The 57,671-nt window shown below is 41.1% G+C and carries 60 protein-coding genes and 3 pseudogenes (2 of these 63 running past the window's edge); 54 read left to right on the forward strand and 9 right to left on the reverse strand.

The genetic code is table 11. From position 1 onward, the window contains the following. On the reverse strand, window positions 1-192 hold the start of the coding sequence (locus COJ96_RS05940) for a hypothetical protein (RefSeq protein WP_098572045.1). 234 nt of this gene lie to the left of the window's left edge; the window shows 192 of its 426 coding nt (coding positions 1-192); its start codon is at window positions 190-192; the stop codon falls past the left edge of the window. Window positions 193-371: 179 nt separating this feature from the next. On the opposite strand from COJ96_RS05940, the gene COJ96_RS05945 reads away from it, so the two are divergent. The 29 genes and pseudogenes from COJ96_RS05945 (at window position 372) to COJ96_RS06090 (ending at window position 22,084) form a co-directional block, all read left to right on the forward strand. Further along, window positions 372-1,034 carry a phage scaffolding protein gene (locus tag COJ96_RS05945; RefSeq protein WP_098572046.1) on the forward strand — a complete coding sequence of 221 codons (663 nt, stop codon included), beginning with the start codon at window positions 372-374 and terminating at the stop codon, window positions 1,032-1,034. A 66-nt stretch (window positions 1,035-1,100) separates the two neighbouring features. After that, window positions 1,101-2,225 (forward strand): SU10 major capsid protein, encoded by a 1,125-nt coding sequence (locus COJ96_RS05950; RefSeq protein WP_098572047.1) that lies wholly within the window; start codon window positions 1,101-1,103, stop codon window positions 2,223-2,225. A 17-nt stretch (window positions 2,226-2,242) separates the two neighbouring features. Beyond that, window positions 2,243-2,479: a hypothetical protein gene (locus COJ96_RS05955; RefSeq protein ID WP_098572048.1), complete on the forward strand. Its 237-nt coding sequence runs from the start codon at window positions 2,243-2,245 to the stop codon at window positions 2,477-2,479. Window positions 2,480-2,491: 12 nt separating this feature from the next. Beyond that, a complete protein-coding gene (locus tag COJ96_RS05960) occupies window positions 2,492-2,881 on the forward strand; it encodes a hypothetical protein (RefSeq protein ID WP_098572049.1) in 390 nt (129 codons plus the stop codon). Next, a complete protein-coding gene (locus tag COJ96_RS05965) occupies window positions 2,882-3,220 on the forward strand; it encodes a hypothetical protein (protein ID WP_098572050.1) in 339 nt (112 codons plus the stop codon). Continuing rightward, window positions 3,220-3,621 (forward strand): hypothetical protein, encoded by a 402-nt coding sequence (locus COJ96_RS05970; protein ID WP_098572051.1) that lies wholly within the window; start codon window positions 3,220-3,222, stop codon window positions 3,619-3,621. The genes COJ96_RS05965 and COJ96_RS05970 overlap by 1 nt, the downstream gene beginning before the upstream one ends. Window positions 3,622-3,708: 87 nt before the next feature. Then, entirely contained in the window at window positions 3,709-4,074 is a 366-nt protein-coding gene (locus COJ96_RS05975; protein ID WP_180229999.1) for a hypothetical protein, read from the forward strand. Window positions 4,075-4,349: 275 nt separating this feature from the next. Next, the gene (locus COJ96_RS05980; protein WP_257148454.1) at window positions 4,350-5,132 is read left to right on the forward strand and encodes a phage tail sheath C-terminal domain-containing protein; all 783 of its coding nucleotides are present in this window, start codon (window positions 4,350-4,352) and stop codon (window positions 5,130-5,132) included. A 19-nt stretch (window positions 5,133-5,151) separates the two neighbouring features. After that, window positions 5,152-5,589, forward strand: coding sequence for a phage tail tube protein (locus COJ96_RS05985; protein WP_098572054.1), 438 nt, complete (start codon window positions 5,152-5,154; stop codon window positions 5,587-5,589). A gap of 59 nt (window positions 5,590-5,648) precedes the next feature. Then, on the forward strand, window positions 5,649-6,023 hold the full coding sequence (locus COJ96_RS05990) for a phage tail assembly chaperone (RefSeq protein ID WP_098572055.1): 375 nt from the start codon (window positions 5,649-5,651) through the stop codon (window positions 6,021-6,023). 930 nt (window positions 6,024-6,953) lie between these two features. After that, the gene (locus COJ96_RS29575) at window positions 6,954-7,217 is read left to right on the forward strand and encodes an HNH endonuclease (protein WP_373561663.1); all 264 of its coding nucleotides are present in this window, start codon (window positions 6,954-6,956) and stop codon (window positions 7,215-7,217) included. 129 nt (window positions 7,218-7,346) lie between these two features. Further along, window positions 7,347-7,553, forward strand: a complete 207-nt coding sequence (locus COJ96_RS06000) for a hypothetical protein (protein WP_142332966.1) — start codon at window positions 7,347-7,349, stop codon at window positions 7,551-7,553. A gap of 279 nt (window positions 7,554-7,832) precedes the next feature. Then, window positions 7,833-9,509 (forward strand): annotated as a pseudogene (locus tag COJ96_RS06005) (phage tail tape measure protein); the annotation flags it as partial. Beyond that, entirely contained in the window at window positions 9,509-10,174 is a 666-nt protein-coding gene (locus tag COJ96_RS06010; RefSeq protein WP_098572058.1) for a LysM peptidoglycan-binding domain-containing protein, read from the forward strand. The pseudogene COJ96_RS06005 and the gene COJ96_RS06010, both read left to right, overlap by 1 nt. After that, window positions 10,171-11,583, forward strand: a complete 1,413-nt coding sequence (locus COJ96_RS06015) for a C40 family peptidase (RefSeq protein ID WP_142332967.1) — start codon at window positions 10,171-10,173, stop codon at window positions 11,581-11,583. The genes COJ96_RS06010 and COJ96_RS06015 overlap by 4 nt, the downstream gene beginning before the upstream one ends. Before the next feature lie 5 nt (window positions 11,584-11,588). Further along, entirely contained in the window at window positions 11,589-11,873 is a 285-nt protein-coding gene (locus tag COJ96_RS06020) for a DUF2577 family protein (protein ID WP_098572060.1), read from the forward strand. Continuing rightward, window positions 11,873-12,301, forward strand: a complete 429-nt coding sequence (locus tag COJ96_RS06025) for a DUF2634 domain-containing protein (RefSeq protein WP_098572061.1) — start codon at window positions 11,873-11,875, stop codon at window positions 12,299-12,301. The genes COJ96_RS06020 and COJ96_RS06025 overlap by 1 nt, the downstream gene beginning before the upstream one ends. Continuing rightward, a complete protein-coding gene (locus COJ96_RS06030; protein WP_098572062.1) occupies window positions 12,291-13,343 on the forward strand; it encodes a baseplate J/gp47 family protein in 1,053 nt (350 codons plus the stop codon). Before COJ96_RS06025 ends, COJ96_RS06030 begins: the two co-directional genes overlap by 11 nt. Continuing rightward, entirely contained in the window at window positions 13,340-13,969 is a 630-nt protein-coding gene (locus COJ96_RS06035; protein WP_098572063.1) for a putative phage tail protein, read from the forward strand. The genes COJ96_RS06030 and COJ96_RS06035 overlap by 4 nt, the downstream gene beginning before the upstream one ends. Before the next feature lie 14 nt (window positions 13,970-13,983). Further along, window positions 13,984-15,459 (forward strand): hypothetical protein, encoded by a 1,476-nt coding sequence (locus tag COJ96_RS06040; protein ID WP_098572064.1) that lies wholly within the window; start codon window positions 13,984-13,986, stop codon window positions 15,457-15,459. Between the two features lie 87 nt (window positions 15,460-15,546). Then, window positions 15,547-16,125, forward strand: a complete 579-nt coding sequence (locus COJ96_RS06045; protein WP_098572065.1) for a hypothetical protein — start codon at window positions 15,547-15,549, stop codon at window positions 16,123-16,125. A 264-nt stretch (window positions 16,126-16,389) separates the two neighbouring features. Beyond that, on the forward strand, window positions 16,390-16,530 hold the full coding sequence (locus tag COJ96_RS06055; RefSeq protein WP_098572067.1) for an XkdX family protein: 141 nt from the start codon (window positions 16,390-16,392) through the stop codon (window positions 16,528-16,530). Between the two features lie 25 nt (window positions 16,531-16,555). After that, window positions 16,556-16,810: a hemolysin XhlA family protein gene (locus COJ96_RS06060; protein ID WP_098572068.1), complete on the forward strand. Its 255-nt coding sequence runs from the start codon at window positions 16,556-16,558 to the stop codon at window positions 16,808-16,810. Between the two features lie 101 nt (window positions 16,811-16,911). Further along, the gene (locus COJ96_RS06065) at window positions 16,912-17,766 is read left to right on the forward strand and encodes a peptidoglycan recognition protein family protein (protein WP_098572069.1); all 855 of its coding nucleotides are present in this window, start codon (window positions 16,912-16,914) and stop codon (window positions 17,764-17,766) included. Between the two features lies 1 nt (window position 17,767). Continuing rightward, a complete protein-coding gene (locus COJ96_RS06070) occupies window positions 17,768-17,956 on the forward strand; it encodes a phage holin (protein ID WP_098572070.1) in 189 nt (62 codons plus the stop codon). A 49-nt stretch (window positions 17,957-18,005) separates the two neighbouring features. Beyond that, window positions 18,006-18,410: a hypothetical protein gene (locus tag COJ96_RS06075; protein WP_098572071.1), complete on the forward strand. Its 405-nt coding sequence runs from the start codon at window positions 18,006-18,008 to the stop codon at window positions 18,408-18,410. Continuing rightward, window positions 18,407-20,269, forward strand: coding sequence for a chitobiase/beta-hexosaminidase C-terminal domain-containing protein (locus COJ96_RS06080; RefSeq protein ID WP_098572072.1), 1,863 nt, complete (start codon window positions 18,407-18,409; stop codon window positions 20,267-20,269). Before COJ96_RS06075 ends, COJ96_RS06080 begins: the two co-directional genes overlap by 4 nt. 15 nt (window positions 20,270-20,284) lie before the next feature. After that, the gene (locus COJ96_RS06085; RefSeq protein WP_098572073.1) at window positions 20,285-21,595 is read left to right on the forward strand and encodes a hypothetical protein; all 1,311 of its coding nucleotides are present in this window, start codon (window positions 20,285-20,287) and stop codon (window positions 21,593-21,595) included. A gap of 108 nt (window positions 21,596-21,703) precedes the next feature. Beyond that, window positions 21,704-22,084, forward strand: a complete 381-nt coding sequence (locus tag COJ96_RS06090; RefSeq protein WP_098572074.1) for a hypothetical protein — start codon at window positions 21,704-21,706, stop codon at window positions 22,082-22,084. A gap of 41 nt (window positions 22,085-22,125) precedes the next feature. On the opposite strand, the gene COJ96_RS06095 is transcribed toward COJ96_RS06090, so the two are convergent. Continuing rightward, entirely contained in the window at window positions 22,126-22,308 is a 183-nt protein-coding gene (locus COJ96_RS06095) for a helix-turn-helix domain-containing protein (protein WP_257148449.1), read from the reverse strand. A gap of 214 nt (window positions 22,309-22,522) precedes the next feature. Between COJ96_RS06095 and COJ96_RS06100 the strand changes: the two genes are divergently transcribed. From COJ96_RS06100 to COJ96_RS06120, 5 genes and pseudogenes are all read left to right on the forward strand, one after another. Continuing rightward, the gene (locus COJ96_RS06100; protein ID WP_098572076.1) at window positions 22,523-22,747 is read left to right on the forward strand and encodes a hypothetical protein; all 225 of its coding nucleotides are present in this window, start codon (window positions 22,523-22,525) and stop codon (window positions 22,745-22,747) included. A gap of 116 nt (window positions 22,748-22,863) precedes the next feature. Then, on the forward strand, window positions 22,864-23,307 hold the full coding sequence (locus COJ96_RS06105; protein WP_098572077.1) for a hypothetical protein: 444 nt from the start codon (window positions 22,864-22,866) through the stop codon (window positions 23,305-23,307). Then, a complete protein-coding gene (locus COJ96_RS06110) occupies window positions 23,307-23,993 on the forward strand; it encodes a M23 family metallopeptidase (RefSeq protein ID WP_098572078.1) in 687 nt (228 codons plus the stop codon). Before COJ96_RS06105 ends, COJ96_RS06110 begins: the two co-directional genes overlap by 1 nt. Then, complete coding sequence (locus COJ96_RS06115) at window positions 23,990-26,335, forward strand: hypothetical protein (RefSeq protein WP_098572079.1); 2,346 nt, start codon at window positions 23,990-23,992, stop codon at window positions 26,333-26,335. The genes COJ96_RS06110 and COJ96_RS06115 overlap by 4 nt, the downstream gene beginning before the upstream one ends. Window positions 26,336-26,396: 61 nt before the next feature. Beyond that, window positions 26,397-26,549 (forward strand): annotated as a pseudogene (locus COJ96_RS06120) (sporulation protein YhbH); the annotation flags it as partial. A 38-nt stretch (window positions 26,550-26,587) separates the two neighbouring features. Here COJ96_RS06120 and COJ96_RS29160 read toward each other — a convergent pair. Both COJ96_RS29160 and nagE read right to left on the reverse strand, forming a co-directional pair. Next, window positions 26,588-27,016, reverse strand: a complete 429-nt coding sequence (locus tag COJ96_RS29160; protein WP_257148455.1) for a PTS sugar transporter subunit IIA — start codon at window positions 27,014-27,016, stop codon at window positions 26,588-26,590. A 102-nt stretch (window positions 27,017-27,118) separates the two neighbouring features. Continuing rightward, window positions 27,119-28,555: pseudogene (gene nagE, locus COJ96_RS06125) on the reverse strand (N-acetylglucosamine-specific PTS transporter subunit IIBC); the annotation flags it as partial. 281 nt (window positions 28,556-28,836) lie between these two features. Between nagE and nagA the strand changes: the two are divergent. The 5 genes from nagA (at window position 28,837) to COJ96_RS06150 (ending at window position 33,587) form a co-directional block, all read left to right on the forward strand. Then, entirely contained in the window at window positions 28,837-30,036 is a 1,200-nt protein-coding gene (gene nagA, locus COJ96_RS06130) for an N-acetylglucosamine-6-phosphate deacetylase (protein ID WP_098572081.1), read from the forward strand. Continuing rightward, complete coding sequence (gene nagB / locus COJ96_RS06135; RefSeq protein ID WP_098572082.1) at window positions 30,033-30,770, forward strand: glucosamine-6-phosphate deaminase; 738 nt, start codon at window positions 30,033-30,035, stop codon at window positions 30,768-30,770. The genes nagA and nagB overlap by 4 nt, the downstream gene beginning before the upstream one ends. Before the next feature lie 31 nt (window positions 30,771-30,801). After that, the gene (locus COJ96_RS06140; RefSeq protein ID WP_098572199.1) at window positions 30,802-31,524 is read left to right on the forward strand and encodes a GntR family transcriptional regulator; all 723 of its coding nucleotides are present in this window, start codon (window positions 30,802-30,804) and stop codon (window positions 31,522-31,524) included. Between the two features lie 26 nt (window positions 31,525-31,550). Next, entirely contained in the window at window positions 31,551-32,288 is a 738-nt protein-coding gene (locus tag COJ96_RS06145; RefSeq protein ID WP_098572083.1) for an SIS domain-containing protein, read from the forward strand. A gap of 327 nt (window positions 32,289-32,615) precedes the next feature. Beyond that, on the forward strand, window positions 32,616-33,587 hold the full coding sequence (locus COJ96_RS06150; protein WP_306460582.1) for a CAP domain-containing protein: 972 nt from the start codon (window positions 32,616-32,618) through the stop codon (window positions 33,585-33,587). A gap of 47 nt (window positions 33,588-33,634) precedes the next feature. Here the strand turns inward: COJ96_RS06150 and COJ96_RS06155 are convergent, their stop codons facing one another. Beyond that, window positions 33,635-34,900 (reverse strand): sensor histidine kinase, encoded by a 1,266-nt coding sequence (locus COJ96_RS06155; RefSeq protein WP_098572084.1) that lies wholly within the window; start codon window positions 34,898-34,900, stop codon window positions 33,635-33,637. 208 nt (window positions 34,901-35,108) lie between these two features. Beyond that, window positions 35,109-35,768, reverse strand: coding sequence for an FMN-dependent NADH-azoreductase (locus tag COJ96_RS06160; protein ID WP_098572085.1), 660 nt, complete (start codon window positions 35,766-35,768; stop codon window positions 35,109-35,111). A gap of 511 nt (window positions 35,769-36,279) precedes the next feature. Here COJ96_RS06160 and COJ96_RS06165 point away from each other — a divergent pair. Next, the gene (locus COJ96_RS06165; RefSeq protein WP_098572086.1) at window positions 36,280-37,689 is read left to right on the forward strand and encodes an MFS transporter; all 1,410 of its coding nucleotides are present in this window, start codon (window positions 36,280-36,282) and stop codon (window positions 37,687-37,689) included. A 329-nt stretch (window positions 37,690-38,018) separates the two neighbouring features. Further along, complete coding sequence (locus COJ96_RS06170) at window positions 38,019-39,398, forward strand: glycoside-pentoside-hexuronide (GPH):cation symporter (protein ID WP_098572201.1); 1,380 nt, start codon at window positions 38,019-38,021, stop codon at window positions 39,396-39,398. A gap of 59 nt (window positions 39,399-39,457) precedes the next feature. Here the strand turns inward: COJ96_RS06170 and COJ96_RS06175 are convergent, their stop codons facing one another. After that, window positions 39,458-40,654, reverse strand: coding sequence for an ROK family transcriptional regulator (locus tag COJ96_RS06175; protein ID WP_098572087.1), 1,197 nt, complete (start codon window positions 40,652-40,654; stop codon window positions 39,458-39,460). A 257-nt stretch (window positions 40,655-40,911) separates the two neighbouring features. Between COJ96_RS06175 and uxaC the strand changes: the two genes are divergently transcribed. Together uxaC and gndA are read left to right on the forward strand one after the other, a co-directional pair. Then, window positions 40,912-42,315, forward strand: a complete 1,404-nt coding sequence (gene uxaC, locus COJ96_RS06180; RefSeq protein ID WP_098572088.1) for a glucuronate isomerase — start codon at window positions 40,912-40,914, stop codon at window positions 42,313-42,315. A gap of 155 nt (window positions 42,316-42,470) precedes the next feature. Next, window positions 42,471-43,883, forward strand: coding sequence for an NADP-dependent phosphogluconate dehydrogenase (gene gndA, locus COJ96_RS06185; RefSeq protein WP_098572089.1), 1,413 nt, complete (start codon window positions 42,471-42,473; stop codon window positions 43,881-43,883). Window positions 43,884-43,987: 104 nt separating this feature from the next. Here gndA and COJ96_RS06190 read toward each other — a convergent pair whose 3' ends face one another. Next, the gene (locus COJ96_RS06190) at window positions 43,988-45,244 is read right to left on the reverse strand and encodes an AraC family transcriptional regulator (RefSeq protein WP_098572090.1); all 1,257 of its coding nucleotides are present in this window, start codon (window positions 45,242-45,244) and stop codon (window positions 43,988-43,990) included. A gap of 187 nt (window positions 45,245-45,431) precedes the next feature. Here COJ96_RS06190 and COJ96_RS06195 point away from each other — a divergent pair, with 187 nt between their 5' ends. From COJ96_RS06195 to COJ96_RS06210, 4 genes are all read left to right on the forward strand, one after another. Continuing rightward, window positions 45,432-46,319: a sugar phosphate isomerase/epimerase family protein gene (locus COJ96_RS06195; protein ID WP_218936501.1), complete on the forward strand. Its 888-nt coding sequence runs from the start codon at window positions 45,432-45,434 to the stop codon at window positions 46,317-46,319. Window positions 46,320-46,321: 2 nt separating this feature from the next. Then, complete coding sequence (locus tag COJ96_RS06200; protein WP_180230000.1) at window positions 46,322-47,482, forward strand: Gfo/Idh/MocA family protein; 1,161 nt, start codon at window positions 46,322-46,324, stop codon at window positions 47,480-47,482. A 68-nt stretch (window positions 47,483-47,550) separates the two neighbouring features. Further along, window positions 47,551-48,555 carry a Gfo/Idh/MocA family protein gene (locus COJ96_RS06205; protein ID WP_098572093.1) on the forward strand — a complete coding sequence of 335 codons (1,005 nt, stop codon included), beginning with the start codon at window positions 47,551-47,553 and terminating at the stop codon, window positions 48,553-48,555. Between the two features lie 2 nt (window positions 48,556-48,557). After that, a complete protein-coding gene (locus COJ96_RS06210; RefSeq protein WP_098572094.1) occupies window positions 48,558-49,418 on the forward strand; it encodes a sugar phosphate isomerase/epimerase family protein in 861 nt (286 codons plus the stop codon). Between the two features lie 128 nt (window positions 49,419-49,546). On the opposite strand, the gene COJ96_RS06215 is transcribed toward COJ96_RS06210, so the two are convergent. After that, window positions 49,547-50,728 (reverse strand): ROK family transcriptional regulator, encoded by a 1,182-nt coding sequence (locus COJ96_RS06215; protein ID WP_098572095.1) that lies wholly within the window; start codon window positions 50,726-50,728, stop codon window positions 49,547-49,549. A 238-nt stretch (window positions 50,729-50,966) separates the two neighbouring features. Between COJ96_RS06215 and COJ96_RS06220 the strand changes: the two genes are divergently transcribed. From COJ96_RS06220 to larC2, 7 genes are all read left to right on the forward strand, one after another. After that, window positions 50,967-52,235 carry a nickel pincer cofactor-dependent isomerase, group 22 gene (locus tag COJ96_RS06220; RefSeq protein ID WP_098572096.1) on the forward strand — a complete coding sequence of 423 codons (1,269 nt, stop codon included), beginning with the start codon at window positions 50,967-50,969 and terminating at the stop codon, window positions 52,233-52,235. 22 nt (window positions 52,236-52,257) lie between these two features. Beyond that, window positions 52,258-53,028, forward strand: coding sequence for an SDR family oxidoreductase (locus COJ96_RS06225; protein WP_098572097.1), 771 nt, complete (start codon window positions 52,258-52,260; stop codon window positions 53,026-53,028). Between the two features lie 88 nt (window positions 53,029-53,116). Beyond that, a complete protein-coding gene (gene larE / locus COJ96_RS06230) occupies window positions 53,117-53,917 on the forward strand; it encodes an ATP-dependent sacrificial sulfur transferase LarE (RefSeq protein WP_098572098.1) in 801 nt (266 codons plus the stop codon). Between the two features lie 145 nt (window positions 53,918-54,062). Then, window positions 54,063-55,535, forward strand: a complete 1,473-nt coding sequence (locus COJ96_RS06235) for a gluconokinase (RefSeq protein ID WP_098572099.1) — start codon at window positions 54,063-54,065, stop codon at window positions 55,533-55,535. Window positions 55,536-55,560: 25 nt separating this feature from the next. Next, window positions 55,561-56,316, forward strand: a complete 756-nt coding sequence (larB, locus tag COJ96_RS06240; RefSeq protein WP_098572100.1) for a nickel pincer cofactor biosynthesis protein LarB — start codon at window positions 55,561-55,563, stop codon at window positions 56,314-56,316. Beyond that, window positions 56,316-57,320, forward strand: a complete 1,005-nt coding sequence (gene larC, locus COJ96_RS06245; protein WP_098572101.1) for a nickel pincer cofactor biosynthesis protein LarC — start codon at window positions 56,316-56,318, stop codon at window positions 57,318-57,320. The genes larB and larC overlap by 1 nt, the downstream gene beginning before the upstream one ends. Window positions 57,321-57,390: 70 nt before the next feature. Then, on the forward strand, window positions 57,391-57,671 hold the 5' portion of the coding sequence (gene larC2, locus COJ96_RS06250) for a nickel pincer cofactor biosynthesis protein LarC2 (RefSeq protein ID WP_098572102.1). Its footprint extends 196 nt past the window's final position; the window shows 281 of its 477 coding nt (coding positions 1-281); its start codon is at window positions 57,391-57,393; its stop codon lies beyond the right edge, outside the window.

Below are 57,671 nucleotides of genomic sequence, written 5' to 3' on the forward strand. Positions count from 1 at the left end.
TCCGTCTAGCATCCAGGTATTCTTTGTTAAAAACGGTATTTGAATTACGACTTTACCACGTTCTCCACTATCGATCATAAAGGCATTGCGGATAGCTGTAGGCATTTCTTTTCCGGATAAATTTATATCATTTCCACCTGAAAGAATATCGAGGTTGATTTTACGTTTAAATGCGTCTTTGAAAAAGCCCATTTTAAAATGACCTCCGTTTTATATTATAGGTTAATTTTACCTTATTTTACAGTATGCACACAACTATAAAATTATAACGCAAATGACGAATTAAAACGCAATTGTCCGAACGTTAAGACGTAAAAAGAAACGGATGTATTAAATTAATGAGCGACGGCTCTCAAACGGAGGTTAATAACATGAGTGAAGAATTAAATCAAAATCCTGAAGTAGTTACCGAAAATCCTACGGTTGAGGAACCGGAAAATAAACCAGAAGTAAAAACGGTAACGATGACACAAGATGAACTAAATGCACTAATCAGTAAGGAAAAAGGTCGTGTTAAAAGTAAATATGCGGACTACGACGACATCAAAACGAAGGCATCCGAATATGAAAAAGCGCTGGAAGAAAAACGCCTTGCTGAGTTAAGCGAAAAAGAACGTCTTGAGGAAATTGCAAAGAAATACGATGAAGAAAAGCAGTCGTTAGCGAAGGAACTCGAATTATTACGTGAGAGTAATAAGAACGAGAAAATCCGAAATGCTTTTATTACTAAGGCGCAAGCAGCCGGAATTGGCTACGTAGACGATGCGTACCAACTTTCTTCGAAACTACTATCCGCGGTTAAGGTAGATGAAGAGGGGGTACACGGTGTCGACGAAATCATATCCGAACTGATTACAAATAAACCGTTTTTACTTGCGCAAACCAAGAAGCAACAAAAACCAATTGGGGAGCCGTCTAATAATTCTGTTAATGAGGAAATTAAGACACTAGAGGCGCAGTTAGCGGATGCTAAGAAAGCGAAGAACTTCGCTAAAGTAATTGAGTTAAGTAATTTAATAGCTAGTAAGAAATAAGTCGCCTAAAAAAGGTGACTTTATTTAATTTAACCTAAAAATATATTAAATGGAGGAATACAAACAATGCCAGTAAACACTTATAGTTTCCAAAACCAAGTACGTCAATTACAAGAAGGAATCTCAATGATCATCAACGATGAGCCAACACTTTTAGGCTTGATTGGACTAAGCGGAGAGCCGTTGTTCCAAACGAAATTCGAATGGATGTCTGACAACCTAAACTCTAACCGTGCTAACCTTGCGGCTAACCTAGACGCAGTAGCAACAACTTTTAACGTTGCATCAGGCGACGGTTCTAAATTCCGGGTTAACGCACTTTTAGTATTAGACGATGAGTACATGAAGGTAACTGCGGTAGCTGGAGATGCAATTACTGTAGTACGTGGATTTGACGGAACAACAGCCGCAACACACACTGCTGCTTCATCTGAAATTCGTATCGTAGCACGTCCGCAATTAGAAGGCGCAGGCGTAGGTCAAGATGAGTCACACGATCGCTATGTTGATTACAACGTAACTCAAATTTTCGAGCGTTACGCTTCAGTATCTAATACTCAACAAGCAGTCCGCACTTACAACGTTTCTGACGAACTTAATTACCAAGTTCAACTTCGTTTGAAAGAACTTGCTCGTGAATTCAACGATGCGTTAATTTACGGTCGTCGTATTGATGCAGGCGGTTCACAGCCAAGAATGACTGGCGGTCTATTAAACTTCGCAAATCTTAAAAGCTCAGTAAAGCAGAACTTAGCTGGCGGAGAAGTTACAGCGAAAGTAGTAAATGACGCGCTTGAGCAAGTATACCAACGTGGCGGTAACGTAAATACAATTCTTACTAACACTGCTGGTGCTCGTCAATTCTCTAAATTGCTTGGCGACAAAATTCAAATCCAACGCCAAGATACTACTCGCGGAGGATACGTTGCAACATTCGTTTCTGACATCGTAGGCGGCGACATGGCTACTATCGTAGTTGATAAGAATATGCCGAAAGATAAAGTTGTACTGTTCGACCGTTCAATCTTATCTATGCACGCTCTAAACGGACGCTCTTTATACGATGTAGACGCAACAGTTGCAGGCGCTGACTTTGTTGCTCGCCAGATTCGTGGAGAATACGGCGTTAAAGTTATGAACGCGAAAGAAAAAATTGCAGTCCTTGAGAACGTAAGCAAAACTGTATCTTAATAATCGGAGGGATTTAGATGGCGAAGTATAAAGCGGAGCCTTTCTATTCCGTCCACTCCAGCGCCGGCATAATTCATTTCGATCATGTCGGCGAATATGAAACTATTAACGAGGGTGAAATCGCGGTTCTTTCCGGATTATGCCCTCGTTATTTAATTTGTGTGGACGAAGGAAAAGCGAAAGTGGATGAACCAAAGAAAGCGGAGGAAGCGCCGAAGCCGAAAGCGCCAGCGAAGAAATCCTCCGGCAAATAGGAGGCGATTTAATTGGCGGTAAACGTATTCGAAGCGGACTCTTATATTGAGGAAAACGTAATTGTAATTGAGGATTGGACGGACAGCGACGACTCCAAAAAGCAGCGGCTATTAAACGTGGGGCTATCAACGTTGAACCGGGTCTATCCGAGCTATACGATTCCTGACAACGCGGTGTATGAGTATGCGGCAGTATTGGCGCGAGCTTTTAACGATACAAATATTCAGAAGCAAAACGGAGTTAAGACGTTCGCAGTGGCGGGCATTCAATTTACGTTTGACGGCGGCAAAGATTCGCTCGAGTCACTGATTCCTACTACAGCCATCGACTTAATTTCGAAAGAAAACGGTGTGTCGTTAGGCGGTAGCGGTGGCAAGCGCGTGAAATGGACGGTGTTGTAAATGGCAATTATGCCGATGAAGCAAACCGTTACGCGCATACGCAAGTCCGGAAGTGATTGGGACGGAACAGAAGCCGAAGAAAGAACGCAATTAAAATGCGCTATTACAGAAGGCGCTAAATTAGTTCGTTCTATGTCGGGAACAAGTGGTGTCCAGGGAGTTACCTCAAGCGAAGATGTCTCAACTGCGCAAATCTATTTCGATAAACTCGCGGATGTACAAATCACTGACGAGTTTGAATACACGAACGAATTAGGCATAACCCGTAAATATTCGCCTTTAACAATTGACATTAAGCGATTAAACGGTAAGCCGATTCTAACGGTGGTGAGCGTGTAATGGCGCGGGATTTCGAAATAAACACTTCGGGGTTGGAGGCACTTATACAACGTTCTCCGCAAGCGGCATCAAAAGGAGCTAAACGCGGTTTGCACGACTCACTTGACGATTGGGTAGTCCGATCGAAAGACATCGCGCCATTGGATAAAGGGACACTAAGACGAGGAATTAAATCGGAGGGTGTTCATGGAAATGGCATGAGATTGGTTGGCGAGATATCGTCCGTCGCAAAAGAACGCAATTTTAACTACGCCTATTATATTCACGAAATGAATGCCGGCGGTAAAAACGTCGGTGGCGAAAAGAAATACCTCGACAAATCCGGCGAAGATAACAAAGACAAGTGGATGCGCTGGGTAGAAGAGGAGATACGCAATGAACTTCAACGCGAAGGATGGTGACGGTAATTGTCCGTTGTAACAGAGTTAAATTCGATTTATGACGTTTTAAAAACGAAGTATCCGAGCGCAACGATTGTGCGGCAGGATGTGCCGTCATCGCCAAAAGCGAACACGTTCGTTGTGCGGATACAGTATACCGACAGTAAAACGGAAACACGGGCATCGTTTTTGAACGACCGTGAGTTCCAGCTTATATATTTTGGCACAAGTTCCGTCGATGTCTTAACGAAGGCTGACGAACTAAACCGATTATTTCAAAACGATCGATTCGTCGTACCTATTCGAGATTCTTTGCGCTATATACGCGTGAAGGGTTTTTCTTATGGAGCAGCGTTTAAGTCAGCAAGCGGAGTCGATTCCTTGATTGCGATAATGCAAACGGAGACGCGCGAAGCTCGCGATTTTGAAACTTATGAAAAAATCACGTCTGTTATCGCAGACATTAAGGAGTGAATTAAATGGCAGGTGGGTCTTGGGATAAAAATTCTTTACCAGTACGTCCAGGTTTATACGCTAACTTTGTTTCTAGTGCCAGCGCACAAATTAGCGGAGGCGAACGTGGTACAGTGGCTATTCCACTAAAAGCGTTCAATGGCGGAACAGCTTCAGCAAAAACTTTTTACACAGTTACAAACGAGACTGATGCAGGCGTACTTTTCGGTACAGCTAATATTCAATCGATTAAATTCGCACTACAGGGCGGCGCAAAAGAGGTGCTTGTATATACGATGCCTACATCGCCAGCAACGCAAGACTATGTAGACATGCGGTTAGCATTCGACACTCGCCCGTTTAACGTATTCGTTTATGACGGCATTGTGGCGTCTGTTGAACAAGACAACACGCTAGTTTGGGTGAAGGCTAACAAAGACGAAGGTAAACATTTCACGGCCGTATTCGGTTGCGTATTAGCGGCAGACGATAATGACCCAGCAGTCGGCGATGCTCGCTCGATTCGATTAGCTGATGATTACTCCGTCAATTTAATTGAAGGCGTAGTTATCGGAGGAGTTTCTTATAACTCTGCTCAATACGCATCGTATATCGCTGGACTTATCGCAGGCACTCCGATTAACCAATCGATTACTTATCTCGTGGTACCGGCTGATGACGTTACTAAGCGTCTGACTAATACTCAGATTAAAACATCACTATCTAACGGCTCGCTAGTTCTTACGAATGATGGCGAAAAAGTTAAAGTCGAGCAAGGCTTAACGGCTTCCGTTAAAAAGATTCGTACCACTCGAGCTCGCCAGGCGGTTCTTACCGATGTAGCTAAGACGGCTAACGATAATTATATCGGCAGACTCGACAACAATGCAGACGGTCAAGCTGCGCTAATTAGTGCGGTGAAAGTATATCTTGAAACGCTTGAACAAGCGAATGTGCTAACGGATATTTCTGTCGGTATTGACCCGCAATTCCAATCCGTTGGTGACTCCGTTTTCCTTGCAATTGCATTTACGGAAATCGATTCAATGGAACGTATTTTCTTAACAATCAACATCTAAAAAGGGGCGGTGAAGTTATATGGCAATGGACGCAACTCGTACTATTTCCGGAAGTTACGGAGAGGTTTGGCACGAAGGTAAGTGGTTGACTAATTTTAACTCCGCAGAAGCAGCGGGTGAGATTAATTTCGAAGAAATCAACCGTAGCGGAACTCGGATTGTCGGACAAAAAGCAACGACTGTGACTTTCAGCGGTAACATGAAAGGCTTAAAATTATCGTCCAGAATGACGAAACTAATCGGTCAAATTGGCACAGATCGCGGTAAATCTTTCGTTACAGAATTAATTATGAAGTTAGACGATCCAGAAAGTTACGGAGCAGAGCGCATTCGGTTAAAGGGCGTTCAATTTAGCAGAATAGATTTAATTAAATTCGAAGCTGGTAGCGTAGTAGAAACTGAATTACCTTTCGTATTTACAGGCTACGACTTACTAGACGAGATCAAAGAAGCGTAATCATGGCGGGCCTAGTGTCCGTCTTTTAATTTGAAAGTTACCTGGGAGGGTTATTATAAATGGCGAAAAAAGATGCACTATCAGCGTTTCTTAGCGCTGACATTAACGTAAAACAAGGCGTACCTATTAAAAGACTTGGAATCGACTTGACGGTGAAAGCCATTGACGGAAAAACTATCGCTCGCTTAACCGAGCAGGCCACACACGGAAAGACGCTAGATGAACAGAAGTTTGGCGCACTAGTCATTGCAACAGCTTGCGTAGACCTCAATTTCGGCGATGCAAAAATGCTTGAGAAATACGAAGCGTCCGACGCAGGTGATTGCGTTCAAAAGGCGTTGCTGGCTGGAGAAATCGCAAAACTTACGCAAGCAATCATGGAGATTAGCGGATTTGACGATATTAATGCGCAGATTGATAACGCAAAAAACTAATTAAAGCCGGGGGAGAAGCACTAATACTACACAGTATTTTCCAACGGCACCATATACCACCTGACGAAGTTTACCAAAAAGAAGTACGGCATAGGGCGTTTATGTATGCGTCTATGGAACTCGTCCTTGAAGAGGAAGAAAAGAGCTAGCGTTAAACTCCGAGATAATTCGTCAGAAGTGTCCGATTTTGTGAAGTCATGCGTCATACAAAATATAGACGTAGACTGCGCGACTTTGCTGAGTAATGCGACATACGTATTGAGGCAGGTGCGCGGATTTATAATCTCGCAACCTATAATTCTATGACGACGTCGTTTCTGAGGGGAATTGGCGCACTTGATGACGAAATGAAACGGAGGATTGACGTTTAAATTGGCGAATACAAAAGTTTGCAAGGGTTGTTTAAAGGAGTTACCGCTGGAAAATTTCGGAGTTGCAAAAACAAACAAGGACGGAAGAGAAGGAAAGTGCCGAAAGTGTAGGGAAAATCAAAGACCTAAGGTAACTAAGACTTGCTTATACTGCGGGGAGGTTTTTCAAAATACGAGGTCTAACTCGAAATTCTGTAGTCATAAATGCCAAGGTGATTCTCGAAAAGAAAAACTTACCGTAAATTGCTCTTATTGTGGGAACGAGAAGTCAATCGTCCCTTCATTGTTTAAGAGGCTGGAAAACTTTTATTGTAATCAATCTTGCAGAACAGAGCATTTAAAAATCATAATGCAGGCTGAAAATAACCCGAACTACGCAAGGATTAACACAAACTGCTCTGGGTGTGGGGAAAGCATAACTATTCAACCATTTCGATTAGAAAAGCATAAATTTCAATTTTGCTCTAACGATTGTTATAAGAAAAATATCGGAAAGTTTCACAGAGGTGAAAATAACCCAATGTGGAATGGTTCCCTCAGTAGCGAAGAAAGAATTAAAATGAGGGCACTGCCAGAATACAGAGGTTGGCGAAAAGAAGTTTATGAAAAAGATAGTTACACTTGTCAACACTGTTTAGATAAGACTGGCGGTAACCTAGTTGCGCATCACTTGTATAGTTGGAATAGGTATCCTAATTTGCGTTTTGATGTGAACAACGGAATAACACTTTGTAAAGACTGTCATAAGGATTTCCATAAGCACTATGGTTATGGAGATAATACTGAAGAACAGTTTGTTACATGGGAATCACTAGGACGGTAACAAATCACCGTCTTTTTTATTTTGTAGAAAGGAGGAAATTAAATGGCATTCGATTTAACAGCTGTCTTACGACTAAACGATGCCGGATTTACGCGTGGTATGAGAAACGCAAGGCGTAGCATGAGCGGGTTGCGTAATAGCGCGCGCGAAGCAGTAACGCAACTAGGGCTTATAACCGGAGCGGCGGGCGCTGTTGGCGTGGCGTTTCTGTCAGCGAAAAAGGCGATGGATTTTGAATCTCAGATGTCCACAATAAAGGCATTAACCGGCGCAACAGGTGCGGAGATGAAACAAATGTCCGACCTAGCGATTGAAATGGGTCAAAAGACGAAGTAGACGAATGCTTCACTACGTGAGAAATCCGTAGAACAAATAACAGTGTGAATTCGGTGAAGGCTCAGCGCATAATGGCGGTGCTAATACCGAGCCAAGCCTAGACGGAAACGTCAGGAAGGTGTAACGACTAATCGGAGTAACCTAAGTTAAAAAGATACGGTGAAACGGACACGAGCGCACTGCACCCTAACGAAATACGACGAGGGTGATGAGATAGTCTGAACTTGCCGGAAACTGCAAGAAGTAGAGGATAAAGAGCCTCTACGATAACATTTTGATTCAGCCCTAGAAGCAGGAAGAGGTATTGAAGAGTTACTTAAAGCAGGTATAACTCCAGCGGCAGTTCAATCCGGAGCACTTCAAGCGGCGCTTAACCTCGCTACTGCGGGCGGACTGGAATTAGCGGAAGCGGCCGAGGTAATGTCGACAGCACTAAATGCTTTCAAAGACGACGCGTTAACTGCGGAGCAAGCTTCCAATATCCTCGCTGGAACTGCAAACGCTTCGGCAACTGGCGTGCATGAACTACGATATTCCTTATCGATGGTTTCTGCGGTAGCGGCCGGCTTAGGTATGTCTTTTAGAGATACAAACTCAGCGCTCGGTGTGTTAGCAAATAACGGACTCAAAGGTTCGGACGCAGGTACATCATTAAAGACGATGTTATCAAACTTAGAGCCTAAAACAAAAAGAGCGCGCGAAGCTATGTACGAGATGGGTATCACTACTAAGCAAGGCGCCAACCTCTTCTTTGACGCTCACGGTAAAGTTAAGTCTATGGCCGAAATAGCAGGCGTGTTACACGATAAGCTGAAAAAACTAAATCCGCAACAACGACAAACAGCTTTATACGCCATGTTCGGATCAGACGCCATACGTGCTGGAACTATTTTATATAAAGAAGGCGCAAAAGGGATAGACGAATTTAACAAGGCTATGTCGAAAGTAACAGCGCTAGACGTCGCAAAAGAGAAAATGAATAACGCAGCGGGCGCGCTCGAAATATTAAAAGGCGCACTAGAAACGTTTCAGATTCAAGTAATGACACCGTTGTTGCCGGTAATAAAAGACGCAGGACTTCAGTTCGCTAACTGGATGTCTAGTATTAAACCGGAACAAATCCAGGCGATGGGCGATAAAATTCGCGATGCAGGGCAGGCGGTACTTGATTTCGCCAATTTTATCCGAGACAACTGGGTGCCAATCCGTGAGACTGTAATTGCTTTAGCGGCCGGGCTTGTAACGTTAAGAGCCGGAATGCTGGCCTTGACTATTATTTCAACAATCAACGCGCTAATGGTTGCATACAGAGCGGGAACAATCGCAGCGACACTCGCACAATGGGGTCTTAATGCGGCAATGCTCGCAAATCCAATCGGACTTGTAATCGTTGCTATCGCTGCACTAGTGGCGGCAGGCGTTGTGCTTTATCGAAATTGGGATGCCGTTAAAGCTAAAATGTCCGCAATCTGGGATGGAATAAAACAAGCGGCAGCAGACGCCGTTAACTTTATGATTGGTGAAATCAACAAACTAATCGGACTGATAAACAAAATTCCAGGAGTCAATATTCCTATCATACCGAAAATTGATTGGGATAAAGCGAAAAATCCTGGAGGCGGAACAAAGCCGTTAACAGGCACGAAGAATATACTCGGTCCCGCCAAAAAGCCGAAGCAAACCTTTAACGATGCGAGAACAAAGAGTATTATGAGCGGTTTTAGTCATCACGCAGGAATCGATAGAGTCCCTCGGGATCAATATCCAATTTCTGCACATAAAGGAGAAAAACTGTTAACAAAGGCCGAAGCCGACGCTTACAGGCGTGGAAAGGGCGGAAACTCTTACGCATTCAACGTCACTCTAAACGGCTCTGGCTCGACTGAAAAGGACGCGGAAAAACTATTCGAAATCTTCGTTAAGAAAGTCGAAGCAGCAGGAGGTGCTGGCGCATAATGGCTATCGAATATTGGCTAATATCCGGAAAAACGAAACTAAGGCTTCCCGTCAATCCCGAATCCTATGCGTACAGTTCCCCGTTCGCCTACACGGAAACCGAAGTGGAAAGTCTCGGCGAAGTCACGAATATCGGACGCCGTGGTCTGAAGGACTTTACGCTAACAACGTTCTGGCCTCGCGATTATAACCCGGCATACTGCAATTATTCCGGATTTCGTTCGCCTGCTAGTTTCGTCGCTCAAATTGAAAGTTGGCGGAGTGCTCGTGCACCAATACGATATGTCGTGACAGGAATCAGCGGCGCCAACCACCTCGTAACGATTCGCGACTTTGATGTCGAAGCAGAAAAGGCAGGCGCGCCAGGAGACGTTTATTTTACGCTATCACTAAAAGAGTATCGCCAGCCTTCTATCAAAGTCGTTGATACATCGAAGCCTAAGAAGGGCTCGAGCTCGTCTAAATCGCGCCCACCAGCGTCCAAGTCTAAGCAACTTAAGTCATACACCGTTAAGTCGGGCGATAGTCTGTGGAAGATTGCGGCCCGAAAGGACGTGTATGGCGCGGGCAGTAAGTGGCGCAAGATTTACGATGCCAATAAAAAGACCATCGGCAAGAATCCGAATAGAATTTATCCGGGTCAGAAGTTGGTGATTCCGAAGTGAGCGTTTCGGTATTTTATTACATCGGTAAGAAGGTCATTTATTTGACGCCATTGGTTACGGGCATCACTTGGTCCGGCGATGTGACAGAAGCAAGTCGGTCGTGCGAGATATCGCTAAACAATACGCTGAATGGCACGATTAAAGCCGTAATTGTAGAAGTGGGCCATAAAGTACGTGTGAAAGTAGATGGCGAGGAAATCTTTCGCGGCATCATTTTTTCTACCGATATGACAAGCGACGGAACTATGCAGATATCCGTGCGCGACTACAACCACTACCTTACGAAAAATACGGATTCACAGAAATTCGTTAAGATGAAGGCGAGCTCCATCGTTAAGTCTATCTGTAAAAAGTACGACATTGATTACGGACACATCGACGACACGGGCTACGTTATACCTAAGTTAATACTACGCGATAAAACTTTGTACGACATGATCGTTATAGCCTTGACGGAGACTCGACAGAAGACCGGCAAGGTTTATTTATTGTCCAACGAAAAAGGGAAACTCGTTTTGCGTGAGCGTAAGAAGCAAGTGAAGCGCCTGATTATTTCGGACGGCTCGAACATATTAAGCGCAAACATGACGACGTCCATCGATGACATGCGTAACTCTGTTCGTTATACAGGTAAGAGCGGAGAGGATGCTAAGGGCGTAACCGTGAGTGATTCGGCATCGATTAAAAAATACGGTCTTATGCGGCAAAAGGAGCACGATGGCGATAAGTCTGACGCTAAGTTAAAGCCAATCGCTGCCTCGCTTTTAAAAGAACTCAACAAAGTGGCGACCGAATCAACCGTAGATTCATTCGGCGATCCGTCCGTTTATGCCGGAACGATGGTTCAAGTATCCGAGAAAATGACGGGGCTTAGCGGAGGGTTTTACGTGATTACCGATTCGCACCAATTTGACCCTAACGGAATGCACACGATGTCGTTGAAGGTTTCTAAGACGCTTGAGCTTAACGAAATTAATTACGAGGCGCCTGACGAATCAACTGACGGCAAGTCATCCCCATCCTCAAAAGTAAGCGAAAAAGCGAATGATGTTGTTGAGCTCGCGCGGAGCTATAAAGGAAAAGTTCGTTATGTATTCGGCAACAAGAACATCGCAGGCGGAACCGGCGACTGCTCCGGCTTTACTCAGTTTATATTCCAAAAAGCTGCGGGCATCAATATCGGCCACGGCACCTCCACGCAAATTACGAAGGGTTCGAAAGTTTCGAAAGACGACGCTCAGGCTGGTGATTTAATCTTCTTCCAAGGCACGTATCGAGCCGGAGTTTCTCACGTTGGCATCGTAACGAGAAAAGGATATTTCATCGGGCTTGGAAATAGCGGAGTTAAGGAAGCAAGTTATACAAGCGGTTATTGGGACCGTCATTTTATGCAGATAAGGCGGGTGTAGTAGCGATGGATAAACGAATGAAAATCGAAGGTTCGGCGGCGTCCAAAATGATTCAACTCATGCGGAAGCATGGACATAATCGCGACGTGTCGATCGAACTAGCGACAGTTGTCACGCCATTGCCCGAATTATCTGTGCAGCTCGGCTCAGACGGATTATTGCTCGAACGTGAGGACTTAGTAATTGCGGGAATCGTCGCCACCTATTCGTTAGCACCGGGCGACCAAGTTATTGTAATCGGCGATGATGATTCGCAGTTTTATTACGTAATAGATAAGGCGGTGGAATAATGGCACTCACACCGGAAGAAATTGACGAAGTTAACGAACCAGAGATTTCCGATGAAGGCGAGATACCTTCGAAAACATGGGCGATTGATTTCGAGAATGGCACCATAGGCGGATTTATTGACGGCGACGCTGCCCTAAAACAGTTTGCGTTAAAGGCGCTTATGACGGAGCGTAGCAAGCACTCCATTTATACGGATGATTACGGCACCGAGTTAATGGACTTAGTCGGAGCGGATGTCACAGCGGCGCTCCTAGATTCGGAGATTCCGAGAATGGTCGAAGAGACGCTTATTTATGACGACCGAATCGACGAAGTAACGGACATACTTTTAACGCGAGAAGGCGATAAATTATACATTTCATTTCGCGTCGTAACGACTACGGGCGAAGAGATAACAACGGAGGAGGTGGCGATAAATGGCGTATGAGGATAAAACGCCCGACTTAATTCACGGATCAATGCTTGAGAACGTGGACCCCGCGATTGACATGCGGGAAGGCTCGGTCGTACACGATTTAACGAAGCCGGCAGCCATCGAGATTGCGAACGCTTATATCGAATTGGATGCGGTGCTGGCGCTAGGATTTGCGGAGACATCCGAAGGCGAATACCTCGATATGAGGGCGAGCGAGCACGGAGTCACACGTAAAGCGGCGGTAAAGGCGCAAGGCTCCGTTACATTGACCGGTCCTGACGGCGAAGTTGTTCCTTCCGGAACGCGGTTGCAGACTGAGTCGGAGGTGTTCTTTGTAACGCTTGCAGACGTAACACTAACGGGAGGTACGGCAACAGTCAACGCAGAAGCGGAAGAAGCCGGACTTGCGGGCAACGTGGCGGCTGGAACCATCACAGCGCTAGCACCTGGTGATTTATACGGAATTGTATCGGTAACAAACGCTCTCGTATTCGATGGGGGCGCCGATGCTGAAGACGACGAGGCGCTATTAGCGCGCTTGCTAGACCGTGTACGAAAGCCGGCAACGTCAGGCAACGCGGCACACTATAAGCAATGGGCGCTAGAAGTGGCGGGTGTTGGGGATGCGAAAGTCTATCCGGTTTGGAATGGCGGAGGCACCGTCAAAGTCGTCCTACTTGATACGGAAAAGACAGCGCCGGCACCGTCGGTCGTAACGGCGGCAACGGATTATATCGAATCTCAGCGTCCAATTGGCGTAACACTTACCGTGGTCGGCGCGACTGAGTTGGCGATTAATGTGGCGGCTACAATGACGCTTGCTTCGGGCGCAGACATTGCGGATGTGCAAGCGCAGTTTACCGAGTCACTTGCGGACTACTTAAAGTCGGTCGCTTTCACTGGCGAGCAAATCCGTTATACGCGAATCGCAAACTTGCTAATCGACGTGCCTGGCGTAATTGACTACGCAAGCCTGACCGTTAACGGAGGGACGGCGAACATCCTGCCTACCGATGAGCAAGTCGGTGTGGTCGGGAGTGTGACGCTGACATGATCGAATATTTACCGAGATTTTACGAAGATATACGAGAGGCTCGCGCCATCATCGACTCAGACTCCGATGCAGTATCCGAGCTGAATGTCGCTATTGGCGATGTACTCGACCAGTTTCACGTAGATAGAGCGACATGGGGACTCGAAATATGGGAGCGCCTCGTCGGACTGCCTAGCGCGGCAAAATACACGATTTGGGATTCGATGAAGAATCAGAGCGTCCTATTCGATACGCTCGAGTTTAAAACGTGGGACTTGATAGAGCGCTCTTATACGTCGAGTTTGGACGAAAGGCGGGCGGCTGTCAAGTCGAGACTGCGCGGAACCGGAACCGTTACGAAAGATATGCTTAAGAGCGTGTGCGCATCCTACACGGGCGGAACAGTGGATATTAACGAGTTTGCCAGTGAGTACCGTGTTCAAATCGTATTTACCGATATTGCGGGCGTGCCGATTAACATGGATGCGCTTCAGGCGGTAGTGCGCGACATTATGCCGGCCCATTTAGAAATCGAGTACGTGTATCGCTACTTACGCTGGACCGAATTAGACGGTTATGCGTGGTCATGGGATACGCTAGACGGTAAATCGTATACATGGGACGAATTTAGTGAAGCGATTCAATAGGAGGTGTGCTTTGATTGGCGACAAATAAAACGGATTATTTAAAATTGAACGATTGGGTTGGTTCTGACCCGTTCAGACGTGAAGAAATTAACGCGAATTTTCGCACATTGGACGCAAAGGCGAAAGAACATGAGGATAGTATTGGCGATTTAACTACGTTGCAGACTACCGATAAGAGTAGTTTAGTTAAAGCTGTCAACGAGAATACGTCGTCTTTGGCGGAAAAGGCGAATCAAAAGACAAACGTATTTAATAAGAAAACATTTGGTACTTTTGGAAATGCTGCTGTACTATCCTCAATGGGAAATGAACCAAGCGATAACCCAAAACCACAGGTGCTAGGCCTTACAACTACCCAACAGGCATCGACATATTCAAATAGGGATAGTGTTGCTTTTTACAATTCAAATAGGAGTAAAAACCCAACATTTACGACTAACACCGGAACAATTACCTATGCTAGTTTGAGTGTTCAATTTACAGGAGATGCTACGAATTTATCTAAAGTAGTATCAGGAATGTTAATTGATACCCTTCACACTCCTAACCATTGGGCATCTATTGTTGATTATGTAGACGTTGCAAATAAAACCATTTATATAAAAGATGGTTGGTACTTAGTTCAAGATGGAGGAAGTGCTACACCGTCATTACCACCGAATAATATAGGGTTTGATGTTGATTTACTAACTAGGGTGTGGGGTATTAACAATAATGTGTTTTTGTTTGCGGAGGATAAAACAAACTCAGCCGTTGCAGAAGAAATAGGGTTGTTCAACAATGTTACGGATGGTGCAACCGAAGGAATTGATGTAGTAAACTTTGAGAATAAATCAAATTACGGTGTTCGTGTTCGTCATAAGGATAGCGAACCGGGGGTAATTGGTTTTTCTGATGGATTTGTTGCCCAAGATACGGATAGTGCCTTTACCTTTATTGCTGATTACTCGACACAGTTTTTAACGAAATCTGTCTATAACGGTAATTCAAGTACAGATGGTTTTCAATTAACAGCAGAAGGCAAACAAAACAAAGTGAGATTGTTTGCGACGGTTTATACGAACGGACAAAACGTAATAAGCTCGACTACAAATAAAATGATTATTCTTAACAAGACAGTTGTGGAAACATTTACGATCCCTACACCCGTTGGGCGGTCAGGTGAAATTTTGTTTGTCTTGAATCAAGGTACGGTGAATGCTGATTTAAACGTGACGGATGGGAAAAACATTGTTTATGACTCTAGGGTTTTAACGGCTGTTACGATTGTTTCTAAGAACAACGCTATTTTAGTTAGTGATGGTAATAGTTGGATTGTTGTTTCTGGTTTAATGGACAGACGACCTGTAAACGCTCGTACTGGTACAGCAGCACCAACTGTAAACGCTGATTATGTTGGTCAAGTATACGTTGATACTACGAATAAAATCAGTTACATGGCTGTAGCAACAGGAACAGGTGCAACCGATTGGAAACAAATCACCAACTAATTCGGACTTGGATGAAAAAGCGTCGTAAGTAATATTAGATTAAGAGCCCATCGCGGCTCTTTTTCACTTTAGAAAGGAGCGGATCACATGCCGGATTTAACTCCGCGAATAGGAATTAAGAAACCTCTCGGCAATGAAAACGTATCACGCGCATCATTTAACGAAAACTGGGACATTCTTGACGCGAAAGTAGCTACGAATGCTTTCTCGAGTGTAGCCGGAAAAACAGGCGGAAGCTTATCGACAGTTGTTGCGGATAGCCCATCGGACACATTGACGATTGAAGGGCTCGCGCCTATCCAAGTTTCGGCGGATGTAAACACGGATACTATCACCGTAAGTTTAGAAACGCCAACGCCGGTAAATTTAACGTTACAGAATGGCACAACGGTTTATTCAGACAGAACGCCGAGGTATATAAAGGACGGCTACGCAGTTGAGCTTGACGGGGCTGTTATTGCAACGGGCGGAGGCGTTACCCTCGCGACATTGCCCGCCGGTTATAGGCCTCCGAAAACTCAGATTTTCAAGGTGGCGCAAAACTGGTCCGCCACAAACGATGGCGCAACCATCTACGTTAATCCAGACGGAACCGTGATTCTCCTAGTAGCGGCTAGTTATGCGCAAGCCATTTCTTTATGCGGTATCCGATTCTACACAATCTAGTACGAAAGGGTGTTATCAGTGAAACAAGTTTACAAGTATGATAGCGCAGGCAAATACGTCGAGCCCGTACTAATCGCAGACGGGGCGCCAATCCCGGCAAACTGCACGGACAAACCGCTCCCACAACCGAACTGGAAGCCGGTACTCAAGAACGGCGCATGGGTCGAAACAGGCACGCCTCCATCCGCACCAACACCGAAGCCGACCGTCGAGCAAGAGATTGCGGATTTATGGTATGCGGTCATGATGGGAGGGGTTGCGTAAATGCTAACGTATGAACGAATCAAACGGTTTTATGACGGAGGTTACTGGACGAAGTCAATGGTGGGCGACGCGGTGGTTAAAGGAGTTATTACGCCGGCACAATACGAACAAATTACCGGAGAGCCTTACGTAGCTTCGTAGGTTCTCTTAGATGGGAGGCGCAACGATGGGCGAACCAATAAGCCGGGACATTGCGGAACTGCGCGAATGGCTTGTGCGAATTGATACGAAAATGGACTATATGAGCGAAGTTAAGCGAGTGGCAGACGAAGCAGACGCAAAAGCGGACAAAGCGCTGGCAATGTCGGAAGACAATCGCGAGGATATTCGCGACATGAAGGCGAATACGAAGTGGGTTTGGGGAACGATGATAGCCGTGCTTGGCTTATTAGCAACGGTGGGCGTAGCGGTTTTCGGATAAGACAGTCGGCAACCGCAGCCCTTCGTTGGCTACGTTAAAGTTGCGGCGCCGACCTTAGATAGATTGTACCACAAAAAATTAACGGAAGGAAGCGAAATAATATGGCGTTTGAAATATTGACAGCCGATCAATTAATCGCACGGTTAAAGGGGCGGAAATACAAATATTCGCAAATCCATCACACTTGGCGTCCTAATCATAGTAATTTCAACGGAAAGAATCATCTAGCGTTACAACAAGGGATGTACGACTATCACGTAAAGACTCGCGGCTGGGATAACATCGGTCAGCACGTTACGCTTATGCCGGACGGAACCTTCGTGACAGGGCGTCCGTTCAACCAGACTCCTGCCGGAATTAGCGGATATAATACTGGCGCATTCATGGTCGAGATGCTGGGCGATTTTGACAAAGGAAAGGATAAATTAGAAGGCGCTCAACTTGACGCTATGTTAGCGCTACAGCATTTCCTAACGACAGAATGCGGAGCAAAGATTATGTTTCACCGTGAGCATGCGCCGAAAACGTGCCCAGGGACCGGACTTGACAAAGATGCGTTTCTGAAGCAAGTCGCTAACTATGGCGATAAACCTGGAAAGGCGTCAACTCAGTCCGTGTTGAAGCTTGGCGACAAGGGGGCGGACGTGAAGAAGTTGCAGGAAAATCTGCTGAAGGTCGGCGAGAAACTTCCGAAGTTTGGTGCGGACGGAGACTTCGGGCAGGAAACGGTCGACGCGGTCAAATCATTCCAATCCCGAAACAAGTTAACGGTTGATGGCGTAGTAGGCGCGAAGACAAAAGCGAAGTTAGACGAAGCGGTAAAGCCAGCGCCGAAACCGACCGTCCGAGTCAACGTGATTACCGGATGGTATAACGAAGGGTCCAAGGGGCTAGCGGAACTAGAAGCGTTTTTGAAATCGAAGGGCTGGCATTATCGTAAAGAGGAGGCGAAGTAACATGAAACGGTTTAAGAACTACGGCTTATGGCTTGCGGTGGCATCGCTCGGCTTAATCGTAGCGCAGGCATTCGGGCTAAATTTCGCAGAAGATAAATATAACGAAGTGGTTAACGCTGTGCTGACGGTGCTCGTGTTAGCGGGGGTCGTGAATAATCCGACGAGCGGTACCGGATTTAAGGATAAATAATACCGGCGGTCCTGACGGGCTGCCTTTTTATTTTGCGGAGGTGAAATAATTGGCGTTCCAACAATACATCGATTTCAGCGTTTCATTAGACAGCATCGTGCAAGGAAATAACGGAAGTATTTTGCGCTTTACCGTACTTCGTAATAAGGCGACAGTTTCAATCCAGGACGCTACCGTCAGTGTTGCGATTAAGCAAGGCGCAACTTTAGCAGTAAAACAAGCGTCTATTACTGACGCGGTGAGCGGTAAATGCGAAGTTACATTAAATAAAGCGGACTTAACCACGCCGGGCCTTTACTTTTTCCAGCCGACAGTTACGTATGCGGATGGTGATGAGTTTTCCGGTGATGTTCAGCGCTTTAAAGTTACGGGTAAATTGACGGGAGTTCCTCCGGTTGACGGCGGAGGCACCGGCGATATAACGGTTTCTATAGACGGAGGCGATCTTGGTTGACGAATATACGAATAGATAAGATTCAGATAAAGCGAGGGAAGGTCGCAAACTTGCCGACTTTAGATGACGGCGAGTTATTCTACGCCTACGATACGAAAGAGCATTATCTCGGAATGGGCGGAGTAAATCAACTAATCAGCAAGGATTTTGCCTCTCTTAATCAGCATTACGAGGGCGTTTTATCGAGGTTCGGCATTAATTCGAACGGTAAGTTAACGATTGATAGCGTGGAGTTTGCGGGTGGTGGCGCTGGTTCCTTAGTTTATAATACATTGGCTGATTTACAAACGGCATATCCTAACGGAACAACTCAACCCGCTTGGATCGTAGCGGATAATAGTTGGTATTATTGGAGTGGCACCGTAACACCTCCAGCAGATACGACAGCGCCAGAATTAACGATCACGGCTGGCGGAACATTTACCGGCACTAAGTCCGTTACGATGAGCGCTAACGAGACGGCGACCATTTATTACACTCTTGACGGCTCAACTCCTACAACAAGCAGTGCGGTATATACAACGCCGCTATCTATTAGCGCAACGACTACGCTCAAGGCATTCGCGAAAGATACTGCCGGAAATTCAAGCGCCGTTCAGTCTGTTACTTACACGCTTGATGCAACGCCACCAGCGGACACAACGGCGCCTAGTAACGTCACAAACCTTGCGTATAGCAACGTGACACAGACCGGATTAACTTTAACATGGACGGCTTCAGCGAGCTCTGACGTGGCATCTTATGATGTATATAACGGCTCGACGTTATTAGCGAATGTCACCGGAACGACTTATAACGTGAGTGGATTGACGGCTTCAACACAGTACACTTTCGCGGTTAAGGCGAAGGATGCGGCGAATAACGTTGCGAGTGGTACTTCTGTAACGGTGACTACTTCGGCTCCAGCGGATACCACTGCGCCAGTGTTAACGATAACACCTGCGGCAACATTTACGGACACTCAAACGGTGGTAATGAGTACAAATGAAACGGCTACAATTTGGTATACGTTGGATGATACCGACCCAACATCAAGCGGAACAAAAGTACAATATACAGCGTCATTAACATTAACGGCGACCGATACCATCAAGGCATACGCAGTGGATAGCGCCAATAATGCAAGTGCGGTTCAGACGGTTACGTATACAAAACAAAATTTAAGCGCCGCAGTAATTTATCCTGAAAATAATTATTTGGTAATGCCGGTAAATCAATTTACTTACGGGTCTTTAAGTGGTTATGACGATGGAACATATAATAGCGTTCCTTCTGTCCAAGCTTTAACCACGATGTTTGACCAAACAGGAGCGAATCCTATTTATGGTGATGGGCTGCCTTATGTCACCTTTGCTTCAGGAATGGCAGCTTATCCATACGAATGTATGACTATTGGGTCAGGTTCGACAGCAAACAAGGTAATTATAAGGTTAGCAAAAACGAAAGGGGCAACTGCGGCGGAGTTAGACAGCTATTTGGCGTCATCCAATGCACTTATCAGAATAAAGTTAAGTGCGACTTATAAAACGTTTAATATTCCATCAAATATATCAACAGTCACAACTAGAACTTCAGGTGTCAATGCGAATTTTGAGTATTTTAAATGCGTATTAAATGACGGGATTGGCACATACGTACCAACGACGGCAGATACAACAAATAAACAATTTTGTTCAAGTGGAGCTAACGTTCTACAATCAAATGCCACTGTTTATTCTTCAAGCAAACCTAGTGTGAAAATAAATTCTGCTGATAACTCATTAGAAATGTTAGTGCCAAAAGGAACACTAGCTAGTATAGATGTAGCGGGAGTTAGCTCGTATTTGGCGGCTGCTAATCTTAAAATTTATTATGCTTAATATGGAGGTGTTTTTATGTCTTGGAGTAAGATGGAAACAAGTCAATATAATCCTGTTAATAAACAAACTTTAGATAAGCTTTCAGACAACGGAACATCATTGTTTTTTAACGGTGCGAGTGTAGGAGGTTCTACACAAGTATCTGTGACAGGTAGACCATACGCTTTATTCTCTTTGAGGGGTGGAGTAATAAACATTCAAAGCGATACCTTTAATAATAAAATTTTATATTACTCTATTCCGAAATTAGACACAGATCGTTACAGAAGACTTTTTTGGTGGACTGCTTCTGGTGGATATGCAAGTATTGATATTCCAGATGGCACTCTAAATGATAATGATGCCTTAGTATATAATATTTCAACGAATACACTAACAACGAAGAATGGTACTTGGGGCAATGTCTCAGTTTCTCAAAATGAATATTTACTTTTGTACAACAATCTTGGTAATATCGGTGGTCTTTTGAGCAAATACGTTAATTTTGGTTCAAGCACAAGGGTTCCGATTCGAGAACTGGGGGTTGCAGACTATTACACAAGTAACGGTTCGCCACAAGGCCTGTTTTTAATGGACGAATACTATTTCGCATGTGCCGGACCGGTAACAGATGATTATACGACTTACGCGAATATGGTAATGTACAATAAAAGCACAAACGCTTTAGTGAAAAGTATATCTCAAAATTTTGGGCATATGAACACAGTGGACTATTCAACCTCAAAAAATTCGTTATTAATATCCAACGGCTCAAAGTCATATACAATGCCGCCTATCGCTTGGATATTGCCTAATTTTAAAGAATGGGCAACTAACTCAAATAATACAGTGCTAGAATACAACACAGTCGATAAAATAACTTTGGATTTCAGCCAACTTTCATCTGAGTTTAAAGGCCAGTTTGTTTGGGGATATGACAACACCGATATAATCTACATGATTAGCAATGAATGTAGAACATTGAGAAAAATATTGCTCGGAAAAGGAACAAACAACTTGGGTAGCGGTGTTTATGTGAATACAACCGACCCTAATCGATATAACGGAAGTTATCAAATACTGAACACATGGCAATCCAATGTGGTAGATGTTCATAGCGACATGTTTTTTTATAAAGGTAATGTTTATATGGGTATCAAAGGAGCTAACCAAATAAGAAAAGCCATCCCAATGAGTGACGGAACATTTGAAAGCGAATATTTGCCACTGATTACTAACACGAATGGTACTCTTGCAGATGTTGAGGGGTTAGACTACGATAACGAATATTTGTATATTTTTAACGCTTATGATGGATATAGGCTAAGTATAAACAACTTATATTAACGGATTTTTAAACGAAATAAATAACGACGGGCAACGCATATTTACGCCCGTCTTTACATATAACGTACCATACGGTAAAATAAGGTAAATTGAAACGGAGTGATTACGATGAAAATCGCTGCTTATATATTTATCGCAATCTTGTTCGCTTGGGGCGCCTATAGCGGGCTAACGAAAGAGCCGGAAGCACGCCCGATGTCCGCGTCCTCAATGACGGAGCAACAACGCGACGCCCACGATTCCGCAATCATACTCAAGCACTTAGGAGCATACGGAGTGGAGCGCGTGGAAATCGGATATGGCTACGATTCCATTAAAGTACACCTGAAGGCGAAAAGTAGCGACCAGTATGTTTCCGACAAAGCATCGGATATTAAGGACGCCATTCGCGATATCCTTGAAAATAATCGCGCCGACTTGACGCTCGAAAAGGAGCCTGGCGATTACTACGTTTATATTTACGGAAAAGACGCTCATCTAATAAACTAAGCCCTGGCGAAATTGTGCCGGGGCTTTTTCTTCGTTTTACGCTATACATCGAAAAACTTATCGCTATCAACATCGTATCCCATCGACTTCAACGCGCGCTGCACCTTCACCCACGTCGAAATCATCGGCACATGATCCTTATCGTTACACATCCTCGTCAACGTCATCTCACTTACTTGCGCCTTCTCGGCGACATCCTTCTGCGCAATGCCTTTGTTATCCATCCACTTACCGAATTTACTTCGCGGTTTTCCTAGTCCGAACAAGCTACGTCACCTCATACGTTTTTACCTACAGTATGTACGAAAATAACTTTTTTTATACGGAGGCAAAATTTGTGGTATCACGGACAATCAGACGCCCATACAGTATATTAACCAGTTAGTTACTAGTCATTACGTAGTTAACGGTTAACATCCAGTTAGGAGGTAGTTAGGAATGGCGAAGAAAATCGTTAACAAGTCCGTAAGTTTTAACGTGGTGGACCCGTTTCAGCAGCAGATGAAGGAGCATGTCGACCAATATCCGAACTTCTCGGCGTACATCAAACGGCTCATCCAACGCGACATGGAAGGCGGAAACGCCGTCAGAACAATAAAAAAAGCGCCAGCTCCGGCGGTTACTAACCTGAGCATGACGCAATTAAACGGGATTAAATTGTAGGCACAGAAGGCGGCTAAGAAGCCGACGTTCTTTAACGTCAGCATATGAACTGTCTAGCGTAATATTGCATGTACAATCGGTTACTAACCGAAATAAAGTTTGACGGAGGCTGACTAATGATGAAAACGCAGTCCATGTCCATAAGCGAATTTTTACACGGCAAGGAAACGGAGCCATTTAGCGCAAAGGTTGAGCGACATTTTAATAAGTACGGAACGATTTACAAGGTGGCGGGCGTTACGGTACTTATCTTAATTAGCGCTATACCACTCGGAGGAGGTTCGGTCACAGCTTTTGCCAGCAGCGGAATTGATATCGAAGCACGCAAGCTTTATCGAGAGCTAATCGGACTCGGCAAGTGGGTCATCGTATTTAAAGGCGGCTTTGACATTCTGAAGATGATCGGAACTGGCGATTTAGATTCCGCAAAAAAGTCTTTTTTCGGCTACTTATTAACGTATCTGTTATTGTTGGGGTTGCCGTATGGCTTAGATAAGGTTGACGATATTTTTAACAGCGTTTCGGCAAAGACGACCGTTGCACCAGGCGGGTGGGAGTAATGAAATTCCGACTAACAGGTAAATTCGGAGAGCTCTCGCCAGTACGCGATTTCCAAGCGCACTCGGGCATCGACCTCGCTATGCCGGAAGGAACGACGCTGCGCTCGATAGCCGGCGGAGTAGTTGACCGAGTATTTGACGGATCGGGCGCAATAGGCAAGGGTCTGAGCGTTCAAATGCCAGACGGCACTCGAACTATTTACGGTCATATGAACGAAATTAAGGCGCATATCGGCGATAAAATTAACGCGGGTGAAGTCATCGGTCTGAGCGGTAATACCGGCAACTCAACGGGTCCCCATTTACATTTCGGAATGAAGGACGCCAGTGGTCACGTCATCGATCCGACACCACACGCTGAGAAACTCGCAAGCATTAGTGGTGACCATGTTTCGCCTGGCGTACTGACTTCGCTATTCAATAATCACGACACGCAAGGTCCACTAACGCGGCTATTTTACGGCAGCACAGAGACGATGCGCGACCATGTGGCGGACGTGACGACGGAAATCCTATTCGGAATATTCGATGCGCTCAAGGATTTATTAATCGCGGGAACACTCGTCGGCTCGGCGATTATGATAATCCTCAAGGTGGCGGGCTGGCGAGATGGCGGACGATGGACCGGGGTTCTTGTCACGGCGAATATATTACTGAAATATTTATTCGGAGGAGCATCGAAATGAAACGAATTAAAATGTCAGACTATATCAACGTCATCAAACCGTCATACGTCTATCTGCGACTTACTCCTAACAATTCAATCCGCAACCAATCCACTCATAAAATCGCCAAGTCCATCGCATCCCTTTATCGCAATCTCACGCAAAACATCCGCAAGGAAAACGCTAAAGTTATCAAGGCGCTAGGTCGCGAGTTTCTCTTCGGAACGAAATACTCCGTCGAGCTTGCGTCCAAAGTCGCCTATTACGTTTATATTGAAAAGAAGAAGGTCGAGTTTTATTTCGTCATTCCTCGCGCCTACCTGTCGCTCATCAAGGAAAAGATTTCGGACTCATGGACGAATATCACCGTTAAGGAGGTCGCTATATTGCCGGAGTTCAGCGAGTCAGCGTCGATGTATACACTTTCGTATACGAAGGAAAACGCACTCAGCCTCGCCACTGATCGACGCAATGACGACCTGCTCCGTTCGCAACTAAACGTGGTAGACGTCATGGAGGAAGGCGACAAGGTCGGCGTATTCTACAACTTCATGCCGGCGACACAATTCACTTGGCGGAGTTCCTACGAAGCCACCATTCGCAAGGTCAAGCGGAGCCTTCCGACCGACCGTAATAAGATGGGCGCAGGCTACGCACTCAAGACGATAGTGGGCGTCATTTCAGCGCTATTTGACGACGTATCAGACGTTCTAAGCGGTGGCAAGGGTAAGCGTAAGGACAGCGAATACAACGCCTTAGAGAGCCTAATAGAGCGCTTAAACGGAGGCAAGCAAATCAGCGACGCCACACGCAAAAAAGCGACGGCCACAGTATTAGATTCGCAGATTGTCGTGATGAGCGAAAGCAAGGACCGGCTGAGGCAGCGCAATAATGCGAGGAGCCTGTCGCAGTCCTTCGAGACAATTACGGAGGATAATCGGCTAGCTCCGAAGCCGTTGAGGAAACCGTTCAAGTTTACGGACTATTCGGTGGCGGGCGCGGAAGTCAATAAGATAGGCGACGAAGAGGCGCAAAACTTTATCGCAATGGCTGGGCGGGATATCTTAGAACGCTATAACTTTATCGAAAAGGTAGAGACGCAGGAGACGGAGGTGCCTGAGGATTTGCGGGCGGGCTATATGAGGCTTGGCGAAGTTACTTATCGCGGACATAAGCAGCCGGCATACCTGACGACGGACACCGAATATAAAAACCTATCGCTCATGGTCGTCGGACCTCAACGGGCGGGCAAGACGACCCTATTCGGAAATCTAACGAAGGATGCGATTGATAACGGCGAGTGTGTCATTCTTTTCGACTTTATCGAGAATTGCGAAATGAGTACGCAGGTGGCTTCGCTATTTCCAGTGGAGAAAGTCCTGAACATCGAATGCGACGATATAAAGAAAGCGCAAGGGCTCGGCTATAACGAGGTGCGGATTAGCGATGATCCTTGGACTCAATATACGAACGCCAAGATGCAGACGACTCAGCTAATGGATTTGATTAACGCTGTCAATACGGACGACAAGCGGTTGGCTCCGAAGATGGAGCGGTATTTAGAGAGCGCGGCCAACGTTGTCTTTATTAACGGCGGCTCAATAAAGGACGTTTTCGATGTGCTGACGAGCCACAATAAGCGTCACGCATATATACAAAAGGTTCCGAAGGTTCAGCGAGAATACCTTGACGAGTATATCGATAGTCTAAACGAGCTCGACGATGTGGATAAGAAAACAGGCGAAATAAGGGGAACGCGTTTTAGCGAAATTGTCGGAATAGTCGACCGTCTTAGCAAACTGAAGCACAATCCGTACATGGAACTGATGCTGCAGAAGTCAACGGCGGCCAATATCGACCTCGTAACGGAAATCGAAAAGAATCAGCTTATCTGCATCAAAATGCCGGAGGATATGTTTAATACGGATAGCGAGCGCGACATTTATACGACCTACTGGATTTCGAAAGTATGGCTTGCGCTTCAGATTCGCGCCAGTTTGATTCCGAAGAATCAGCGGAAGACGGTTAACCTTATCATCGACGAATTATACCAGGTGCAAAATACGGAGGCTTTCTTGAGCGCCAAGTTGAACCGGCTTTCTAAATTCCGCATGAAACCGATCATAAGCTGTCATTACCTCGACCAACTGCGCCATATGAAGAAGGAGCTCAGCGGAGCCAATGCGTCGTATATGTTGCTTAGCGGGTGCGATTCCGATAACTTCCGTGAGTTGGCGGAAAATCTGAAGCCGTTCGAGCTCGAATCGCTCATCAACTTGCCGAAATACCATTCGCTTAACCTCATTAAGAATAAGACGGGATACGGGCGTTTTATTACGAAATTGCCTGCGCCAGTAAAATAATTCGATGGGAGACTAACTTGTACGGTACGACGTCGTACCACCGTGTGTATAGCGTTAACGTTTAAATCAATATAACCGCCACTCAACATTAATGTCCGCCTATAAGAACATTAAAGATGATCAATTCCGCTACTATATTCTTAAGCAAAAAGCAGATGTCTTTCATGCGATGAAGAGTTTTTTCCAAGCAGAGGAATCGAAATTATTTGCTTAACAAAAACGACTGGTGTCAGGCACCAGTCGTTTTTATTGTTATTCAATTGATAGGATTCCGTCTTGACCTTGGGATGAATGACCCTGTTTTATTACATTTAGTTTTGTTAAATTTGTAAAGATAATAGGAGTAATTGTTGATGGTGCTGACTTTTTAATGAAATCTAAATCAAATTTTAGAATTTCCTGTCCTTTTGTAATCTTTTCTCCCTCTTTAATAAGCACTGTAAAACCTTCGCCCTTTAAATTCACAGTGTCCATGCCGACATGGATGAGAATTTCATATCCTTGCTTTGATTTGATACCAATCGCATGTTTCGTAGGAAATACGTTCATGACTTCACCATCAACAGGGGAAACTACTGATCCCTTAGTTGGTACGATTGCAAAGCCATCACCCATCATTTTTTGTGAGAAGACTTGATCGGGTACTTCGGTAATCGGGATAATATCCCCTTCGATTGGCATAACAAAATCTCTTTCTGATAGTGGAGTGAGTTCATTAGATTCCACTGAAGTATAAGCATTATTTTTGGTTGTATCAATTTTTTTCACTGCATTTGGATTATTACGAAGTTTTAAAATTTCATCTGCTACGAATTGTACATTCGTTCCAACAATTACTTGAATGCTTTGCTTTCCAACGATATTAATTCCTGGTACACCAGTCGATTTAATTTTTTGTTGGTCGACTGCGTTCATGTCTTTTACTTCCATTCTTAGACGAGTTACACAATTGTCAACAGAGGTAACATTGGCATCTCCACCTAATCCTTCATAAATCTGTGCGGCTATAACAGTAAATTTACTATCACCTGTTGCAATATTGATTTCAGTAGATTCTTCATCATCCTCTTCACGTCCAGGAGTCATCAAGTTGAATTTCGTGATGATGAATCTGAATAAGAAATAATAGATTACTGCAAACACTAAGCCTTGAACCATTAACATGTAAGGATGGTTTGCTAAAGGTAATCTAGAACTTAGAATAAAGTCAACTAGACCAGCACTAAAACCAAACCCAGCCGTCCAATGGAATGCAGCTGCAATGGCTAAGGAAATACCCGTTAATATTGCATGGACGAAATATAGCATTGGAGCAACAAACATAAAGGCAAACTCAATTGGTTCTGTTACACCTGTAAAGAATGCAGCGAAACCTGCTGCCAACATTAAAGAAGCCACTGCCTTTTTCTTCTTGTCCTTCGCAGTATGGTACATTGCTAAAGCTGCTGCTGGTAAACCAAACATCATGACAGGGAAGAATCCGGCTTGATACATACCAGTAACGCCTTTAGTTCCCTTCCCAGCCCAGAAATTACCGATATCATTAATTCCGGCTACGTCAAACCAGAATACAGAGTTTAAGGCATGGTGCAGACCAGTTGGGATCAATAAACGGTTAAAGAATCCATATAAACCTGCGCCAAAAGCTCCTAAATGAGCAATGCCTTTACCAAATGATACAAGTCCTGTAAAGATAACAGGCCATATGAAGAATAGTACTGCAGAAACAGCAAGCATAGAAACAGCAGTCATGATTGGAACAAGGCGCTTACCAGAGAAAAATGCTAAAGCATCCGGTAATTTAACATGGCTAAATCGATTGTACATCGAGGAAGCAACAATACCTGAAAGAATACCAACAAAAGCATTTCCAATCTTCACAAATGCAGGATCTACCTCTTCTGGTTTAATCCCTTCGAGCAAAGCCACTGAGCCTGGTGAAAGCAGGGTTGTCACAACTAAATAGGCAACCAAACCACTTAACGCTGACGAACCATCTTTCTCTTTCGCCATCCCAAGTGCTACCCCAACAGCAAATAGGATGGGGATATTATCAATGATTGATGAACCAGCTTTAATTAGGAAGGCCGCTAGAGGACTATCCGCCCCCCAACCCGTAGGGTCGATCCAATAACCAATTCCCATCAAAATGGCTGCAGCCGGTAAAACAGCTACAGGTAACATCAATGAACGACCAATTCTTTGTAAATATTTCTTCATCACATTACCTCCTAATAGAATCTAAAAAAATAACTATAAAATAATTCATAAAAATAATATTGCGGGTGTAAGCGCTTTTCCGTTTCTAATATAACACTAAACGTTTATAGATGTCTATACCAATTAGCTAAATTTTATTAACAAACATATTCCTATGGGTTAGAAAAATATTAGGTTGAAATGGTATTATATTCATATTTTTATTATAAAGTAAATTGGTATAGACAACTATATAATGGTAATGCTAAGATTTAGATATAACCTGAAAGGAAGTATCAAAGATGATTCCAAAAGATAATCATATTTTGCTAAAGGGTATACGGGTTTATTCACCAGAACAAATAATAGAAGATGGATATATTAAAATAAAGAATCAAAAAATCATTGAAATTGGTTCATCATCTGAGTTGTTGTCTAAGGAAAACTATAAGGTGATTGAACTTCCTGCCCAGTTTAGTGCAGTTCCTGGCTTTATCGACGTTCATATCCACGGTGCAGCCGGTGCCGACACAATGGATGGAACCAAGGAAGCACTAGATATAATGGCAGCAGCATTGCCTAAAGAAGGTACAACTAGCTTTTTAGCTACTACGATGACCCAGGAAGGGAAACAAATTGAGAATGCCTTAATAAATGCCGGGAATTACATTAAAGAGGAGCACGATCCAGGTAAATCTGAAATACTCGGTATTCATCTAGAAGGACCGTTTGTGAATAGTAAAATGGCTGGGGCACAGCCGATTCAACATATAATTGATCCTGATCTTGCTTTGCTTGAAAAATGGCAAAAACTCTCTAATGAGACGATTAAACTTGTCACTTTAGCTCCAGAAAGACCGCATGGTTTAGAGATGATCCGATATTTAAAGAAGAAGGGGATTATTGCATCGATTGGTCATACAGATGCTACTTATGACGAGGTGAATGAAGCTATTGAAGCCGGAGCAAATCATGTCACTCATCTTTATAATCAAATGAGAGGGCTGCATCATCGTGAACCTGGAGTTGTGGGAGCGGCCTTTTTAAGAGAAGAATTAAAAGCTGAGATTATTGTCGATGGGGTGCATAGCCGTCCAGAAATGGTTAAACTTGCCTTTAAGCAAAAACGAAGTGATGGATTGATTTTAATCACTGATTCAATGCGGGCAAAATGTTTGAAAAATGGGAAGTATGATCTTGGCGGACAAGAGGTTTTTGTAAAGGATGGAAAAGCAGAACTTGAGGATGGAACTCTTGCAGGAAGTATTTTGAAATTGGGGCAGGCGGTAAAAAATATCATTTCATATGCGGACTGTTCACTTAAGGAAGCAATTGAAATGGCATCAGTGAACCCAGCTAAACAATTGAACCTTTATGATCGAAAAGGCAGTATTGCAGTTGGAAAAGATGCGGACATTGTTATTTTAGATGAGAATATGGAAGTTTATATGACATTATGCAGGGGAGCTCTTGCTTACAATAGGGAGGAAAATTGTAAATGAAGATTATTGAGGTCAAAGATTATCAACAAATGAGTAATAAAGCAGCTGAATATATTATAAAAAAGGTTATTCAGAATCCAAGTATTAAACTTGGTTTGGCTACAGGCAGTACTCCAGTTGGGACATATAAATGCTTAATCGACGACCATCATAAAAAGGGCACTACTTATCAAAAGGTAACGACTTTTAATTTAGATGAATACGTGGGGCTCCCGGGTGAAAATAAAAATAGCTACCGGTATTTTATGAACAACGAGCTTTTTGATTATATTGATATCAATAAAGCCAAGACAAATGTTCCAAGCGGTATTGCTGCAGATTTTCAAGAGGAGTGCCATCGATATGAGGATTTAATAAATCAGCATGGCGGTATTGATTTGCAAATCCTTGGGATTGGCAGTAATGGACATATTGGCTTTAATGAACCAGGAACTTCTTTTGCTTCCAAAACGCATATTGTAGAGTTAGCTTCTTCAACTATTCAAGCAAACGCAAGATTTTTTAATAAAATCGAAGAAGTTCCAACTAAAGCCATTACAATGGGAATTTCCACCATTATGAAAAGCAAAGAAATTCTGCTTCTCGTGTCAGGTGAGAAGAAAAGTGAAGCACTTTTTAGATTATTGAATGAGCAGATAAGTGAAAACTTTCCAGCTTCTGTGTTGAAAAATCATCCATGTGTTACAATTATTGCAGATAAAGCGGCAATAGCAGATTTAAAGGTTACAACGTGACAGTTATAAGGAAAGGATGCAGCTGGAGGAAATGATTAATAAGAATTCTCCGATTCCAATTTATTACCAAATTGAAGAATATATTAAAGAACTAATTGAAAATGGTGAGTTGCGTCCTGGTGATGCACTCCCGCCAGAAAGAGAATATGCGGAAAAATATCAGATTAGCCGGATGACAGTAAGACAGGCATTTACACAGTTAGTAAATGAAGGATTGTTATATCGATTGCAAGGTAAAGGTACTTTTGTTGCAGAAAGAAAAATTGAACAGCCCCTTCAAGGATTAACCAGCTTCACAGAAGATATGAAGGCCAGAGGATTCGTGCCTGGAAACCAATTACTTCACTTTGAAATTATTCCTGCAACAAGACAAGTAGCAGGGCAGCTTTTAATTTCTGAACATGGTCCTGTATATGAAATCAAAAGAATTCGTCTGGCAGATAATGTCCCGATGGCTTTAGAAACAAACTATATTTCAGCAAACCTTATTAAAGGACTTACAGAAGGAATTGTAAATGATTCCCTGTATAAATACATTGAAGAGCAATTAGACTTAAAAATTGATAGTGCTTCACAGATCATCGAATCATCTGTAGCCAGTCAAAACGAAGCAGATTTACTAAAGATTAGCAAGGGTGCACCAGTTATGTTAATCCAAAGAAACACTTTTCTAAAGGACAATACCCCTGTTGAATATGTTAAATCGGTCTATCGTGCAGATCGCTATAAATTTATGATCCAAATGAAACGCTGAAGACATAGTAATGGAGGTTATTTAACGTGTTCAATCATTATTTTCAAAAGCTTCACGAATTATTAAGCTTAGTTGAAAAGGATGAAACTGATGGCCTCAAAATAGCTGCTAAAAAGATCGCAGAATGTGTCCAAAACGATGGAATTGTTCATGTCTTTGGGTGCGGACATTCACATATCCTTGGAGAAGAACTTTTTTACCGTGCAGGTGGACTAGTGCCTATTAACCCTATTTTAATTGAGGACTTAATGCTTCATAAGGGGGCTGTTCGTTCATCTCAATTAGAAAAGGAAAATGACTTAGCAAAACAATTTCTAACTAGAGTGAAAATTCAACCTAAGGATGTGGTTATTGTTGCATCAACCTCTGGAAGGAATCCTGTGCCCATAGATGTAGCGGAGTTTGCTAAAAATAATGGTGCGTTTGTTATTGCAATCACATCATACGGTTATACAAAGGCAGTAACATCAAGACATAAAGATGGTAAATATTTGTATCATTCCGCTAACCTTGCTATTGATAATCATATTAAGGTGGGTGATGCACTAATGGAGCACGAGTCTATTGCTGTTAGCTTTGGTTCAGGGTCAACAGTCATTGGGACAGCAATCGTTAACGGAATCATGGTGGAAGCCATCAGCATAATGATCAGTAATAATTTTGAACCGCCAATTTTTAAAAGCGGCAATGCTGACGGTGCAGAAGAACATAATCGTGCGTTGATCAACAAGTATAAAGAACGAATTCCAATGTTGGAAAATTGAATGCAAAAAACGAAACCGACAGTTATACTGGTTGGTTTTTTTGTGGGAAGGCTGTGTTAAAGATTAATGTTGATTTTGACACTCTGTTGATTGGANNCGAAGACTCCTGCGGGAGTACGGGTCAGGGGAGACCCCGCAGAAGCAAAGCGACGAGGAGGCTCACCGGCACGCCCGCGAACCGCTTGTGCCTGGAACGGAAATCAACAGACAAGTTTAACACAGTCTATGGAAAATTAAATAAAAATGCGTTTATTTTCCACCAATACTTTCTTTGAAAAACAAGAAAAATAAAGGGGTAACATGATTTTTTCAAAGGAGGTATTTCGATTGATAAAAAAATCTTTTGGGATAGTCTTAACAGCGGTTTTAACAATGGGACTTGCTGCTTGTAATAACAATGACCATAATGACTTAAATGATCAGAATACACATGTTGGGATGAACAATGATATAAGAAATAACACCCCATATATGGATGTCCGTAATGGCAGAGATGATGGGATTGACCACAATGGTCCATTAACTGAGGATTACACCAACACTAATAACAGTCAATCGGATCTTGATGTAAATCTTTTCAATACTAAACGGAAAAACAAGAAAAATTATTACAAAAATGATGATGATATGATTTCTTCGTATCAGACATCCTTAAACAGTAACCAATATCCACATACTAGAGCGGTATTAATCCGTGATGCAAAATATCAGTATATTACGATCGACCCTAAAAATTGGGGAATGCTGCAAATACAACCATATATCCAGCAGCAAACACCGGCTGGACAGGCACCGTCGCAAGCACCTATTCACCAGCCAAAGCAAACAACACCAACACCGAAGCAAAAAGCGCCAGCACCGGCGCCAAAACAGCCAGCTACTACACAAAAAAATAATGCACCAGCGCCAACCACTGGAAATGTTAGTCAATACGTTCAACAAGTAATTGACTTGACGAATGCACAACGCAGTAAGAATGGTCTTCCAGCATTAAAAGCTGACTCACAGCTTAATGGAGTGGCACAGAAAAAATCGCTGGATATGCAGCAGAAGAATTATTTCTCACATACAAGCCCAACATATGGATCTCCATTTGACATGATGAGAGACTTTGGTGTGACCTATAAATCTGCGGGTGAAAATATTGCCCAAGGGCAACGTACACCACAGGAAGTAGTTACTGCCTGGATGAATAGTGAAGGCCATCGTAAGAATATCCTTAGTGCTAATTTTACTCATATTGGAGTAGGATATGAAGCGACTGGCAAACATTGGACGCAAATGTTTATCGGAAAATAAAGGAGTAAGTCAAGTAAACCGACAGTTATTTTCCTGTCGGTTTACTTTTAATTGGATTCGCTTTTTAAAATTGAGGAAATGGTTGGAAATTTAAAATGAAAAGTGGTCCCTGCTCCGACTTCACTTTCTGCCCAGACTGTTCCATCCATAGCACGGGCAATGCTGTAAACTACCATCATCCCTAAACCTGTTCCATTTTTTCCTTTTGTTGAATAAAAGGGTTCTCCTAAACGCTCAAGTTGCTCATTAGTCATTCCAATACCGGTATCATTGACACTGATTGTTACATAATTTTTACTGAACTTAGTGGTAATGGTTAAATATCCACCATTTGGCATTGCTTCAATTGCATTTTTGATAACATTCACAAAACATTGACGAAACTTCTGTCCGTCGCCCTCAATAAAACCAATAACTGAGAAATCAGTAATAATTTCTACTGAATTTTGATTGGCCAAAGGCTGAAGAATATTAATTATTTGCCTCAATTCACTTTTTACATTTAGCTCCTCAAGCACTTCCAAGGAGGGCTTTGCAAAAGTTAAGTAATCTTGAATAACACGTTCTGCAGAAATTAATTCCTCTTTAACAATCGAGAGGTATTCTTTTCTTTTATGCCTTGAAAGATAATCATCTTGAAGGAGTTGGACAAACCCACTGGCAGCCGTTAGTGGATTCCGGATTTCGTGAGAGATAGCAGCTCCCATCTGTTCCACCGCTTTTAATTTTTCTGCTTTAATGAGCTCCTGCTGCATTTCGTTATTTCGTCTGACAAATTCAATCCCATATGAGATAATGCCAATTCCAAGAGAGGGAATAATTAGGAATGCAAACCAAGCATCCAGCCAATAGGTATGGGTATTTTCGAAACTCATCCCAATAACCGTTATCACACCAAGAACCACACCTAAACATACCGTAACGAAAATACGCCGTCCTGGAACTTGTCTTAAAAACCACGGATATACTCGCCAGAAAATTACTCCCAAGGGTGCATATAGTACGGCCGTTTGAATTAAGCCCAAATCAAAGCCATAGAAGCCACTTATAACTATAGTGGCAACTATAAGAATTGGTCCGATTCCGATATAAAGGGCCCCCAACACTAACGGAATAATTCTTAAATCGTATCGGGCAGACGGAACAGGAGTGTAAGAGAATTGAATACACAGCCATAGCATGGCAATACAAATGATAATTAGTGAGGATTTAGAAAGGGTAAATTTTTTTTTATTATCGAAAAAAATTAAACAGAGAAATAATAATATGATAAAAATTGAGAGGTTTAAAAAAAGATGTTTCGTTATGTCCATTAACGTCACCATCCAAAATAAGGCTGTTAGGGAAATTTTACATGTATTTTCCACATTATACAACAATATTTGCATAATTTAGAAAAAATAAAATAGTGTTTCTAAGGTGAAAATGGAAGGCTTGTTTGTTACAATCCTTCCAAACTTAATTGAGCAGACATAATAATAGAGGCCTCCCTTTAAAGGGAAGCCAAAGTTATCTTGTATCTCAAACGGTAACAAGTTTAGTTGCGAAATCTTTAGCTGCAAGTCTGGCGTTTTCTTGTCCTTGTTCAAGAATCTCGGGTACCTTTAGTGGATTAATATCAAAACCTTCTGTAATAACTGAATCAGCAACCTCAATCCCTAAGAATCGCAGTGCGATTTTTAAATACCGATCACCGGACTCCAATGCTTCCATTGGAGTCCCCGTGTACTGGCCGCCTCTTGTTTGGAGATGAATCGCTTTTTTATTCATTAAGAGCCCTTTTGGTCCGTTAACTGTATGGGCAAACGTTTTTCCTGCAATAAATAGATTATCGATATATGCTTTTAATATGGCGGGTGAGCTTAAATTCCACATAGGGGAGACAAAAACAAAGTAATCAAAACTAATAAATTCATTAGCGAGATTATGCATTAGTAGTATTTTTTCTCTTTCTATGTCTGATAGTTGTTCTAAGGAATACCCGTAACCAGCTAGTTTTCCTCTTGCAGATACCAAATCTGCATCCATTTGCGGGAAATCTAATGAAAATAGATCAACTTTCTTGATTTCTACCTCGTGCCGAACTTGGTGAAAGGACTCAAGAAAAGCCTCCCCAATTTTTAGCCCTTTTGATTTCTCCAGTCCCTTCGGATTCGCAGCTATATAAAGTAATTTTTCCATATTATACACAACCTAACTAACATATTTTTCACTAAATTTATTATAAAAAAAAAATCATTGTTCAATATTGAACATTAGGTGACGTTAATGAACATTACGTGTCAAGCTATTAATTATTCGGGTTTGTAGGAGGTAATCCTAATTATGAGGAGTCTAATAATTTGCAAAATTATTTATTTAAACGCTTACAAAATCTATTGACTGATTTTATCCTCGATGATAATATACATCTATACTAATTAATTAGTTCACTAAACTAATTAATAGAAAATATTAACAGCAATACTTTTTATTTTTTTGCTGTGTTAAAGAATAATGTTGATTTTGGAACTCTGTTGATTGGAGTGGAAGGCACGAAGACTCCTGCGGGNNCAACAGACTAGTTTAACACAACCATTTTTTTTAAAGGATTTTGAAAAGGGTTTCAAGGTATTGGAAATTCAAGAGATTTAGACGGTTTTAAGGTTTGGGGTAAATTACAAAAATAAGGGAAGTAAACGGAGGGGTAGAAATGAGTCAAGTAGCTAAAAAATCCGCTGTAGAAACAGTATCTGAAAATGGATTCAGAAAGTTTGGAATGAAAGACAAAATTGGATATATGTTTGGTGACTGGGGGAATGATTTCTTCTTTATTCTAGTTGCAGCATTCTTAATGGTTTTCTATACAGATGTCTTTCATATTAATCCTGCTGCAGTCGGTGGATTATTCTTTCTTGCCCGTTTGTGGGATGCAGTAGCCGACGTTTCATGGGGCCGTTTTATAGATACAAGAAAAGCAGGGAAAAACGGCAAATTCAAGCCTTGGATATTTAGAATGTCTTTCCCGCTTGTTATTTCTGGTGTTTTGATGTTTGTACATATTCCAGGAATGTCAGATGGATTTTATCTTGCTTATGCTTACGTAACATATATAATTTGGGGAACACTATATAGTACAGTTAATATCCCTTACGGATCGATGGCGTCAGTTATCACAGGCGATCCTGTTGAACGTACTGCACTATCTAGCTGGAGAACATTAGGTGGAAATTTGGCTGGTTTAATTATTAACGTGGTTGGACCAATGATTTTATTTGTTAACAACCGACCAGATGCTAATCGCTTCTTATTAGCTGCATTACTTTTTGGTGGACTTGCACTAGCTTGTTACATGGCTTGTTATAAATTATCTGTTGAACGGATTGTAATGGATGAAACAAATAAACCACAGATGAACTTTGGACAAACAATGAAAGGTCTTGTTAAAAACAGACCATTAATCTGGTTCCTTATTGCTTCATTATTGTTCCTGGTTATCTTTATGTTAATTGGTGCAGTAAACGTGTATTTATTTAAGGACTACTTCGGAAATGCAAAAGCATTAAGTATGGTTGGTCTTTTTCAATCTATTGCAGTATTTGTAGGTATGCCATTTGTTAAACCATTAGTTGCGAAATTTGGTAAAAAAGAAGTGGCTTCTGGTGGTTTATTACTTGCTGCTCTTGTATATGGTGCTCTATATTTCCTTCCTAACTTAACAGCAACACAATTTATTGGAATTTTAACGGTTGGAATGTTAGGTTATGGCCTTTTCAACCTTGTCATTTGGGCTTTCGTTACTGACGTTATTGATTATCATGAGTATTTAACTGGCTTACGTGAAGATGGAACCGTTTACTCGATCTATTCTATGGCACGTAAAGTTGGTCAAGCAGTTGCTGGCGGTGTTGGTGGGGCAGCAATCGCAGCAGTAGGTTATAATTCAAATCTTAAAGCACAGACTGCTGATACGCTTCAAGGAATTCATACAATTGGAACTCTAGTACCAGCAATTGGAATTGGTCTTGTGTTCCTAATCATAGTATTCTGTTATCCATTAAACAAAAAGCGTACGGCACAACTTGCGGCTGATTTAGCTGAAAAAAGAAAAGGAAAACATTAATTCATATAGCATACGAGAGAAGATAGCTAAGATCTGCTTAGCTATCTTCTTTTTTGTAATGATAAGAATGTATAAGTTTTTGAACATAGATTACTGTCTAGCTCCAGCGCATTAGTGCCTTTCATGATATATCCGCTTACAAATTAGTATTGACGGAATTTGTCGATGGTGTTATTCTAACGGTGCAGACAATTAATTAGTTTATTAAACAAATTAAATTAAATTAACACGCTTTGAAACCTCAAAATATCATCTATACATTCTTGGTAGTTTTGAAAAGGGTTCCAAGTAAACGCTTTTAAATAAATAGGAAGGGAAGAGTGAAAGCAATGGAGAATAGTGTCTCAAAGAAACTTACCTTAAAAGAAAAATTTTCATATGGTTTAGGTGATGTTGGTAATGGATTTATGTTTGATATGGGGCAAATTTATTTGCTAAAATTTTATACCGATGTTTTAGGAATTTCTGCTTATTGGGGCGGGCTAGTATTTTTAATATCGAAGATTTTTGATGCATTTGCGGATTCTGCCGTTGGTGCATTCGTAGATAAGCGAAAAGTAGGTAAGAGAGGTAAGTTCCGTCCCTTCATCTTATTTGGATCGATTCCGCTTGCCATTATGACTGTTATTTCTTTCATGGCACCCGAGTTTTCAGACACTGGAAAAATAGCCTTTGCTTTTATTACTTATATGGCCTTTGGGTTGTCCTATTCTATTGTCAATATCCCTTACGGATCACTTGCAGCATCCATGACCCAAGATTCTGTGGATCGTGCCTCACTTGGCTCCTTTCGAGCGATTGGCAGCCAATTTGCACTGCTTATTTCGGGTATGGTCGTAATCCCAATTGTTCTATATTTTCCAAATGAAAGATTAGGATATATGGTAGGAATCGCTTCGATGGCGTTAGTAGGGGTAATCTTCCATTATATTTGCTACCGAAACACAACTGAAAATATTATTAGAGAGCCTCAAAAAGAAAAAGAAAAGGTTCCGATGTCAAAACTATTCAAACTATTACTTAGTAACAGACCGTTAATTGCCCTTTGTTTCGTTTGCTTGTTTATGGTTGCCGGAAGTAACCTGCGCACGGCAGTTCAGTTATATTACTTACAGTATAATTTAAATAATCCCGGTCTTATGTCTTTGCTTTCTTTTACTAGTATTGGAATCGCTGTCATTGGCTCATTTTTTATTCCAGCACTTGTTAAAAGATTAGGAAAAAAGAAAACATTCATAATCGGTCTTTTAATTGGAATTGCTGCGGATGTTGCAAACTTTCTGTTACCGGCAAACATACCGACTTTCCTAATATTGCTTACAATTGGAAGTTTGGGTCTTAGCTTTGCACTTGGTTTACCATGGGTAATGGTTGCAGATGCAGTGGACTATCATGAATGGAAAACAGGACAAAGGACAGAAGGGATTGTATATTCAAGTTATAGTTTCTTCCGTAAACTAGCGCAGGCACTTGCTGGATTTATTCCTGGTGTAGCACTTGGGTTAATTGGTTACGTTCCAAATGCAGAGCAAACTGCTAGCACACTCATTGGTATAAAAGGGTTAATGTTTCTTGTTCCAGCTGGACTAAACTTAATTGCAGCGATTATCTTAATTGTTCTGTATAATTTAACAGAGGACTTATATAAAAAGATTGTTAATGAACTTAAAAATAAACAAAAAGCTAATAATGGTTTAAAAAGCGCGTAATAATTACAAATAAAAATCCCCTTTTAGCAATTGCTAGAAGGGGATTTTCCACTGTAAAGTTAAATTGAGAGCGCGTTTTCAATTTCATTGTCTTTTAGATCATAGGGCAAATTTAGCATCGGGACATCTAGAAATTGTTTGATAGCAAGTGCACATGCTCCAAGAACACATGATTTTTTTCCGATAGTAGAAATCATTAATTCACGATAATGACTAATTGAGGAATTTAGATTTTTGCTAATTTTATGGAGCGAGTCGGGATAAATTCGCAACAATTCACTATCAAGTACGAGCACGTCTGGGTTATACATGTTAATCATATTATTCAATCCAATAGACAGATAAAAAAGGAAATCTTCCATCAATTGGTGTACTTCTTCGTCGCCTTCATTAAGCCATTTTTGAATATGTTCGTAAGTCAGATCTTTAATCTGGCGTTTTTCAGATAAATACTCAAAAATACTCGATTCAGAAGCATATTTTTCCCAACAGCCCTTATTTCCACAATTGCAAGGTTTCCCCTCTGGTACCACAATCATATGACCTATTTCACCAGCAAATCCATCATGGCCACGGAAAAAGTCATTTTTCATCATCATGCCTAGGCCGATCCCCGAATAGAGGGTGGCACATAACAGGTTGTCTGTTTCATGGTGCACATAGACCCTTTCGGCGAAAGAACTTAGATTTGCATTATTTTCAATGTAAATTGCGATATTTATTTCTCTCTCTAAATCACTCTTAAGATTAACTTCATGCCAATCAAAACGTGGAACATAGTGGATTTCTTCGTCTTTTGTAACCAGACCATGTATGGCGACAACAATTCCGACAATACCATAGCGGCTGGAAGTGTAATCTGATTTGATCCTTTTGATTTGTTGAATTAGAATCGGGAGAATCTCCTCATATTTTGTAGTATTTAATTGGATAATACTTGAAGAAACGGGACAACCAAGAAGGTCTGATATTGTAAATGATATTTGACCATAATCAAGGTCAATACCAAGTGCATAGCCGGCATCTCCATTTAATGAGAGCATAATTGGTTTTCTTCCAACCGAATAATGCTCTAGGTGTGTTTCTATAATTAGCCCTTCTTCTAATAAGTCAGCAACTTGTGCTGAGATCGTTGCTCTTGTCAAATTAGTGGCTTTGGATAGATCTGCTCTTGAAATCATGCCTTCTTTCACAATTTCTCTAATGATTAAAGAGCGATTAATTTTCTTTATATATGCCGCATCACCGGTAACCATTAATATCCTCCATTTCGGGCATTACTTTGTGTATATTCTTATTATATCAGTTCTTTAATTAATTGGACGTTTATATTCTATTTATTCCTAAATAGTTAATTGACTAAACATATTAAACATGATAAATTATGTATGTAATTAATTTGTTTAATAAACAAATTAAAATAGAATTATCTGTTAGCAAATATTTATAGATTACTGTAAGGGGTTACAGCAAGCGCTCTACGTATGAATTGTATTATAAGGAGATGGATTAGATGAAAAAATTTATGGATCAACACTTTTTGCTAAATTCCGAAGCTGCAGTAAAGTTATATGAAAATGCAGCAGCAACTTCACCAATTTTTGATTTCCATTGTCACCTAGATCCGAAAGAAGTTTGGGAAAACAAGTCATATGAAAATATTACACAAATTTGGCTTGGTGGGGACCATTACAAGTGGAGAACGATGCGCATGAATGGTGTTGGTGAACGCTATATTACAGGTGAAGCTAGTGATTGGGAAAAATTTGAAAAGTGGGCAGAGACAGTCCCTCATTTACTTGGAAATCCTGTTTATCATTGGACACACTTGGAATTAAAAATGTTTTTCGGAATTAATAAAGTATTAAGTCCAGAAACAGCTCGTGAAATTTGGGATGAATGTAATGAAAAATTACAGTCATCAGAATTCAGTGCGCGGGCTTTAATTGAGAGGTCAAACGTAAAGTTTATCGGAACGACCGATGATCCAATCTCCACACTAGAATACCATCAGTTATTGAAAAATGATGACACCTTTGAAACGACAATTGCACCAACATTCCGACCAGATGGTGCGATGTTTATTGAACGCCCAACTTTTGCAAGCTGGATTGAAAAATTGGCGGATGTTTCCGGCATAAAAACAGATTCCTTAGATGGCCTTTTATCAGCTTTAAAACAAAGAGTCGAGTATTTTCATGAAAATGGCGGCCGTGCGTCTGATCATGACATTCAAAAGATGGAATATGTAGAAACAAGCAAACAAAAAGTAGAAGCGATCTTCAATAAACGTATAAGCGGTGAACAACTTACAGATGGTGAATTGATCGCCTATCGGATTTTCCTTTTAAAAGAACTTGGAAAAATGTATGCTGAAAAGCAGTGGGTTATGCAGCTTCACATGGGAGCGCTGCGAAACAATAACACCAGAATGAAAGAATTGCTTGGGACTGATGTGGGATTTGATTCAGTTGGAGAAGCTAATATGACTGAAGGCTTGTCGAGATTCCTTGATTCTTTAGATCAAGAAAACGCACTGCCAAGAACAGTATTATTTAACTTGAACCAAAAAGATAACGTAACATTAGCTGGCATGATGGGGAACTTCTATGAAGAAGGTGTTCCTGGTAAGGTTCAATTAGGTTCAGGATGGTGGTTTGTTGATCATATCGATGGTATGGAGAGACAAATGAAGGATTATGCAAATGTTGGATTACTCAGCCATTTTATCGGTATGCTAACAGACTCGCGCAGCTTCTTATCTTATGCTCGTCATGATTACTTCCGCCGAATTCTGTGTAATATCCTTGGCGATTGGGTGGAAAAAGGGTCGGTACCAAATGACATGAAGCGTATGGAGCAAATGGTAAGGAATATCTGCTTTAATAATGCTGAAAGATATTTTTTAGAACGCTAAATAGGGCTTCACATTGACCACATTTATTTAACATGGTTGGCAAAACTATTGATGTGTATTAGCAAGAATATTTAGTTAAAAAGCACTTTTTGTTTGTATTATTGTCAGAAATATGTTTATCTAAATAGGATTATTAAATAAGAAAGAGGGATTGTATGTCTAAACAACAAATTGGTGTAATTGGTTTAGCCGTTATGGGTAAAAACCTTGCCCTAAATATCGAAAGCCGCGGTAATTCTGTCGCTGTTTTTAATCGTTCTTATGAAAAAACAGAAGAATTCTTAAAGAATGAGGCAGAAGGAAAAAACTTTGTAGGTGCTCGGACCGTTGAAGAATTCGTTAATTCTTTAGAAAAGCCTCGCAAAATTTTATTAATGGTTAAAGCAGGTACTGCAACGGATGCGACAATTGACTCCTTGAAGCCGTATCTTGAAGAAGGCGATATCCTAATTGATGGTGGGAATACATTCTTCCAAGATACAATCAGACGTAATAAGGAACTAGAGACAGCAGGGTTCCATTTCATCGGAACTGGCGTTTCAGGTGGAGAAGAAGGCGCATTAAAAGGTCCTTCTATCATGCCAGGCGGTAAAGAAGAAGCTTATAACCTTGTTAAACCTATCTTAGAAGCCATTTCTGCAAAAGTAGAGGGCGATCCTTGCTGTACGTATATTGGTCCGAATGGTGCGGGTCACTATGTGAAAATGGTTCATAACGGAATTGAGTATGGAGATATGCAGTTAATCTGTGAAGCTTATTTTATTTTGAAAAATGTCCTTGGTTTAGATGCAAAAGAGCTTCATGAGGTCTTTGCTGAATGGAATAAAGGCGAATTAGACAGCTACTTGATTGAAATTACGGCTGATATCTTTACAAAAGTGGATGAAGAAACTGGTAAACCAATGGTAGATTTAATCCTCGATACAGCTGGTCAAAAGGGTACTGGTAAATGGACAAGCCAAAATGCTTTAGACTTAGGTGTTCCACTTCCAATTATCACTGAATCTGTATTTGCCCGCTTTATTTCGGCAATGAAGGATGAGCGTGTTAAGGCAAGTCAGGTTCTTAATGGACCAGAAGTTAAGGCTTTTGAAGGCAATAAAGAAGAATTAATCGAAGCAGTTCGTAAGGCGTTATATATGAGTAAAATTGTTTCTTATGCACAAGGTTTTGCACAAATGCGTGCTGCATCAGAGGAATACGATTGGAATCTTCGTTACGGAGATATCGCAATGATTTTCCGCGGCGGCTGTATCATTCGTGCGCAATTCTTACAAAAAATCAAAGATGCCTATGATCGTGATCCTGAATTAAGAAACCTATTACTAGATCCTTATTTTAAAGAAATCGTTGAGAACTATCAGCAGCCATTACGTCAAGTTCTTGCAGTGGCGATCGAACGTGGAATCCCTGTTCCATCTTTTGCAAGCGCAATTGCGTATTATGACAGCTATCGCACAGAAACACTTCCAGCGAATCTATTACAAGCACAACGTGACTATTTTGGTGCACATACGTACCAACGTATTGATAAAGAAGGTATTTTCCATACAAACTGGATGGAATAATAACAGCAAGTTACCGAAATGAATATATGGCCAAAAGGGCTGTCTCAAAAGTGATAAATTACTCTTGGGGCAGCCCTTTTTTTTACATAGCACTTCCACTTTTCTTAGTGCCTGACACCATTCAATCCTTTTCGGAATTCAGAAGGAGTGATTCCATTGATCTTTTTAAATACCTTTGTAAAGTAGTTGACGTCGTTAAAGCCTACTAATAAAGCAATGTCTGTGATGGACAGACTTTCATTCTCCATAATTTTTATGGCTTCATTAATCCTGAGTTTATTGATGTACTCTGTTATCGATTTGCCCGTCTCTTTTTTAAATTGTCTTGAGAGTTCGTAACTATTAGATTGAATGGCATTGGATATGGTATCCAGTCTTAAATCTTGATCTAAATTTAAACGAATATACTCGATTGCTTTTCGAATTAAATGATTGAAATTTTTTAAGGAGAGCTTTTTTACAGCATCACAATATTCATAGTACATTTGCATTTGAAGGTCTAAGAGCTGCTGAATGGAAGACGTCTTTTCAATTTGGATAGCAAATTTTTCTGAAATGCTGTCGATATATACAGGATGAAGACCGCCTCTTTCAGCTGAGATTCTTAACACTGTATTGTTTACGAAAGCTAAATTCTTTCTGGATCGTAAAGGGTCATTCGGAATGCGGTCAGGGATTTTCTCAAAGAGAAACATACCTTCGTTTAATACTTTATCTAACTTTGCTCGATTTCCGCTTTCTACAGCTGACATGAGATCATTTTGAGTACGATATCTTTCTTCGATAGTAGCAATAGATGGCCTAGCGTTTATTTTTACGGCATCGGAAATCATAGGGTATTCAGAGTGCAGTGAATAATTAATTTTACCGATTGTTATCTTTCGGAGGGAAGAATCATCCCGGTTAAAATTTGAGAAAAGATAAGCAAGAAATTCGGCGATGGTTTGTGCTTTGTATGTACTAATTAACGGAAGAGATAAATAAAATTGTTCCATTATATGGCTAAGTGAAATAGAGAATTTGTTAGTAAAGAGTATGTCATGAATCATTAGAGAAGTAGGTTCCTCAAACAAAAAAGGTCCCACCACAATACTCCCTATGTAATCCTCCTGTCTATACAGTTTTGCAGAGATAAAATTAATCTTGTATGAACTAGAATGGAATAGAACATCTGGTTCAGTCGCTAAATCGTGTAGATTCAATAAACTATGAAAATTTCCAAAGTACCCTTTTAAAGGTTCAGGTACTTGATTGTGGCCAAATTCACTTATTATCTGTGATTTAAGATCGATAAAAATGGTATCAATATGGGAAAAACTGAACGCAAATTTGCATAATCTTTCAAGTTCTTGATAGGACATGCTAACACTTCCCGATTGTCTTTAATTTTCTTATTTATTATAAACATTTTACTATTATTCGCAAAATTTTACGAGAATAGAAAAACGTTTTCATTTATGATTAGAGCATAAATCATCAAATCCTGATTTGTAGATGATAGCAAAAGGTCTGTTAACAACCTATAGAAATAAGGAGGAACAGTCTGACGTGAATAATGATTTATTGATTTCAGGTTTTTCGGATGAAATTTCGTCTGATTTTGATATTCAAATAGAAGTTGTAGCGAAGTTAGGTATGCGTTACATTTCATTGCGGGGTATTGATGGGAAAAATATAGGTGACTTTACAGTCGATGAAGTTAAAGAAAATGTTCAACCAAGGCTTCAAAAAGCTGGAATCGGTGTTTCTTCTATCGGCTCACCTATTGGTAAAGTCTTCATCAATGATGAAGAAGGATTTGCAAAGCAAAAGCTGATGTTGGACACGCTTTGCCAAATTGCTATTTTATTAGATTGTAAATACATTCGTATATTCAGTTTTTATATTCCAAAAGGTGAAGTCCCCGACCAATATAAAGAAGATGTGATTAGCAAACTAAAAGAATTTGCGGCAATTGCGGAAAAATACAATGTTATTTTATTACATGAAAATGAAAAGGACATCTATGGAGATATTGCGAGAAGATGTTATGAGATTTTAAAAGAAGTTGGTTCAGCACACTTTAAGGGGATTTTTGACTTTGCTAACTTTGTTCAGTGTGGTGAGGACACACAGGAGTGTTTCAATTTATTAAAGGAAGAAATCGTTTATATCCATATTAAAGATGCAGTTACAACCGATCATGAAAACGTAGTATGTGGCACGGGTGAAGGTAAGATTCCTGAGATTCTATCCCAAGTAATAAACAGTGGTTACAAGGGCTTTCTAACACTTGAACCACATCTAGTTCTCTTTGACTCCTTAAAAGATCTAGAGCTTGAGGATGCGGCGGAGGTTATTAAGGACAACAAAGGGCTGGATGGTGTCAGCGGCTACAAGCTTCAATATGAAGCACTTCTAGACATTCTTAAAGAAATCGAAAGCGAGGGAATTTAATTATGGCAGATGTAAGATTAGGGATTATTGGATTAGGTGCAGAAGGTGGTATGTACGCTAATTTCATTTCTGAAGGAAAAGTTAAAAACATGGTGATTGGTGCGATTTGTGATAATGATCCTGCTAAAAAACAAGTAGCGGAAGAGAAGTATCCTGGTGTTCCTTTCTACGATAATTATATCGATATGCTTGAAAGTGGTGATGTTGATGCAGTCGTTACAACTGTTCCACATTATCTACATCCTGAAATGGGAATTGAATCACTAAAAAGAAACATTCATGCATTAGTGGAAAAACCAGCTGGTGTTTATACAAAACAAGTGAAAGAGTTAAACGATTTTGCAGCATCCAAGCCTGAACTTAGGTTTGCCATTTTCTTTAACCAGCGTACAAATCCACTTTATAAAAAAGTAAAAGAACTTATTGATAATGGTGAGATTGGCAGCATCCGCAATACCAACTGGATTATTACTACCTGGTGGAGACCTCAAGGGTACTACAATCAAAGTGAATGGAGAGCAACTTGGGGTGGAGAAGGCGGTGGTGTCCTTGTAAACCAAGCACCACACCAAATTGACTTGCTTCAATGGATTTGCGGCATGCCGAAAAAGGTTTATGCAAAAGTAAATTATGGCTATCAAAGAGATATTGTGGTTGAGGACGATGTGACTGCAGTATTTGATTATGGAAATGGTGCTACTGGTGTATTCGTAACTCGTACACACGATGTAATGGGAACTGACCGTTTAGAAATCCTGGGAGATAAAGGAAAAATCGTGGTAGATGATAGTAAGAAAGTAACCATTAAGCGCCTGAAACAATCTGAGAATGAAATGAGCAATTCCATGGATATGTCAGATGTTATGAAGCTGTTTATGGGCGGCGGTGCAGGTGACATTTTCACTGAGGAAGTACTTGATTTTGGTAATGTTTGGGGCGAACAGCACATTGCTGTCTTAGAAGACTTTGCTTCTTCAATTGTAGAAGGTACCCCATTATTAGCTCCTGGCAGCGATGGAATTAATGGTGTTAGACTTGCAAATGCGATGCACCTGTCAAGCTGGTTAGGCAAGGAAATAGAAGTACCATTTGATGAAGATTTATTCCTAGAAGAATTAAATAAACGGATTGCTGAAGAAGGAAAATACCCGGTTAGAAAGTAATCGAACATTTGAAACGAACTCGGGTGCAAATACGCTCCCGGGTTCGTTTCAAAAAAGGGGAGGAGCAAATGCTAAAAGTTGCGGTAATTGGACTTGGAGATATTTCTAAAATTCATATTCCAGCTATACAAGCTAACCCAAATGCCGAGTTGGCGGCAGTTTGTGATATTAATGAATCATTAAAAGATACCGTACCAGGGGTAAATTTTTATACGGATTATAACGAGATGCTTGAAATAGAAAACCTTGATGTTGTCCATAATTGTCTTCCTCACTATCTACATTATCCTGTAACAAGAGATTGTGTAGATGCGGGAGTTCATGTTTTTCAAGAAAAGCCGTTGGGCTTGAACACTGAGGAAGGAAGGGCACTGGTAAAACTAGAGGAAGGCCATAGTGAAGTTAAAATCGGAGTCTGTTTACAAAACCGTTATAATGAGTCGTTTGAAATGCTTATGGAGATTGTCAAAGGCGGCGAATATGGCAAAGTCACAGGAGTTAAAGGGCTGGTGGCATGGTATAGGCCAAAAGCTTATTATGATGTGAAACCATGGCGTGGAAAAATGGCGTATGCCGGGGGCGGTTCCATGATCAATCAATCCCTTCATACACTGGATTTAATCCAGCTAGTCGGAGGAAAAATAGAATTAATAAGAGGTTCTGTGGACCAATTATTGGATTATGGGATTGAAGTGGAAGATACAGCTTCTGCACATATACTCTTCGAAAACGGTGCAAGAGGATTATATTTTTCAACCAATGCCAATCCAGAGAACTCCAGTGTAGAGCTAGAAGTATATCTTGAAAAGGGTAAATTCATCATTAAAGACAGCATTCTCACAAGGATAAATGAAGAGGGAAAAAAGGAAGAATTGATAGAAGATGCTAAGCTGCCTGGCTCGAAATTCTATTATGGTGCCAGCCACGCGAAAACAATCAATCAATTCTATAACTGTATTTTACAGGGCACTCATGATTATGTTCATGCAAAGGATGCGCTTGTATCTATTCAAATGATTGATGCCATTCGACTATCTTCAGAGACAAAACAAAGTATTAAGATGGAGGGGTAACCATGAAAAAGGGTAAAATCGGCGTGCAAATGATGATGCTTAAAGGCAAAGTCGAAGAACTTGGTGCCTATGAAACAATGAAAAAAGTAAGTGAACTTGGCTATCACGCTGTTGAGGTATCACAGATCCCGATGACAGCTGAGAATGTCGCGGAATTAAGGAGAGCTAGTATCGACTTTGATATCAAAATAGCAGCTCTTTCAGCTGCACTAGAGCCCATGCTTCCTGGAGTGCCTGGTGAGACATTAACTAGTGATTTTGAAAAAATCGTAAATGATTGTAAGACGCTCGACTGTAATTTTTTACGAATCGGAATGCTGCCGTTAACTTGTATGGGTCACAAAGATAGAATCATGGATTTTATTGAAAAAGCAGAAGCGATGGCCCATAGATTAGCTGAACATGGAATTGAATTGTATTATCATACACATCATCTTGAATTCCAAAAATATGATGGTGAATATTTATTGGATATCATTAAAAATAACACAACTAAACTAGGTTTTGAGTTAGATGTTCACTGGATTCAAAGAGCAGGCGTAAACCCTGTTGAGATTGTTAAACAATACGCTGGACGCATTTCTTTAATTCACCTCAAAGATTACCGAATCGGACAAATGGATTTAAGTGAAGTAGACTTTAAAGATATGGCAAAATTCATGCATATCTTTACGAATACGATTGAATTTGCGGAACTTGGGGAAGGTAACCTTGATATCAAGGCAATTACTGAAGCAGGTCTAGAGAGTGGCGCACAGTATTTCTTGGTGGAACAAGATGATACCTATGGCCGCGATCCATTTGACTGTTTAGAAATTTCAGCAAAACATTTGAGAAAATTAGGATTTACTGAATGGTTTTAAATAAAATGGGTGTCAGGCACTAGGATGGTGTCAGGCACCTTTCTTTTATTTAACAAAAAAACCAATTCACATTTTATTTTCGTGAATTGGTTCTGATTGGTTCAGATTATTGTTACTTTTTGCTTCTTCTATTTATGGGGAAAGCTTTCTTCGCTCAAAGTTAAACATAGCTCTGAAACTCCTAAAAAGTTTTGAAGGGATAAAGCACAGGCTCCCATAATACATGCCTTTTTGCCAAATTCAGAGATATACAATTCAGAAAAATGGCTAATTGAGGAAGAAAGATGGGTTTTGAGTTTATTGGCGGTATCTGGAAATAAACGAAGTGCTTCACTATTGACCACTAGGATTTCAGGATTATAAAGGTTAATTAAATTATTTAACCCAATCGAAAGAAAATAAAGAAATTGATCTAACTCTTCATTGAAAGCAGAATCATGTTCTTTAATCCGATGCTGGATATCCTCAAAGTTGAAAGCCAAATCTTTTTGTTTCTCAGCCAATTTGATAAATAGGCTCATTTCAGAGGCGTATTGCTCCCAGCATCCTAAATTTCCGCAACTGCAGGGCAGGCCATTTGGAACGACAATCATGTGCCCAATCTCACCTGCATAGCCGTGGTATCCTTTGAATAATACACCATTGATAATGAATCCAATTCCAATTCCAGAATACAAACTAACCGATAATAAGTTGCTACTTTGATGGTGTTTGTACACTTTTTCCGCAATCGAGCATAAGTTGGCATTATTTTCGATGTAAACTTTGACTCCAATTTCATTCTCTAAGTCTTTTTTTAAGTTTTTGTTTTGCCAGCCATGTTGGGGGACATAATCAACCATTTCATTTTTATTGACAATTCCATGGATTCCAATCGCAATTCCAACAATACCGTAATAAGAAGGAGCGAACCTTTGTGTATAACTTTTAATTTGTTCAATTAATAAATCCAGAATGACATCATAAGCTGATACTTGCAGTTCAATTATTTCGGTCTGAACGGAAGTACCGATTAAATCTGATATGGTAAATGTAATTGAATTTTTATCCAAATCGATTCCGAGGACAAAACCTGCCTCACGGTTAATAGAGAGCATGACTGGCCTTCTCCCTAAACTTTTGTGTTCCTGTTGTGTTTCAATAATTAATTTTTTTTCTAACAAATCGGATACCTGTACTGAGATTGTAGCTTTATTTAATCCCGTCATTTTTGCTAACTCTGCTCTAGATATCATTTTATGCTCAACAATTTTACTTAAGATTAACGATCTGTTCATTTTTTTGATAAATGCTGCATCTCCTGTGAGCATAAAGAACCTCCTTAGTTTTTTAAAAGGAAAAAATCTCATATTTATTGACGTAAATTGTTCATAATGTTATTATACAGATAATTAGTTTGTTTGGTAAACAAATTAAATAAAAATACCTTTTTTTATACTTCTTTTGTAAGGGATTACAAGAGGATTATCATTTATAAAATTTCATAAGTACATGGAATAGGATCGAAAGAGGAAAACTTAATAGGTATAAAAAAGGAGTGAAGCAACTATGGGTATCCTGCAAGAATTATTAAAAGATATTCCAGTTCCTAAAATGGCAAAGGTCAAAGTGAACTTTGATAACAAAAAAATTGATGACCTTGGTTCAACCCTGATGGCACAATTACAACGAGTAGAAATTCAGGAAAAGGTTAAGCCTGGGATGGAAATTGCCATCGCTGTTGGCAGCCGGGGGCTCGATCGCCTCGTTGAAATGACCGAAGTAACAGTAAGATTTTTAAAAGATTTGGGGACCAAACCTTTCATAGTGCCAAGTATGGGGAGCCACGGGGGCGCGACAGCGGAGGGACAGCGCGAAGTTTTAGCACATCTTGGGGTAACCGAAGAAAGTGTCGGCTGTGAGATTCGCTCTTCAATGGAAGTAGTAAAAATTAGTGAGCTGCCGAATGGATTGCCTATTTATGTGGATAAATTTGCTTCAGAAGCAGATGGAATTGTGGTCATTAACCGTATCAAACCACACACAGCTTTTCGTGGTCCTGTTGAAAGTGGAATGATGAAGATGATCAGTATTGGGTTAGGAAAGCAAAAAGGTGCAGAAGCTTGCCATCAAATGGGATTTAAGTATATGGCAGAAAATGTTCCTGCCATGGCGAAGATCATCATGGAAAAGACCCCATTCCTGTTTGGGGTTGCATCCGTTGAAAATGCATTTGATAAAGTAGCTATTATTGAAGTACTTACGACAGAAGAGATTATAAATAAAGAACCTGAACTTCAAAAGCAAGCAAAAGAGTTATTGCCAAAGCTTTTCTTTGATCAATTGGATGTCCTTGTCATTGATGAAATTGGCAAAAACATTAGTGGAGATGGAATGGATCCTAATATTACCGGACGTTATCCAACTCCATATGCTTCTGGTGGACCGGATGTTAACAAAATGGTGGTCCTCGATGTAACCCATCAATCCGAGGGAAATGCAAATGGGGTAGGAACGGCAGACTTTACGACGCAACGGCTTGTAGACAAGATGGATAAAGAAGGAACCTATGCGAATGGTTTAACTTCAACCGTTGTGGCTCCAACTAAAATTGCTACGACCTTACCAAATGATAAACAAGCATTCCAAGCAGCAATTAAAACATGTAACATTCTAGATTTTACGAACGTTAAATTAGTACGCATAAAAAATACATTAGTATTAAGTGAAATTGAAGTATCGGAGCCTTTACTAGATTACGTGAGGCAGCATCCTAATATGGAACAATGTTCTGATCTTTATGACATTCCTTTCAATGAAAGTGGAAATTTATTTTAATAGAAAAAGGGAGAGAGTAATCATGGCACAATTATTTGATTTAAGTGGCACAGTTGCAGTTGCAATTGGTGGAAATGGTGTTTTGGGGTCAGCAATGGCAAAAGGCTTGGCTTCCCACGGCGCCAAAGTTGCAATTGTTGGACGTAATCTTGAAAAAGCAGAAGAAGTTGCCAAGGAAATTAATGAGAGTGGCGGGGAAGCCAAGGCATTTTCTGCAGATGTTAGTTCAAAGGAGTCTTTAGTTAACGCAGCAAATGAAATTGATCAATGGTCTGGCGGCTGGGACATTCTATTAAACGCCCCGGGTACAAATAGTGCTACACCCTTCTTTGAACTTGGTATGGACGAATGGGACAAAATTATGGATATAAATTTAAAAGGTATTGTGTTAACCTGTCAGATTTTTGCAAAGAAAATGATTGAGCAGGAAAGAAAAGGAAGTATTATTAATATCTCTTCTGTTTCTTCAACAACCCCATTATCAAGAGTATTTACTTATTCCGTATCAAAAGCTGGCCTTAACAGCGTTACACAATTTTTAGCACGTGAATTTGCACCAAATGGGATTCGTGTCAATGCAATTATTCCAGGATTTTTCCCTGCGGAACAAAACCGAAAAATTTTAGATAAAGAGCGGATTGAATCAATCATGAGACATACTCCAATGAATCGTTTTGGTGAAGCGGAAGAGTTACAAGGTGCTGCGGTTTGGCTTGCTTCTGAAAAAGCGTCGAGTTTTGTAACAGGAACGCTTATAAGAGTAGATGGCGGCTTTGGCAGCATGACAATATAAATCCAAGGTGAACATAATTCTAAAGTCCATTAAATAAATTAACAATGGCTGACTTAAATTAGATATGGGATTGGGGGAGAAACAGACCATGCTAACAGAAAAATACAAAAAATTAAAGTCTATTCTCCGAGATATGGAATCAGTGGTAGTTGCATTTTCAGGAGGAGTAGACAGTACTTTTTTATTAAAGGCTGCTGTGGATGCCCTAGGGGCTGAGCATGTACTCGCAGTAACAGCAGACTCTGAAAGCTACCCCTCAAGTGAACTAGAAGAGGCAAGAGTTCTTGCAAATCAAATAGGTGTCAGGCACCAAGTGATTGAAACCTCAGAACTTGCTATTCCAGGATATGCGGAAAACAATAGAAATCGATGCTATTTTTGTAAAAGCAGTTTATTTGATCATTTGATTCCAGTCATGGATGAAAAGGGCTTTCAAAATGTGGTTTATGGTGTCATAGCAGATGATATGAATGAATTTCGACCAGGTATGCAGGCCGCTAAAGAGAAGGGGATACGCGGTCCACTCCTAGAAGCTAATCTGTTTAAACAAGAAATCAGAGAACTCTCGAGAGAATTTGATTTGCCAACTTGGGATAAACCATCATTAGCGTGTCTTTCATCAAGAATTGCCTACGGGGAATATATTACAAAAGAAAAGCTGACGAAGGTAGAAAAAGCCGAAGCTTATTTAAAGTCACTTGCTATCCATCAGGTACGGGTGCGAACACATCAGGAGATTGCAAGGATCGAAGTAGAACCTAATGAAATGAAGAAGATTCTTGAAAATCATGACGCAATCGTGAAAGCACTTCAAGGATATGGGTACAAATATATCACGTTAGATTTAATTGGATATCAGAGTGGAAGCATGAATAAGGTGCTGTCATAGAGCTTTCTTCTTTGCAAATGTGCTTTAGGAAAGTACTTTTAATAAAAAGGCTTTGGAATAATCCAGAGCCTTTTAATATAACGATTATAAAAATAGCAATAAATAATAATATTACTTATTGTTATGTGAAAAGGAAGAGGAGAACATGTCAAGAGAAGTTGTAATGGGACTTGATATCGGAACAACAAGTGTTAAAGCATGCGTATTTGACCTCCAAGGTAAATTAGTCGCCGAAGCTGAGAGAATGAACACATTCCATTATCCAAAGCAAGGATGGGTCGAACAAAACCCTATTGAGATTGAGCAATCAGCTGTACAAGCAATACATGAGGCAATAGAGAAAGCCAAGATTGAGAAAAATGATTTGATTTCAATTGGATTTTCTTCCGCCATGCATTCCCTTATTTGTGTGGATAATAATGGCACTCCTATATCTCCAGCCTTAATTTGGGCGGATGGAAGAAGTTATCTACAAGCAGAATCAGTGATAGAAACAATGGGAAATGAGGTGTATTCAGACACAGGTACACCGGTTCATCCCATGACGCCATTTGTTAAGTTATTATGGATGAAAGAAACGAAATATGAACCTTACGTTCAAGCGAAATACTTTATGTCAATTAAGGAGTATTTACTTCAATGCTGGTATAATCAAAGGGTTATAGATTATTCAATGGCATCTGCGACAGGGTTATTTAATCCTGACACACATACGTGGAATCAAACATTATTATCTCTAACGGGTATTCATGAAAATCAGCTTTCTAGAATTGTCCCCCCAACCGAGATTTTAACAGGGATTAATCCTCTAAAAGCCGATGAAATGGGGATTGATTCTGACCTTCCTTTTGTCATCGGTGCTGCGGATGGCCAATTGGCTAACTTGGGAATTGGAGCGATTCTCCCTGGTGAAGTGGCGGTTTCAGTTGGGACTAGCGGGGCCATTCGGCAATTCACAAGTGGAGTTAAAATGAGCGAAAATCAAGAAACCTTTTGTTATTCTTTTACAAAGGATTTTTCTATCATTGGAGGACCTACCAATAATGGCGGGAATGCACTACAATGGTTAAAAGACCTTTTGAATGATCCTAGAGACTTCGCTGATTTCCTTGCAGATGCAGAAAAGGTGCCGCTTGGTGCCGATGGAATCATCTTTCACCCCTATCTAAATGGCGAAAGAGCACCACTTTGGAATCAACGGGCAAAAGGGAATTTCTTTGGATTATCTGTTACGCATAAAAGAGAACATTTTATTCGAGCGGTTCTAGAGGGGATTACTTTTAACCTCTTTCAAATTGGCAAAACTTTAGAGAGTTTAGCAGGGAAACATCAAAAGATTTATGTTAATGGTGGTTTATCCAGATCTCCATTGTGGCTGCAAATGATGGCAGATGTATTCGAGGCGGAAATTTATGTGCCGGAGAGCCACCACAGCGCAGCATGGGGAGCAGCCTGGACAGCATTAGTGGCCATTGATAAAGTTCATTCCTTTGAAGAGATTAAAAGGAATATCCCAATGGGTAAGGCAATCGTTCCTAATAAAGAGAATAGTGAAAAATATAGACTTATTTATGAGAAATATGAAAAGCTGGCAAGTGGAATGTCTAAACATTTTTGAGTTTATATAAATAGGGGGGAAATGAATGCTTGAAGAAATTTTAGAGCAGGTTCAAAGAGGAACCCTAAGTGTCAAAGAAGCAAAAGAGCAACTAGCAACATTTGAGAATTTGGGTTTTGCTAAAGTTGACCATCATCGTAAGAAACGTCAAGGCTTCCCAGAGGTCGTATACGGTGAAGGGAAAACGACTGAACAAATTATTTCGATTATCCAAGTGTTAAGAGCTCGAAATAACCAAGTGCTCGTCACGCGTATTAACAAGGAAAAGGCAGAAATTGTCCAACGTTCTTGCCCTGAATTTATTTACAAAGAAGTAGCACAAATTCTTTTTTGGAAAGAGGACAAATTGTTTGAAGGAGAGTCACAAGGATATATTGCCGTAATTTGTGCAGGTACATCGGACTTACGTGTTGCCGAAGAAGCCGCGGTTACTGCCGAAGTATTAGGCAGCAAAGTACATCGTATCTATGATGTAGGTGTTGCTGGAATTCATCGCTTGCTAAGTCATGCTGAGGAAATTCAAAATGCCACAGTCTCTGTTGTTGTTGCGGGTATGGAAGGGGCACTTCCAAGTGTAGTTGGCGGACTCGTTTCACATCCGGTTATAGCTGTGCCAACGAGTGTGGGGTATGGAGCAAATTTTAATGGATTATCTGCCTTATTAACGATGTTGAATTCATGTGCATCAGGGATTAGTGTTGTGAATATTGATAATGGGTTTGGCGGGGGATATAACGCCGTATTAATTGATCAACTTGCACAAAAAGGGGCCGGGAAATAGTGAGAACACTTTATTTTGATTGTTTTTCAGGTATTAGCGGAGATATGGTCATTGGAGCTTTGATTGATGCGGGCGCAGATCCGAATCGTTTAGTAGAAGAATTAAAAAAACTTCATATTGATGATGAATATATGTTGAAATGGACAAAGTTAGTGAAAAATGGGATTACAAGTACTAAATTTGATGTGATGTTGAAGAATGTTCATTCCCATCACCATGCACATGATCACGATCACGAACTTGATCACGAACACATCCATGCCCATGATCATGATCACGAACACAGTCATGACCATGAACACGAACACATCCATGCCCATGATCATGATCACGAACACAGTCATGACCATGAACACGAACATGAACACAGTCACGTACATGACCATGAACACGAACATGGACACAGTCACGAACACATCCATGCACACGAGGATGAGCATCATCATGACCACCATAATCATAGCCATGGAAATGGCCATCATCATGATCATGACCACCGGGCTTATAAAGACATTGTTGCTTTAATTGAGGGGGCAGGTTTTGTTGAGCCTGTGAAAAATACAGCATTAAAAATCTTTAAAAGAATTGGTGAAGCGGAAGGACATATCCATGGAATTCCCTTGGAGAAGGTCCATTTTCACGAAGTTGGGGCAGTTGATTCGATTATTGACATTATCGGTGCAGCTATCTTAATTCATCAATTAGAAATAGATGTTATTAAATCCTCGCCCATTCCTGTGGGAACAGGTCGTATCCATATTGATCATGGTATTTATCCTGTACCTGCACCGGCCACTCTTGAAATTTTAAAAGGTGTACCAATTGAACAATCTGACATTCGCTTCGAGCTCACCACTCCAACGGGAGCAGCAATTGTGGCTGTCTTGGCAGATGAATTTTGCCCGATACCATCCATGAAGGTTACATCCATTGGTTATGGTGCTGGAACGAAGACCTTTAAAAATCATCCCAATGTGCTTCGTGTCGTCATTGGAGAAGACTAAAAGGAAACTTTAAGCTGACCGTCCTTTTTCTATATTTATTTTTCGTTACCAAAGGAAAGGAAATGATTTAATGGTCTCTCAACTTCCTCCCAGTAATGAGCATCTTGATAATCAGATGGTTAAAATGGAAGTCAATCTCGATGATATTCCTGGAGAATGGCTTGGCTATGTAATGGACATGCTGTTTGAGGCTGGCGCTAATGATGTTTTCTATACCCCGATATATATGAAAAAAAATAGACCAGGCGTATTACTTCAACTACTTTGTTCAGAGAAACATATAAATACAATGAAAGAAATTCTTTTTAAGGAAACTACCACACTAGGAATACGCTACTATCCTTTAACCGT

Source organism: Bacillus sp. AFS073361, from assembly GCF_002567005.1.
Classification (GTDB): Bacteria; Bacillota; Bacilli; order Bacillales; family Cytobacillaceae; genus Neobacillus.

Excerpts from the sequence above, each read along its gene's own strand:
- COJ96_RS05945 (WP_098572046.1), top strand. The coding sequence starts at position 372 with ATGAGTGAAGAATTAAATCAAAATCCTGAAGTAGTTACCGAAAATCCT.
- COJ96_RS05950 (WP_098572047.1), top strand. The coding sequence starts at position 1,101 with ATGCCAGTAAACACTTATAGTTTCCAAAACCAAGTACGTCAATTACAA.
- COJ96_RS05955 (WP_098572048.1), top strand. The coding sequence starts at position 2,243 with ATGGCGAAGTATAAAGCGGAGCCTTTCTATTCCGTCCACTCCAGCGCC.
- COJ96_RS05965 (WP_098572050.1), top strand. The coding sequence starts at position 2,882 with ATGGCAATTATGCCGATGAAGCAAACCGTTACGCGCATACGCAAGTCC.
- COJ96_RS05970 (WP_098572051.1), top strand. The coding sequence starts at position 3,220 with ATGGCGCGGGATTTCGAAATAAACACTTCGGGGTTGGAGGCACTTATA.
- COJ96_RS05980 (WP_257148454.1), top strand. The coding sequence starts at position 4,350 with ATGCCTACATCGCCAGCAACGCAAGACTATGTAGACATGCGGTTAGCA.
- COJ96_RS05985 (WP_098572054.1), top strand. The coding sequence starts at position 5,152 with ATGGCAATGGACGCAACTCGTACTATTTCCGGAAGTTACGGAGAGGTT.
- COJ96_RS05990 (WP_098572055.1), top strand. The coding sequence starts at position 5,649 with ATGGCGAAAAAAGATGCACTATCAGCGTTTCTTAGCGCTGACATTAAC.
- COJ96_RS29575 (WP_373561663.1), top strand. The coding sequence starts at position 6,954 with ATGAGGGCACTGCCAGAATACAGAGGTTGGCGAAAAGAAGTTTATGAA.
- COJ96_RS06010 (WP_098572058.1), top strand. The coding sequence starts at position 9,509 with ATGGCTATCGAATATTGGCTAATATCCGGAAAAACGAAACTAAGGCTT.
- COJ96_RS06020 (WP_098572060.1), top strand. The coding sequence starts at position 11,589 with ATGGATAAACGAATGAAAATCGAAGGTTCGGCGGCGTCCAAAATGATT.
- COJ96_RS06025 (WP_098572061.1), top strand. The coding sequence starts at position 11,873 with ATGGCACTCACACCGGAAGAAATTGACGAAGTTAACGAACCAGAGATT.
- COJ96_RS06030 (WP_098572062.1), top strand. The coding sequence starts at position 12,291 with ATGGCGTATGAGGATAAAACGCCCGACTTAATTCACGGATCAATGCTT.
- COJ96_RS06035 (WP_098572063.1), top strand. The coding sequence starts at position 13,340 with ATGATCGAATATTTACCGAGATTTTACGAAGATATACGAGAGGCTCGC.
- COJ96_RS06045 (WP_098572065.1), top strand. The coding sequence starts at position 15,547 with ATGCCGGATTTAACTCCGCGAATAGGAATTAAGAAACCTCTCGGCAAT.
- COJ96_RS06055 (WP_098572067.1), top strand. The coding sequence starts at position 16,390 with ATGCTAACGTATGAACGAATCAAACGGTTTTATGACGGAGGTTACTGG.
- COJ96_RS06060 (WP_098572068.1), top strand. The coding sequence starts at position 16,556 with ATGGGCGAACCAATAAGCCGGGACATTGCGGAACTGCGCGAATGGCTT.
- COJ96_RS06065 (WP_098572069.1), top strand. The coding sequence starts at position 16,912 with ATGGCGTTTGAAATATTGACAGCCGATCAATTAATCGCACGGTTAAAG.
- COJ96_RS06070 (WP_098572070.1), top strand. The coding sequence starts at position 17,768 with ATGAAACGGTTTAAGAACTACGGCTTATGGCTTGCGGTGGCATCGCTC.
- COJ96_RS06085 (WP_098572073.1), top strand. The coding sequence starts at position 20,285 with ATGTCTTGGAGTAAGATGGAAACAAGTCAATATAATCCTGTTAATAAA.
- COJ96_RS06090 (WP_098572074.1), top strand. The coding sequence starts at position 21,704 with ATGAAAATCGCTGCTTATATATTTATCGCAATCTTGTTCGCTTGGGGC.
- COJ96_RS06095 (WP_257148449.1), bottom strand. The coding sequence starts at position 22,308 with ATGGATAACAAAGGCATTGCGCAGAAGGATGTCGCCGAGAAGGCGCAA.
- COJ96_RS06100 (WP_098572076.1), top strand. The coding sequence starts at position 22,523 with ATGGCGAAGAAAATCGTTAACAAGTCCGTAAGTTTTAACGTGGTGGAC.
- COJ96_RS06105 (WP_098572077.1), top strand. The coding sequence starts at position 22,864 with ATGATGAAAACGCAGTCCATGTCCATAAGCGAATTTTTACACGGCAAG.
- COJ96_RS06110 (WP_098572078.1), top strand. The coding sequence starts at position 23,307 with ATGAAATTCCGACTAACAGGTAAATTCGGAGAGCTCTCGCCAGTACGC.
- COJ96_RS06115 (WP_098572079.1), top strand. The coding sequence starts at position 23,990 with ATGAAACGAATTAAAATGTCAGACTATATCAACGTCATCAAACCGTCA.
- COJ96_RS29160 (WP_257148455.1), bottom strand. The coding sequence starts at position 27,016 with ATGCCAATCGAAGGGGATATTATCCCGATTACCGAAGTACCCGATCAA.
- nagA (WP_098572081.1), top strand. The coding sequence starts at position 28,837 with ATGATTCCAAAAGATAATCATATTTTGCTAAAGGGTATACGGGTTTAT.
- nagB (WP_098572082.1), top strand. The coding sequence starts at position 30,033 with ATGAAGATTATTGAGGTCAAAGATTATCAACAAATGAGTAATAAAGCA.
- COJ96_RS06140 (WP_098572199.1), top strand. The coding sequence starts at position 30,802 with ATGATTAATAAGAATTCTCCGATTCCAATTTATTACCAAATTGAAGAA.
- COJ96_RS06155 (WP_098572084.1), bottom strand. The coding sequence starts at position 34,900 with ATGGACATAACGAAACATCTTTTTTTAAACCTCTCAATTTTTATCATA.
- COJ96_RS06160 (WP_098572085.1), bottom strand. The coding sequence starts at position 35,768 with ATGGAAAAATTACTTTATATAGCTGCGAATCCGAAGGGACTGGAGAAA.
- COJ96_RS06165 (WP_098572086.1), top strand. The coding sequence starts at position 36,280 with ATGAGTCAAGTAGCTAAAAAATCCGCTGTAGAAACAGTATCTGAAAAT.
- COJ96_RS06170 (WP_098572201.1), top strand. The coding sequence starts at position 38,019 with ATGGAGAATAGTGTCTCAAAGAAACTTACCTTAAAAGAAAAATTTTCA.
- COJ96_RS06175 (WP_098572087.1), bottom strand. The coding sequence starts at position 40,654 with ATGGTTACCGGTGATGCGGCATATATAAAGAAAATTAATCGCTCTTTA.
- uxaC (WP_098572088.1), top strand. The coding sequence starts at position 40,912 with ATGAAAAAATTTATGGATCAACACTTTTTGCTAAATTCCGAAGCTGCA.
- gndA (WP_098572089.1), top strand. The coding sequence starts at position 42,471 with ATGTCTAAACAACAAATTGGTGTAATTGGTTTAGCCGTTATGGGTAAA.
- COJ96_RS06190 (WP_098572090.1), bottom strand. The coding sequence starts at position 45,244 with ATGTCCTATCAAGAACTTGAAAGATTATGCAAATTTGCGTTCAGTTTT.
- COJ96_RS06200 (WP_180230000.1), top strand. The coding sequence starts at position 46,322 with ATGGCAGATGTAAGATTAGGGATTATTGGATTAGGTGCAGAAGGTGGT.
- COJ96_RS06205 (WP_098572093.1), top strand. The coding sequence starts at position 47,551 with ATGCTAAAAGTTGCGGTAATTGGACTTGGAGATATTTCTAAAATTCAT.
- COJ96_RS06210 (WP_098572094.1), top strand. The coding sequence starts at position 48,558 with ATGAAAAAGGGTAAAATCGGCGTGCAAATGATGATGCTTAAAGGCAAA.
- COJ96_RS06215 (WP_098572095.1), bottom strand. The coding sequence starts at position 50,728 with ATGCTCACAGGAGATGCAGCATTTATCAAAAAAATGAACAGATCGTTA.
- COJ96_RS06220 (WP_098572096.1), top strand. The coding sequence starts at position 50,967 with ATGGGTATCCTGCAAGAATTATTAAAAGATATTCCAGTTCCTAAAATG.
- COJ96_RS06225 (WP_098572097.1), top strand. The coding sequence starts at position 52,258 with ATGGCACAATTATTTGATTTAAGTGGCACAGTTGCAGTTGCAATTGGT.
- larE (WP_098572098.1), top strand. The coding sequence starts at position 53,117 with ATGCTAACAGAAAAATACAAAAAATTAAAGTCTATTCTCCGAGATATG.
- COJ96_RS06235 (WP_098572099.1), top strand. The coding sequence starts at position 54,063 with ATGTCAAGAGAAGTTGTAATGGGACTTGATATCGGAACAACAAGTGTT.
- larB (WP_098572100.1), top strand. The coding sequence starts at position 55,561 with ATGCTTGAAGAAATTTTAGAGCAGGTTCAAAGAGGAACCCTAAGTGTC.